The sequence below is a fragment of the Ideonella flava genome, from assembly GCF_051857595.1.
GTDB lineage: Bacteria > Pseudomonadota > Gammaproteobacteria > Burkholderiales > Burkholderiaceae_C > Ideonella.
The window spans coordinates 1-53,659 of the sequence record NZ_JBPZHD010000002.1; the positions used below are offsets into that span (position 1 = coordinate 1).

A 53,659-nucleotide genomic window follows, 5' to 3' on the forward strand; every position below is an offset into this window, starting at 1 on the left:
GCAGCAACGCCGGCAACTGCGCAAGGAGCCCCTGGTGAGCCAGCTCAGCCAGTTGCGTTCCATCGGCATGAGCAGCGCCTGGGTGCTGGGCAAGGAGCTGTTCGGCTGGCGGCAGTTCGACAATCGGCGCCAGGTGGCTGCGGCCATCGGGCTGGCGCCCACGCCGTACGACAGCGGCCAGAGCGCGCGCGAGCAAGGCATCGGCAAAGCCGGCAACAAGCGTGTGCGCTGGCTGCTGGTGGAGCTGTCGTGGCGCTGGCTCAGGCTGCAGCCCGACAGTGACCTCACGCACTGGTTCGAGCGACGTTTTGCTGCCGGCGGCAAGCGCATGCGCCGCATCGGCATCGTGGCGCTGGCGCGGCGCCTGGCGGTGGCGTTGTGGCGCTACGCGCAGTTCGGCGAGATCCCCGCGGGGGCCACGCTCAAGGGGATGCCCGCCTGAGCAAGAGCCCGGCCATATGCCTGAACGCCGAGTCATCGCGATGAACCCAGGTCGACGCGCCCGTGGAAGCCCCTGGGCCGCTTCGCCGCGGCCGTCCCCGAGATGGGGCGCGTCGGTAACCGCAGAGTCAGCCAAGCGCCTCGCGCGTACGCTGCATCGGGTGGCGGCAGTGCCCGCCACGGATAGAAGGTGGTTCGAGCCTTGGCTCGAACGCTGCAGCACTCTGCGACCCGGGACTTCTTCCTCGACCTGCCCCCCGGCAGCCAGACAGACGAGCTCCACCCATCCCCTCCGCCCCTTCCCGCCAGCGGGAAGGGGAACCCCAACGACGTCCCCTACAGCGCACCCGCCGTGACGGAGAAGCTTGACAAACGCTTCCCCATAGAAGGGGGCTCGCGCAGCGGACCGGCGGAGCCGGATCCGCGCACGCCCTGGTGAGGGGCCGGCGCAGAGCGCGGCCCGGTGGTGGCAGGGCAAGGGCCAGCGCAAAGCGCGGCTCGGCAACTCAATGAAAAACGGCCCGCCGGTTGGCGGGCCGTTGGCATTGCGGAGACGGTCGCGTCAGGCGGTGACGGTCTTGGCGGTTTCGGCGTACTCGGCGATCTGGTCGAAGTTCATGTAGCGGTAGATGCCGGCTGCGTCCTTGTTCACGACGCCCATCTCGGCGTGGTACTCCTCGACCGTCGGGATGCGGCCCAGCTTGGAGGCGATGGCCGCCAGCTCGGCGGAGGCCAGGAACACGTTGGTGTTCTTGCCCAGGCGGTTGGGGAAGTTGCGGGTCGAGGTCGAGACCACCGTCGCGCCTTCACGCACCTGCGCCTGGTTGCCCATGCACAGCGAGCAGCCCGGCATCTCGGTGCGGGCGCCGGCGGTGCCGAACGCGGCGTAGTGGCCTTCCTTGATCAGCTCGCTCTGGTCCATCTTGGTCGGCGGCGCGACCCAAAGCTTGACCGGGATGTCGCGCTGGCCGCCCAGCAGGCGCGCGGCCGCCCGGAAGTGGCCGATGTTGGTCATGCACGAGCCGATGAAGGCTTCGTCGATCTTGGTGCCGGCGACTTCGGACAGCAGCTTGGCGTCGTCCGGGTCGTTCGGACAGCAGAGCACCGGCTCCTTCAGCTCGTTCAGGTCGATCTCGATCACCGCGGCGTACTCGGCGTCGGCGTCGGCCTGCATCAGCTTCGGGTTGGCCAGCCAGGCCTCCACGGCCTTGATGCGGCGCTCCAGCGTGCGCTTGTCCTCGTAGCCGTCGGCGATCATGTTCTTCATCAGCACGATGTTGCTGCTGAGGTACTCCTTGATCGGCTCGGGGTTGAGCTTGACGGTGCAGCCGGCGGCCGAGCGCTCGGCGGAGGCGTCGGACAACTCGAAGGCCTGTTCGATCTTCAGGTCCGGCAGGCCTTCGATCTCGAGGATGCGGCCCGAGAAGATGTTCTTCTTGCCTTGCTTGGCGACGGTCAGCAGGCCCTGCTTGATCGCGTACAGGGGGATCGCATGGACCAGGTCGCGCAGGGTGACGCCGGGCTGCATCTGGCCCTTGAAGCGCACCAGCACCGATTCGGGCATGTCCAGCGGCATCACGCCGGTGGCCGCGCCGAAAGCGACGAGGCCGGAGCCGGCGGGAAAGGAGATGCCGATCGGGAAGCGGGTGTGCGAGTCGCCACCGGTGCCCACCGTGTCGGGCAGCAGCAGGCGGTTCAGCCAGGAGTGGATGATGCCGTCGCCCGGGCGCAGCGAGACGCCGCCACGGTTGCTCATGAAGGTCGGCAGCTCGCGGTGGGTCTTCACGTCCACCGGCTTCGGATAGGCCGCGGTGTGGCAGAACGACTGCATCACCAGGTCGGCCGAGAAGCCCAGGCAGGCCAGGTCCTTCAGCTCGTCGCGGGTCATCGGGCCGGTGGTGTCCTGGCTGCCGACGGTGGTCATCTTGGGTTCGCAGTAGGTGCCGGGGCGGATGCCTTTCTGCGTGCCGTTCACCTCAGGCAGCCCGCAGGCGCGGCCGACCATCTTCTGTGCCAGGGTGTAGCCCTTGCCGCTGTCCACCGGCGCCTTGGGCAGGCGGAAGATGGTGGAGGCGGGCAGGCCCAGGAACTCGCGTGCCTTGGTGGTCAGCGAGCGGCCGATGATCAGGTTGATGCGGCCGCCGGCGCGGACTTCGTCGAGCAGCACCTCGCTCTTGAGCTGGAAGCTGGCGGCGACCTCGCCGTTCTTCACGACCTTGCCTTCATACGGCATCACGTCGACCACGTCGCCCATCTCGAGCTTGGACACGTCGACCTCGATCGGCAGCGAGCCCGAATCCTCTTGCGTGTTGAAGAAGATGGGCGCGATCTTGCCGCCCAGGGTGACGCCGCCGAAGCGCTTGTTCGGCACGAAGGGGATGTCCTGCCCGGTGGCCCAGATGACCGAGTTGGTCGCGCTCTTGCGCGACGAGCCGGTGCCGACCACGTCGCCGACGTAGGCCACGACGTGGCCCTTCTTCTTCAGGTCCTCGATGAAGGCGATCGGGCCGCGCTTGCCGTCTTCCTCCGGCTTGAAGGCCGCGCCTTCGCGCGTGTTCTTCAGCATGGCGAGGTAGTGCAGCGGGATGTCCGGGCGGCTCCAGGCGTCGGGCGCGGGGGAGAGGTCGTCGGTGTTGGTCTCGCCGGGCACCTTGAAGACGGTGACGGTGATCTTCTGCGGCACTTCGGGCCGCGAGGTGAACCACTCGGCGTCGGCCCAGCTCTGCATGACTTCCTTCGCGCGGGCGTTGCCGGCGCGGGCCTTCTCGGCCACGTCGTTGAAGAAGTCGAACATCAGCAGCGTCTTCTTCAGGGCCTCGGCCGCCACGCCGCTCACTTCGGCATCGTCCAGCAGCTCGATCAGCGGATGGACGTTGTAGCCGCCCACCATCGTGCCCAGCAGCTCGGTGGCCTTGGCGCGGCTGATCAGGTCGACCTTCACGTCGCCATGCGCGACCGCCGCCAGGAAGCTGGCCTTGACCTTGGCCGCGTCGTCGACGCCCGGCGGAACGCGGTGCGTGATGAGATCCAGCAGGAAGGCTTCCTCACCCGCCGGCGGGCTCTTGATCAGCTCGATCACCTCGGCGATCTGCTTGGCGTCGAGCGGCAGCGGCGGGATGCCGAGCGCGGCGCGCTCTGCGACGTGTTGGCGATAGATTTGCAGCATGGCGGGGCTCCTGAAGACGAGGGGCAAGGGTTTCTACGATATTTTATATCTTATATAAGACTTGCCAAGCCTGGCCTGGCAGCGCCGGCGCTGGACCGCCTGACGAAACGGCGATTTTCCTGCAGACGAGAAGCCTCGCAAGGCCCGTACCGTCTTGGGGGCGGGCGGCCTGGCCGGCCACCGGCCACGAAAAAAGCCCGGCAGGGCCGGGCTTTCGTGTCGGATCGGGGAAGGCGGGGCTCAGCGCGATGTCGAGGCGGCAGCGCCGTCGCTCATCAGGCCGGCGCTGGGCTGGCCCTCGGCGGCCTTCTTGGCCAGGCGCTGCTTCTCGCTCACGCACTCGTCGACCAGCCGGCGGCCGGCCTTCACGTCCATCAGCATGGACTTGTAGGCGATCTGCAGCATGAGGGTCTGGCCCTTGACGTCTTCCAGGCGCAACGCGCCGGTGGACGAGAGCACCGGCTTCATCGTGTATTTCTGCTTGCCGAAGGTCACGTCGACATAGCCGTCGTACTTCGGGTTCATGGCCACTTCGACGCCCTGGTTGAACTCGCAGTCGTAGTGGCCGATGTGCGTCATCTGGGCCGCGGAGGCCTGTTCGCTGCTGGCGGCGGGCAGGGTCTCTTCGACCACGGGCTTCGGGGCGGGCTTGGCGGGGGCGGCCTTCTTGGCGGCCGGCTTGGCGGCTGGGGCGGCCGGCTTGGCCGGGGCGGCCGTCTGGGCCGAGGCGGCACCGATCAGGCACACGCTGGCAGCCAGGGACAGAAGACGGATGGAAAGTCGGGTCATGAAATGGAACTCCGGATGCAGAGGACAACCGCCGCGATTGTGTCGACCCCCCTCTGCTCAGGAGTGACTGATGGTTTCAACGACGCGGGCCGTTCGCCCAAGTGCGAAGAATGTCACGCCGGTTGTGGCGCGTCGCTCGAAAAGTACGCCAGCCTGATCTCTGCCGGCAATTGCGGCCCGCCCGCGAACGAGGTGCGATGGGCTCGCTGCAGCACCTGCCAGAAGTAGCGGTAGCTCGCCCGGTCGTGCAACTGCTCGCGCCCGCGCGTGCCGTGGCGGATGGGCGCCCAGTCCGCCGCCTGCGCGGCCGTGATGATCTCGATGGCCTGGTCGATCTCGGCTGCGCTGGGCGCGAAGGCGTCGATGATCGGGCGGATCTGGTCGGGGTGGATGCTCCACATGCGGGTGAAGCCGAACTGGCGCGACGCGCGCTCTGCCGCGGCCTGGAGCGCGGAGGCATCCTTGAACTCCGTCACCACGCAATGCGAAGGCACCTTGGCGTGACCGTGGCAGGCGGCCGCGATCTCCAGTTTGGCCCGCACGACCAGCGGGTGCTCGAACTGGCCTTGGGCGCCCATGGCGGATTGCGGGATCGCCCCATGGTGCGCCGAGACGAAATCCATCAGCCCGAAGGACAGCGACTCGATGCGAGGATGCGCCGCAATCGCCTGTACCTCGCGCAGCGCGCCGTGCGTCTCCACCAGGGCGTGCAGCGGGATGCGGCGCGAGAGACCGGCGGCCGCGCTGATGCGATCGACTGCCGCAACAGCGGTGTCGATATCGGCCGCACGGTCCGGCTTCGGGATCATGAGATACGCCAGGCGGGCGCCCGCGCGCGGCAGCAACGCCTCGAGCATCGGCTCGAAAGCGGGGTGGCCGACCGGCACGACCCGGGCGCCGACACGGCCGAAGGCATTGGCAGTCGAATCAACGAGCTCGGCCATGAGTTGCGCGTGCTCGACCTCTCCGCCGACCGGTGCGCCGTCCTCGCCATCGAGCGTGACGTCGAAGGCCGGGCCGAGTTCGGACTGCAACGCCAGGCTCTTGCGCATGCGGGCCTCGACGCCGCAGTAGTGGTCACAGACGGGCAGGTCGGGCAGGGCGGCCTCGCCCGCATCGACGAGGGCTTGGCTGGGATGGATGGCTTGGCTCATGGTCGGCAATGAAAAAGGCCGGGTCGCATCGCGCGATCCCGGCCCGTCAGCTTACTGCGCCCAAGCGGATCAGAGCAGGTGCTTGACCCCGTCCTGCTCGCCTTGCAGCTCGCCCAGGGTCTTGTTGATGCACTCCTGCGAGAACGCGTCGATCGGCAGGCCTTCGACGATCTTGTACTCGCCGTTCTCGGTCGTGACCGGGAAGCCGAACATCACGTCCTTGGGGATGCCGTATTCGCCGTTGCTGGGCACGCCCATCGTGACCCACTCGCCGCGGGTGCCGAGGGCCCAGTCGCGCATGTGGTCGATGGCGGCGTTGGCGGCGGAGGCGGCGGACGACAGGCCGCGAGCCTCGATGATGGCCGCGCCGCGCTTGCCGACGGTGGGCAGGAACACGTCCTTGTTCCACACCTGGTCGTTGATCATGTCCTTGACCGGGGCGCCGTCGATGGTGGCAAAGCGGTAGTCGGCGTACATCGTCGGCGAGTGGTTGCCCCAGACGGCCATCTGCTTGATCGACGCGACCGGCTTGCCCGTCTTGGCGGCGACCTGCGAGAGCGCGCGGTTGTGGTCCAGGCGCAGCATGGCGGTGAAGTTCTTGCGCGGCAGGTCCGGCGCGGACTTCATGGCGATGTAGGCGTTGGTGTTGGCCGGGTTGCCGACAACCAGGACCTTCACGTTGCGCGAGGCCACGGCGTTGAGCGCCTTGCCCTGGGCCGTGAAGATCTGCGCGTTGGCGGCCAGCAGGTCGGCACGCTCCATGCCGGGGCCGCGGGGGCGGGCGCCGACGAGCAGGGCGTAGTCGGTGTCCTTGAAGGCGGTCATCGCGTCCGAGTGGGCTTCCATGCCGGCCAGCAGCGGGAAGGCGCAGTCCTCGAGTTCCATCATCACGCCCTTGAGTGCCTTCTGGGCCTTCTCGTCGGGGATCTCCAGCAGCTGCAGGATGACGGGCTGGTCCTTGCCCAGCATTTCGCCCGAGGCGATGCGGAACAGCAGGGCATAACCGATCTGGCCGGCGGCGCCGGTGACGGCGACGCGAACGGGCTTCTTGCTCATGGTGAAGTCTCCGAAGGGGAAGAGAGAAAGGGCGAATTCCTGGGGCGGGGCGCCGCCGATGACGGCAGCAGGCGCGGCCGAGTCCGCAAGTGTAGCCCGGGGTTGACCCTCGGTTTCTGATATTCTTATGTCTTATATAAGACACAAAGCCATGCCTGCCGATCTGCCGCCTTCAGAGTCCAGCGCCTCGCCGGCCACAGGCCCGGCGTTCAGTCCGCTGTACCAGCAGATCAAGGCCTTGCTGGTCAAGAGCCTGCAGAGTGGCGAGTGGAAGCCGGGCGAAGCGATCCCCAGCGAGCTCGAGCTGGCGGCGCGCTTTCGCGTCAGCCAGGGCACGGTGCGCAAGGCCATCGACGAGCTGGCGACCGAGAACCTGCTTGTTCGTCGCCAGGGCAAGGGCACCTACGTGGCCACCCACGCCGAAGAGCAGATCCAGTACCGCTTCCTCCGGCTGATGCCCGACGAAGGCCCGGTCACGGGCATGGCCCGCCACTTCCTCGATTGCCGCCGCATGCGCGCGCCCGCCTCGGTCTCGCGGGCCCTCGGCCTGGTGGGCGGCGAGCCCGCGCTGCTCGTGCGCCGCACCCTCTGGCGCAACGCCGAGCCGGTGGTGCTGGACGAGATCTGGCTGCCGGCGCTGATGTTCAAGGGGCTGACCGCCGAGCGCCTGTCCGATTACGAAGGCCCGATGTACGGTCTGTTCGAGACCGAGTTCGGCGTGCGCATGATCCGCGCCGAAGAGAAGATCCGCGCCGTGGCGGCCGACGAGGCGACGGCCGAGCTCCTGCACGTCACGCGGGGCGCGCCCCTGCTGAGCGTGGAGCGCCTTTCGCACACCTACGGCGACAAGCCGGTCGAGCTGCGGCGCGGCCTGTACAACACGAGGGCGCACTACTACCGCAACGAACTGAGCTGATCCATCGGGGCAAGCCCGGCGCAAGCTTGTTGCGCTGCAATAGAATCGATTGGTTTCACTGCCCTCGCGCCCGACAGGGTGGGCTTGCGCCCAAAGTGCCCACCAAGGACCGACACCAGGACTGAGATCTCATGGCCAACACGCTGCCCGACACGCCTGCCAGGCGCCCGGAGTTCCGCAACATCCACGCGTTGTCGGATCTTCCCCACTACCGCTTGCCGGCTGCCGGCATCGTCTCCATCCTGCACCGCATCTCGGGCTTCATCCTGTTCCTGCTGATGCCCTTCGTGATCTGGCTGTTCGACACCAGCGTCACCTCCGAGATCTCCTACGACACCTTCCGCAGCGCCTACCTGGCGGGCATCGGCTTCCTGCCGGCGTGGTTCGTCAAGCTCGTCACCCTGGCGCTGATCTGGGGCTACCTGCACCACTTCGTCGCCGGTGTGCGCCACCTGTGGATGGACATGACCCACAGCGTCTCGAAGGAGCAGGGCAAGACCTCGGCCGTGGCCACGCTGGTGATCAGCCTCGTGCTCACGGTGCTGCTCGGCGCCAAGCTGTTCGGCCTGTTCTGACGGCCGCGAAGGATTCTCGACATGGCAATCAACCACGGTTCCAAGCGCCTCGTCGTGGGCGCGCACTACGGCTTTCGCGACTGGCTCGCGCAACGCGTCACCGCCGTCCTGATGGCGCTGTTCACCATCGTGCTGCTGCTGCAGGTGCTGGTGGGCGGCCCCATGGGCTACGACAAGTGGGCCGGCATCTTCGCCGCCCAGTGGATGAAGGTCTTCACCTTCGTCGTCATCGTCTCGCTGCTGTACCACGCCTGGGTCGGCATGCGCGACATCTGGATGGACTACATCAAGCCGGTGGGCCTGAAGCTCGCCTTGCAGGTGTTCACCATCGTGTGGCTGGTCGGCTGTGCCGGCTGGGCGATCCAAGTGCTGTGGAGACTCTGAACGTGGCCGCCTCGATTTCCAAACGCAAGTTCGACGTGGTCATCGTCGGGGCCGGCGGCTCCGGCATGCGGGCCTCCTTGCAGCTGTCGCTCGCCGGCCTGTCGGTGGCGGTGCTGTCCAAGGTCTTCCCGACGCGCTCGCACACCGTGGCCGCGCAAGGCGGCATCGGCGCCTCGCTCGGCAACATGAGCGAGGACAACTGGCACTACCACTTCTTCGACACCGTCAAGGGCTCGGACTGGCTGGGCGACCAGGACGCGATCGAGTTCATGTGCCGCGAAGCGCCCAAGGTCGTCTACGAGCTCGAGCACTTCGGCATGCCGTTCGACCGCAACGCCGACGGCACGATCTACCAGCGCCCCTTCGGCGGCCACACGGCCAACTACGGCGAGAAGCCGGTGCAGCGCGCCTGCGCCGCGGCCGACCGCACCGGCCACGCGCTGCTGCACACGCTGTACCAGCAGAACGTCAAGGCCCGCACCAACTTCTTCGTCGAGTGGATGGCGCTGGACCTCATCCGCGACGCGGAAGGCGACTGCGTCGGCGTCACCGCCCTCGAGATGGAGACCGGCGAGCTCTACATCCTCGAAGCCAAGACGGTGCTGATGGCGACCGGCGGCGCGGGCCGCATCTACGCCGCGTCGACCAACGCCTTCATCAACACCGGTGACGGCCTCGGCATGGCGGCGCGCGCCGGCATCCCGCTGGAGGACATGGAGTTCTGGCAGTTCCACCCCACCGGCGTGGCCGGCGCTGGCGTGCTGCTCACCGAAGGCTGCCGCGGCGAAGGCGCGATCCTGCGCAACGCCAACGGCGAGCGCTTCATGGAGCGCTACGCCCCGACGCTGAAGGACCTGGCGCCGCGCGATTTCGTCTCGCGCTCGATGGACCAGGAGATCAAGGAAGGTCGCGGCTGCGGTCCGAACAAGGACTACGTGCTGCTCGACATGACCCACCTGGGCGCCGAGACGATCATGAAGCGCCTGCCCTCGGTGCTCGAGATCGGCCACAACTTCGCCAACGTCGACATCACGAAGGAGCCGATCCCCGTGGTGCCGACCATCCACTACCAAATGGGCGGCATCCCGACCAACATCCACGGCCAGGTGGTGGTGCCGAAGAACGGCGATCCGAACGCGGTGGTCAACGGCCTGTACGCGGTGGGTGAATGCTCCTGCGTCTCGGTGCACGGCGCCAACCGCCTGGGCACCAACTCGCTGCTGGACCTGGTGGTCTTCGGCCGCGCGGCCGGCAACCACATCGTCGAGACGGCGCTCAAGACGAAAAGCCACAAACCGCTGCCGGCCGATGCCGCCGACCGCACGCTGGCCCGCCTGGCCCGGCTGGATGGCAACCCGAATGGTGAGTACTCGCAGGACGTGGCCAACGACATCCGCGCCACCATGCAGAAGCACGCCGGCGTGTTCCGCACCCAGGCCAGCATGGACGAGGGCGTGGCGAAGATCAAGCAGGTCGCCGAGCGCGCCAAGAGCATCGGCCTGAAGGACAACTCCAAGGTCTTCAACACGGCGCGTGTCGAGGCGCTGGAGGTCGAGAACCTGATCGAGGCCGCGCAGGCCACGATGATCTCGGCGGCGGCCCGCCCCGAGAGCCGCGGCGCCCATGCCCACAACGACTATCCGAACCGCGACGACGCGAACTGGATGAAGCACACGCTGTGGTACTCGGAGGGCAACCGGCTGGATTACAAGCCGGTCAAGCTCACGCCGCTGACCGTCGAATCCGTGCCGCCCAAAGTGCGTACGTTCTAGTCCGTACCTTCTCAAGACCGCAAAGAATCCGAATCATGGCAAAGCGAAGCTTCGAAATCTATCGGTACGACCCGGACAAGGACGCCAAGCCCTACATGCAGACCATCGAGGTCGAGCTCGATGGCCACGAGCGCATGCTGCTGGACGCGCTGGTCAAGCTCAAGGCGGTCGACCCCACGCTGTCCTTCCGCCGGTCCTGCCGCGAAGGCGTCTGTGGCTCGGACGCCATGAACATCAACGGCAAGAACGGCCTGGCCTGCCTGACGAACATGCTGACGCTGCCCGACAGGATCGTGCTGCGCCCGCTGCCCGGCCTGCCGGTGGTGCGCGACCTGATCGTCGACATGACGCAGTTCTTCCAGCAGTACCACTCCATCAAGCCCTACCTCGTCAACGACACGCCGCCGCCCGAGAAGGAGCGCCTGCAGTCGCCCGAGGAGCGTGAAGAGCTCGACGGCCTGTACGAATGCATTCTCTGCGCCAGCTGCTCGACGAGTTGCCCGAGCTTCTGGTGGAACCCCGACAAGTTCGTCGGCCCGGCCGGCCTGCTGCAGGCCTATCGCTTCATCGCCGACAGCCGTGACGAGGCCACCAGTGCGCGGCTGGACAACCTCGAAGACCCGTACCGTCTGTTCCGCTGCCACACCATCATGAACTGCGTCGACGTCTGTCCCAAGGGCCTGAACCCGACGAAGGCGATCGGCAAGATCAAGGAATTGATGGTGCGCCGGGCGGTCTGACCGCGGCGCGTTCAGGACCCAGCAACACGAGGCATGGAAACTGCTGCCCAGCTGTCCTCAGGCGATCTCGGTCGCCTGAAGTGGCGCTGCCGCAGGGGGCTGCTCGAGAACGACCTGTTCGTCGAGCGCTTCTTCCGGCGCCACGAGGCCGGGCTGACGGTGCGCCAGGTGCAGGGGCTGCAAGGCCTGATGGACCTGTCGGACAACGACCTGCTGGACCTGCTGCTCGCCCGCAAGGAACCGGAGGGCGAGCTCGATCGCCCCGAAGTGAAGGAAGTGCTGGCGCTGATGCGTGAGCCGGGCTGAAGCCCGACGGATCGATCACCCGGCCAAGAGATTTGTTCGAAAGGAACCGACGATGACCCCGTCCGATGTGAAAGCCACCCTGTCGTTCTCGGATGGCAGCCCGACCATGGACCTGCCGATCTACAAGGGCACCATCGGCCCGGACGTGATCGACATCCGCAAGCTCTACGGCCAGACCGGCAAGTTCACCTACGACCCGGGATTCCTCTCCACCGCCTCGTGCAACTCGACCATCACCTACATCGATGGCGACAAGGGCGAGCTGCTGTACCGCGGCTACCCGATCGAGCAGCTCGCGGTGAACTGCGACTTCCTCGAGACCTGCTACCTGCTGCTGTACGGAGAGCTGCCGAACGCCGACCAGAAGGCCGACTTCACCGCTCGCGTGACCAACCACACGATGGTCAACGAGCAGATGCAGTTCTTCCTGCGCGGCTTCCGCCGCGACGCGCACCCGATGGCGGTCATGACCGGCCTGGTGGGCGCGCTGTCGGCCTTCTATCACGACAGTACCGACATCAATAACCCCGAGCACCGCGAGATCGCCGCGATCCGCCTGATCGCGAAGATGCCGACGCTCGTGGCCATGGCCTACAAGTACACGATCGGCCAGCCGTACATCTACCCGAAGAACGACCTGACCTACGCCGGCAACTTCATGCGCATGATGTTCGCCACGCCGTGCGAGGAGTACAAGCCGAACGACGTGCTGGTGCGGGCGATGGACCGCATCTTCACGCTGCACGCCGACCACGAGCAGAACGCCTCGACCTCGACCGTGCGCCTGTGCGGCTCTTCGGGCACCAACCCGTTCGCGGCCATCGCGGCCGGCGTGGCCTGCCTGTGGGGGCCGGCTCACGGCGGCGCCAACGAGGCAGCCTTGAACATGCTCGGCGACCTCCAGCGCCAGGGCGGCGTGGCACGCATCGGCGAGTTCGTCGCCAAGGTCAAGGACAAGAACTCCGGCGTCAAGCTGATGGGCTTCGGCCACCGGGTCTACAAGAACTACGACCCGCGCGCCAAGCTGATGCGCGAGACCTGCCACGAGGTGCTCGAAGCGCTGGGCCTGCAGAACGACCCGTTGTTCAAGCTGGCGATGGAGCTCGAGAAGATCGCGCTGGAAGACGAGTACTTCGTCGCCCGCAAGCTCTACCCGAACGTCGACTTCTACTCGGGCATCGTGCAGCGCGCGATCGGCATCCCGGTGCCGCTGTTCACCGCGATCTTCGCGCTGGCCCGCACGGTGGGCTGGATCGCCCAGCTCAACGAGATGATCGGCGACCCCGAGTACAAGATCGGCCGCCCGCGCCAGCTCTACGCCGGTGCCGCCCAGCGCGACGTGGTTCCCCTGGCGCAACGGTAGTCGCAGGCTTCTCCGCATCAAGCCACCCTCCGGGGTGGCTTTTTTTGTTCTTGGCACGCCGATCAGCGCACGCCCGGCGCCTCCGAGCGCAGGGCCGTCCAGGTCAGGGTGATGGCGACCGAAGGGTCCACCATCCGGCCGACCAGTGGGCTGTCCTCGTTGGCTGCCCATCGAACGCTTTCCACACCCGCGTGCAGGCCCAGGCGCAGGTCATCGCGCAGCCGGCCGGAAAGCGACACGCCCAGCCGCGTCGCGACCAGGCCTGCCCTGGCCGAATAGGCGGGTCGCGTGGGCGTGGCGTAGGCCGGGTCGACGCCGTAGTACATGTCGTTCAATCCGCGGCTGCCGACCAGCGCGCCGAGGTAGACCGAAGGTGTCCAGCCGCTCCAGTCCGGCAGCCTCCAGGTCAGCCGCGGCTCGAACGACACGCCGGCATAGCGCAGGCTTCGGTCGACGTCGAAGACCAGGCGCACCGGCAGGTCCAGCCGCCACGGCGGGCGTTGGCCGTCTTCGGGCAACTCCCCGAGATGGATCCGCAGGCTCGGCCCGATCTCCGCCAGCGTGCCGACGGCGGGCATGCCCTCGCGCGCGCCGCTGTCCTGCCCGCCCGAGCCGAAGGAGGCCGCGGCGCTGAAATCCAGCTCGGTGCGCGGCGTGCGCAAGGCCCTCAATCCGGCGGTGCCGCTTTCCAGCCGGAGCAAGGGACCCCGGTAGGTGACGAACGGCAGCAAGGCGGCGCTGGTGGTGCGGCGGGCGGCGCCGGGATAGACGGCGTGATGCCCGGCGACGGCAAACAGGCCGGCGGTCCACAAGGGCGGCGCCTCGGCATCGGCCTCGCCCTCGTCGGTCAACGGGTCCCTGTCCCGGTCCGACTGCGCGGCGGCATGGGTGGCGGCGAGGGCCAGGGCGATCGGGACCAGGGCGATATGAGTGAGGCGCATCTTCAGGTGGGGCATCAAGCCAGTCCGATCTGGGCAGGATTCGGACCCGGAACGCGATGCCAGGCCGGCAGGCGGGCCTTCGGCAGCAGCTCCTGCACCGCGCGCGTGGCCTGGTCGATGGCGCTGTGGGCATAGGCATACGCGCCGGCATCGCTGTTGGCGATGGCCACGCGGCCCCAACCACGGCGGGCGCTTTCGCACGGAAGCGGCCCTCGCGGCCAGTAGCGGTCCCAGGGCCGCATGTACTCGTAGGCGTAGCCGTGCGCCCAGCGGTTGACGGTGACGGCCTCGATGTCGCGGGCGGCGTCGAAACCGAATTCGCCCAACGCGGACTGCAGCAGCGTGCGCACCTGCCGCTCGAGATAGGCGAAATCCCAGCCAAGCAGCATTGCGCGACCCTGCGCTGCCTGGGCCCGGGCCGAAGCCCCGTTGCCGGGGACGACCACCTTTCCCAGGTGCAGCAGGATGGGCTCGTCCGGCGACTGGGCGAAGCGCTGGCGGCCCATGCTGACGGGGAAGTCCAGTGCCACGTCGCTCCAGAATCCGTCGATCACGTTCAACCCATGCAAGCCGGATCGTTGCCAGGCACGCCAGTTGGACAGCAGCACGGTCGTGTAGAGCAAAGGCACTTTGACCTGGTCGTTAAGCGCCTCGACCTGCGCGCGGGGCAGCTCATCGGTCAAGCGGGCGATCACACGGTGCCAGCAGGCCAACAGCACTTGTCGGGCGCGCACCAGGCGTACACGGCCCGCTGCATCGACGTATCGCAGCTCGACGAGCTCGGCGCGCGCCGGCGGTCCGAGGTGACGCAGGCCGATCGCGGTGGCACCGAGTCGGATGCGCACCGGCTCATCCGGCCGGTCCAGGTGACCCCGGTCGAGCGTGCCGTCGACCAGCCCTTCCATGCCCTGGCCGGGCAGCGCCGAAGGGATGAGCGCACGAACCAGCGCCCGGGCCACGCCCGCGTTGCCGTCGGGGAAGTGGTAGACGTACTCGTCCTGGCTGGCCATCAGCTGGCGGCCGCTGGGCGACATGCGGCGGTCGATGTGCTCGCCCAGCGCGAGGCCGCCGAAGCCCGGCAGGCCGGCAGCCCAGGCGTCGAGCGCTGTCGTGGCATCGATGCCGACGCCGAAATAGCCCTGGGTGTCGGTCTGGAGGAAGCGCGATGCGGCCGGATCGATGCGCCAGTGCCGTTGAAGGAAATCGCGGTAGCTCATGCCGGCCAGGGCGGTGCGCCGGGCGGCCACGGTCTTCAGCGCGGGCAGCACGTCCCGGCGCTCGGTCAGCAGGGCTGCGAGACGGTCCCGGGCATCAGCGCCGAAGGGCGTTCGTTGCAGCCATTGGGCGGGCGGCTCGTCCTTCGTGCGACGCACGAGCCGGTCCTCGCCCCAGCCCTCGCGTCCGAAGAACAACCCGGTCTGCGTCAGCCCCTGGCGCTCGGACCAGCCCTTGTCGAAAAACTCGTTCTCGAAGCGCTGCAGCTCGATGCCCAGATCCTGCAAAAGGCCCCGCGCCGCCGGCGAGAACAGGCTAGGCGAATCGAGCGACTGCGAGCCGCCATAGCCGATCAGCTTCACGCCCGAGCGAGAGACGAACTCGTTGCGCCGCGCATGGCCGCCGATGTCGTCGAGCGCGTCGATGAGCAGCATGCGCACTGGGCGACCCGCGTGGCGCCGGTACTGCCAGGCTCCCGCCAGGCCGCTCAATCCGGCACCGACGACGACCAGGTCCTCGATCTCCGCGTCGACTTCGGCCGCCGCTTCGCGCAGGCGCTGCGGCGCGTCGCGCCAGGCATGGGCCGTGGCGTTGACGGCATCGGACTGGCCCTGCATGCCGGTGCGCTGCGCGATCGGGTCGCCATCGCCCGCGGTGGCCATGGCGACGCCGGGCACCGTGGCCATTGCCACGCCGTTGAGAAAGTCCCGGCGGGTGATCTCGGGCAAGGTCGGCATGAGGGTCGTCGGCGGCGTCGTGGGCTGCGGCGAGCACGGATGCGGGAGGATCCGGGACCTCACGATCATGGCACGGGCGATCCGCCCGGCAGGAGTTTGTCCTTGTCGTCCCCTCGTCTTCACGGAGTCGCGCGATGGTGGCCGTTGTGGGCCGCCTTGGCCGGGCTGGCCGGCTGCGCCTGGTCGCCTGCCGATGGCACCAGCTCGGCCCGGGCCGCATGGCCGAAGGAAGCTGCCCCCCAGGCCGTCGACTGCCCGACCGGCCTGCCCGCAGGCACGCGCTGCCTCGGCGGGCGCGACAGCGCCGGTGCCTACTACCGCATCGCCATCCCGCCCGGGTGGCAGGGCGATCTCGTCGTGCATGCCCACGGCGGCCCGACCCTGGGCGCGCCCAAGGCCGAGCGGGTCGACGAGGACCTGCAGCGCTGGTCTGTGATGCTGCGCGCCGGCTATGCCTGGGCGGGTTCGAGCTTTCGCCAAGGCGGGGTCGCGGTGCTCTCTGCGGCCGAGGACACCGAGCGCCTGCGTCGCCTGTTCGTCGACCATGTCGGCACGCCGCGCTACACGGTGCTTCACGGGCAGTCGTGGGGCGCGAGCGTCGCTGCGCGGGCGGCCGAGCGCTACGGCCACGCGTCCGCAGGGCAGCGCGCCCCTTACGACGCCGTGCTGCTGTCCAGCGGCGTGCTCGGCGGCGGCACTCGCTCGTATGACTTCCGGCTCGACTTGCGCGTCGTCTACCAGGCGCTGTGCCACAACCATCCTCGGGCCGACGAGCCCGCCTATCCGCTGTGGCAAGGCCTGCCGGCCGCGGCTTCGCTGACGCGCGCCCAGCTCACCCAGCGTGTCAACGAATGCCTGGCGCTCGACCGGCCGGCGGCCCAGCGCACTGCCGAGCAACGGCGCAAGGTCGAGACCCTCACGCACGTGATCCGCATTCCCGAGAGCGCCCTCGTGCCGCACCTGGCCTGGGCCACCTGGCACTTCCAGGACATTGCGCAGCACCGCGTGGGCGGCGGCGGCTCGCCCTTCGGCAACATCGGCGCCCGATACAGCGGCTCGGCCGACGACGAGGCGCTCAATGCGCAGGTGCTGCGCTACCAGGCGGACCCGTTGGCAGTTTCACGCCTGTCCGCCGACACCGATCCGACCGGCCGCATCGACCTGCCGGTGCTCAGCGTGCATGGCATCGACGACCCCACGGCCTTCGTCGAACTCGACGACGAGTTCGCGCGCACCGTGGCGCGCGCCGGCCGGGCCGAGCGGCTGGTGCAGACCTTCACCCGCGACCACGAGCACAGCTACCTCAGCGACGCGGCCTACGCGACCCTGCTGCAGGCGCTCAGGCGGTGGGTCGAGCAGGGCGAGAAACCCACGCCGGCCGGGATCGCGGCGGCTTGCCCGGGGCTCGAGGCGCAGTTCCCCGGCTGCCGCTTCGAGCCGGGCTATCGGCCGGGGCCGCTGGACTCGCGTGTCACCGTCCGGCCGCGACCGCAGCCGACCGCCGGGACAGCAGAAGGCGCACCCCGCCGCGCGGACGCAGGGTGACATTGAGCACCGGCTGGGCCGGCAACGCGCCGGCCGGCAGCCTCCACGTGTAGCGCTGCAGCAGCATGGCCGCGACGAGCGTCATCTCGAGCGTCGCGAAGTGCTGCCCAATGCACACGCGCGGCCCGGTTCCGAAAGGCATCCAGGCGCCGCGGGGCAGGGGTGGGGCGCCGGGCATGAAGCGCTCGGGGCGGAACTCGCCCGGTGCTTCCCACACCCTCGGGTCGCGCTGCAGCACCCACGGCGTGATGCGCAGCAGCGCGCCGCGAGGAATGCGATGCCCGCCGAGCGTGATCTCCCGCGTGGTGCGGCGGGTCATGATCGCGGCCACCGGCGGGTACAGGCGCATGGCCTCCTTCAGTGTCGCGCCCAGCCAGGGCAGGGTGGGCAGGTCCTCGGGCCTGGGCTCGCGGCCGGCCAGGACGGTGTCCACCTCCGCCAGTGCGCGTTGCAGTGCCGCCGCATCCTCGGCCATCAGCCGGCTCCACCACAGCAGCGCGGTGGCCGAGGTCTCGTGCCCGGCCTGGAAGCTCACCATGCACTGGTCGAACACCTCGGCCTCGGAAAGCGATGCGCCGGTGGCCTCGTCCCGCAGCGCCAGCAGGTGCGCCAGCAGGTCTTCCCGGGGGGTATCGCCTTCGCGACGCCGCGCCTCGATGTGGTGGCCCACCAGGCCCTTCAGCAAGCGCAGTGCCTGCCGCTTGGCCGCCTTGCCAGGCAGGGGCAGCCAGTCGGGCAAGGTGACGGGCCAGAACATTTCGCGCATGGCGGTTTCGGACAGCACCTGCACCGCCGCTGCCGCGTCACGCGCATCCGCTTCGACCCGGCTGGAGAAGAGCGTGCGCAGGATCACGTCCATCGCGACGCGGGTCCACAACGCATCCATGTCGACCAGCGCTTCGCGTTCGCCGGGCGGCACCGCGGCGTCGAGCGCACCGTGGGCGGCCTCGCGCATGAGCGCGGCGTAGCCGGCCACCCGGCGCGGCGTGAAGGCCGCGTGCAGCATGCGGCGCTGCCGCTGCCAGGTCTCGCCCTCGGTCACCAGCACGCTCTGGCCGAAGACCTGCTCGAAGACCTCGATGCCCCGCTGCCAGCGGACGAGCGCGTCGGCATGGTCGACGAGCGCCTCGCGCACCAGGTCTGCCGTGAAGAGGTCGTAGGCCTGCTCCTTCACGAGCCGCATACGGGTCAGGTCGCCATGCGCCTGCTGCAGGCCGGCGGTGAACCCGAGGTAGTCGGCCCGCATGGCGCGCAGCAGGGGCAGGCCCCACCATCGGTGCGGCGGGCCGGGTGGAAAGGCATCGGTCGCCTTCGGCGGGACGTGGGTGAGTTCCATGCCCCGCAGTGTGAGCGCGCCGGCCCGCCGCTGTCTTGAATGAATTCGACATGACGGGTCTTGGGCCGTCGTTGGCGAACGCCTGCCTACACTGGGCTGCATGTCCGAGGTCGTCGCCCCCCTTTCCTCAGCCGTCAACCGCCTCTGGTTGCCTCGCCTGTCCTTGAGCGCGTGCGTGCGGGGCGTCATGACCCGGGACACGCGTAGCCTCGAGCTGAGCGACGAGCAGCGCCTGAACCGGTTCCCCGCCTCGCCACTGTGCAGCCTCAGCTGGTGGTTTCACGGCGAGAGCCGCATGGTGGGCTTCGACGAGCCGCCGGCCGCGAGCCGGCCGATGCCGGGGCGCTTCGTCTTTGGCGGGCCGCATCGGGTGCCCACGCAGTCGTGGTGCCCGGGCCCGGCGCACGCAATGATGCTGGTGCTGCTGCCGGATGCCTTGCACCACCTCATCGGGCTGGATGCCGAACGCTGGGTCAACCGCATCGTCGACGCGGCCGAGGTGTTGCCGCCGGAGTGGCTGGCCCTGTGCGAGGCCGTGCAATGCGCGCCGGACGATGAGGCCCGCGTCCGACTGATCGAGGACTTTCTCGACCCGCGCTGGCAGGCCGCGCGGCCGGCGCAGGTGATGACGGCACACCGCTATTCAGACTGGGCCCAGGGCCTCGCCTTGCGAGCCGCCACCTCGTCGGCCGGGCGCAGCCTGCGCCAGGTGGAGCGGCGCATCAAGCAGTGGGCCGGCCAGCCGATGCGTGAGCTGCGCGGAATGGCCCGCGCGGAGAAGGCCTTCTTCGACGCCTTGGCTGCAGCCCCTGACCCCGACTGGGCGGGCATCGCGGTCGAAGGAGGCTACGCCGACCAGTCCCACCTGTGCCGCGAGACCCGGCGGCTGACCGGCTTCGCCCCGGTGGAGCTGCGCCGGCGCATCGCCGAGGACGAATCCTTCTGGGCTTACCGGCTCTGGGGCTGAGCCCCGGCAACGTCGCAGACGTCTACTTGGCCCAGCTGTCCTTCAGCCCGGTGATGCGGTTGAACACCGGCGCGCCGGCGCGGTGGTCGATGCGGTCGGTGATGAAGTAGCCGTGGCGCTCGAACTGCAGGCGCGTCTCGGCGGGCGCGCCGGCCAGCGAAGGTTCGACATAGCCTTGCACGACCTTCTTGCTGTTCGGGTTGAGGACGGTGAGGTAGTCACGCCCGCCGGCGTCCGGTTGCGGCTCGGTGAAGAGCCGGTCGAACAGCCGCAGCTCGGCCGCGACGGCATCGTGCGCGCCGACCCAGGTGATGACGCCCTTGACCTTGATCGCATCGGCGCCCGGCGTGCCACTCTTGGTGTCGGGAACCACGGTCGCGGTGACGGCAGTGACCTGGCCCTCGGCATCCTTCTCGCAGCCGGTGCACTCGACCACCACGCCGTACTTCAGCCGCACCTTGTTGCCCGGGAACAGGCGGAAGAAGCCCTTGGGCGGCGTCTCGGCGAAGTCGTCGCGCTCGACCCAGACGACCGGGCCCAGGCTGAACGAACGCTGGCCGCGCTCGGGGTGGTGGGGATGCACGGGCGCGTGGCAAGGCTCGCGGTGCAAGTCGTTGCCGAAGACCTCGGCCCAGTTGGTGAGCTTGAGCGGCAGCGGGTCGATGACCGCCATCGCGCGGGCCACCTGCGGATCCAGGTCGTCGCGCTGGGCGATGTCGAGCACCGAGTAGTCGAGCCAGATGTTGGTCTTGCTCGCGCCGGAGTCATCGGCCATCTTGCGGATCGCGGCCGGCGTGTAGCCGCGGCGGCGCATGCCGGCCAGCGTGGGCATGCGCGGGTCGTCCCAGCCCGCCACGTGCTTCTCGTCGACCAGTTGCTTGAGCTTGCGCTTGCTGGTGATGACGTAGCTCAGGTTCAGGCGGCCGAACTCGTACTGCTTCGGCAGCGGGTGGGCCAGCAGGCCGCCTTCGGCCAGGCGCTCGAGCAGCCAGTCGTAGAAGGGCCGCTGGTCCTCGAATTCCAGCGTGCAGATCGAGTGGGTGATGCGCTCCAGCGCGTCCTCGATCGGGTGGGCGTAGGTGTACATCGGATAGATGCACCACTTGTCGCCGGTGTTGTGGTGGGTGGCGCGGCGGATGCGGTAGATGGCCGGGTCGCGCAGGTTGATGTTGGGCGAGGCCATGTCGATCTTCGCGCGCAGCACCATCGAGCCGTCGGCGTGCCGGCCGTCGCGCATCTCGCGGAAGCGGGCGAGGTTCTCCTCGACCGTGCGGCTGCGGAACGGGCTGTCGACACCGGGGGTGGTGAAGTCGCCGCGGTTGGCGCGCATCTCCTCGGCGCTCTGTTCGTCGACGTAGGCCAGGCCGCGCTCGATCAGGTGCTCCGCAGCGCGGTACATGAAGTCGAAGTAGTCGCTCGCGAAGTACAGGTGCGAGGTGCCGTGGGCGTTCCAGTCCCAGCCGAGCCACTTCACCATCTCCTCGATGGCGTCGACGTACTCCTGCTCCTCCTTCTCGGGATTGGTGTCGTCGAAGCGCAGGTGGCACACACCGCCGTAGTCGCGCGCCAGGCCGAAGTTCAGGCAGATGCTCTTGGCGTGGCCCACGTGCAGGTAGCCGTTGGGCTCGGGCGGGAAGCGAAGCCGCACGCGTGCCGGATCCACCGGGCCCGCGGCATGGTGCGCCGCGTCGCCGGGGCTGCCACCGAAGGGCCGCTGGTCGTAGGTGCCCGCCGCCAGGTCGCGCTCGACGATGGCGCGCAGGAAGTTGCTCGGCTTGGAGGCCTCGCTGGCCGGGGCGGACTTGGGGTCGCTCATGAAGCCTGTGGTGCTGAGAAAAGTAGCGGTCGATTGTAGGGGGCGGCCCCCTACGGCGAGGGGGCGGTCGGGCCGAACGGGCGATCGGTTGGCGATCGGTTGGTGGCCCGTTGGCCGGGGCTCTTAGTCTGCCGCCACGGCCTCGATGGCGAGGCCCGTCAACCAAGGGACATCACCATGCGCACTTTGCTCGCCCGACTCAGCTCCCTGGCGATGGCCGCTGCCGCCAGCCTGGCCTGGCCGACGTTTGTTGCAGCCACCCCGCCTGTCGACCAGCTGGGCAGCTTCGCCTACACCTGCGGCGGCCTCGCATCGGGCAGCGGGCTGCCCGTGCAGAACATCGACCTGTCGGGCCTGTTTGCGCCAGGCGAGTCGGTCTGCAAGGAGAACTTCGAGGCGGCGATGTCCAAGGTCACGGCCAAGGTCACCCACACTGGTCCCCGGGGCACGGGCGGGGGATTCGCCCAGGCTCTGCCCGGTGGCAGGCTGCGGGTGCGTGCCAGCAACAACGCGGTGGGCGACGGCGGGGAGGTCGGCGGTGCATTGGCCGGCTTCACCGATGTGCTGAGGGTCGACGCACCCGGCCTCGTCGGAGAACCCGGGGTGCTGTATTACCAGGTGCGGGTGAAGGGCACCTTGGAATCGCACGGCCCGTCGGGCGGCGTCGTGTTTCGGGTGCTGCCGCTCGCGCCCAGGACGACGGTCTGGAAGGACTGGAGCGTGGCCACCGACATCGTGACGCCCGATGCCTTCCTGGCCGTCGACGAGACCGCGGTCGTGGCCGCCAGCATCGTCTTCGGCGAACAGTTCACGCTGACGACCGTGGGTTGGGCGCATGCCGGCATTCGCGCCCAAGGCGGAACGGGCCATGGCAGCGTGTCGTTCGACGGCAAGAAGGCGTTTCGCCTGAAGGGGGTGGACCACGTGACCAGGCTCGACGGCTCGCCCGTCACCGACTACACGGTCACCTCGCAGGCCGGCCTGCCTTGGTGAACTGCTTCAGCAGCCGGTGGCCGAGGCTTCGCGGAACAGCGCCAGCGTCTCGGCCGCCGGTGTCGTCCCCAGCACCGTGGCCAGCAGTTCACGGCAACGGCGGAACGTGCGCAGTGCCTCGGCCCGCTCCCCGCGGGCCAGGTAGCCCCGCATCAGCGCGCGATAGATCGGCTCGGCCAGCACTTCGCGCGTCAGGGCTCGCTCGTACAGCGTGATGGCGGCGGCCCAGTCGCCTCCGGCTTCGAGCCTGGCGCCCCAGGCGATGACGGCGCGGTAGTAGCTCGAGGCCAGGCGCTCGCGCGCCGCGCTCATGCGGCCGGTCACGGTCTCGCTGCCGAGCAGCCGGTCGCGGTACAGCGCGAACAGACGTTCCGCGCGGGCAGCGAGCTCGGCATGCGACGCATCCGCATCGTGCCGATGAAGCGCCCGCTGCAGCTCTTCCGCCGAGGTTTCGAAGGCGCACGCATCGCACCACACCAGCGCCGGATCCAGCGCGACCGTGCCGTCGGACACGAGCACGGCCTCCGGCAGCTCGAGCAGCTTGCGCAGCCGTGACACGGCCATCTCCAGCGAGGCCTTCGGCGCGTCGGCCTCGAGCGAGGGCCACAGGGTGTCGATGACGGCCTGGGAATCCAGCGGACCGCCCCCATGAGCCGCGAGAAGGGCCAACAGTTCCAGCGGCTTGCGTTGCGCCTTGCCGGCCCAGCGCAAGGGCAGCTCGTCGCGCCAGAGGGCCAGCGGGCCCAGCACCTGGACGCGAAGGCGCCAGGGCCAGTCCGGCCGCGTCGGATCGGGCGGCGGCAGCAGGCGGTCCCGGATGGTGGCGCGCACGAACTCCGGCTCCAGGCCCGCATCCAGAGCCGCCTGGCACAGCCGGCCGGCGAGCGCCGGCAGCGTGAAATAGAAGCGGTTGAACTGAAGCCGCACGGCACCGGCCATTGCCCGGGCGAGCCATTCGAGCGCGTCCTCGGGCTGGCTGTCCAGACGCGCGGCGGCCTCGGCGAAGCCGATGACCACCTCCAGCGTCTCGCCCTGGGCGCCGAGCTGGAACGGCCGCTGGCCCTTCAGCTCGGCCAGGGCTTCGTCGAAGCGGCCGAGCGCGGTGAGCACGTTGGCACGCAGCACGTGATAGGCGCCCTGGTCCCGCTCAGGCACCTCGATGTCCGAGCAGACGGCCAGCAGGCGGTCGACGCGAGCCAATGCGGCGGCCAGTTCGCCGCGCTGTGAAAGGTACTGGGCCTGCGCGCGCAGGCACCACGGCAGCGCGCTCGCGGGCAGGTCGGGCATCAGCGCCTCCAGCTCGCGATGGATGCGCTCGGCGCGGGTCAGCTGGCCGGCCTTCAGCACGACGGACATGTCCAGCGTGAGCAGAACATGGCGCACGCCGGCCAGCCTGTGCGCATCCAGCAGCGCCTGCAGCCGGCTTCGAGCCTGCAGGGCGGCCTGTGGGTCGCCGTAGTACTCGTGGTGATGCATCACCGTGAGCCACCAGTTCGCCTGCAGGCCGGGGCTGGCGGCGCCGTCGCGAAGCCGGTCCTGCTGCATGGCGATGACGCGCGCGGCCGCCAGCGTGTCCATCTGCTGGCCATGGTGGTCCAGCAGGCATTTGGCGATGAGGTAGCGGGTGATGGGGTCCAGGCGGGACGCTTTCCTGAGGCCTTCGGTCAAGGCTTCGGCGGCCTGGGCCACCCTGGCGCTGCCGTCGTCCCGCTCCAGGGCGGCGTGATCCTGCATGGCGTGGGCGAGGATGCCGGCACATCCGTGCAACGCGGCCGGCTCGCCGCCGCGGGCCCGCTGCGCCAGGCCATCTTCACCCACGGACTCCAGCCCGGCCACGAAACGCGCGCGCCAGCGCGCAGCACCGCGGAAGTCGAAGTAGTGGAAGTTGATCACCACCAGCGCCGCGGCGGCCACTTCCCAGGCTGCTGCTGCATTGCCCTGCCGCTCGGCCTCATCCCACAAGGCCTCCAGCGCCGCCCGGGCGCGCGGCTCGTCGTCGGGAACCAGGGCAAGGGCGTCGGACAGGTCCATGGCGGCTGGCGGCATCCTAGGACACTGGGGCCCCGGGTTACAACTTGCCACAGCCGCGGGTCAACTCGGGCTGGCGGCCAGCCGTTGGTCGGTGAACGGGCGGCCGAGCGCGGCCCCCGGCCCTCAAAGGAGTCCATGATGATTGCGCGCCTGCTTCGCCTCACTCCCTTCGCCGCCGTGCTGGCCGCTTCCGCAGCCTGCCTGCCGGCCCACGCTGGCGGCGTGAACTGGTCGGTGGGCATTAGCGCCCCGATCGCCCCGGGCGTCGCCATCGGCATCGGCGCGGGTCACCCGGGCTACCGTTACGGCTATGGCTATGTCCGGCCCGCCCCGGTGGTTTATGCACCTCCGCCGGTCTACTTGCCGCCGCCCGTCGTGTATGCCCCGCCCCCGCCGGTTTATGCCCCGGTGGTGTACGCACCCCGGCCGGTCTACTACGCGCCCCGCCCGGTCGTCTATGGCCCGCCGGTGGTGGTGCGCCCGGGCTACCACCACCATCATCGCCGTGCGCCGGTCTATGGACCGGTGGCGCAGGTCCGCGGTGATGTCGTGATGCGCTGACTTGCTTTGAATCTCCGGGGCGGCCGGTGCCTTGCGCACCGGCCGTTTTGCTTTCAGGCGCCGGTCACATGCCCTTGAAGCGCGGGGCGTACAGGCGGCTCACCGCCAGCCGCTCGGGGCGGCGCCTGAGCACCAGCTGCACACGGCCGAACTCGTCCCTCAGGGCTTGGGCGATTTCGCGGGCCTGCACGACGGTGCCGCGGTGGACCTGCCAGAAGCGCTGGGGATCCAGCTGCGGCAGCAGTTCGCGCAGCGAGATGCGGATGAGGTGCTCCTGCTCGGCGGTCAGCACGCGCACGTACTTGTCGGCTGCCTCGAAGTAGACGACGTCCTCGATCGGCACCATGTGCACCACCGGGCCGGTCGAGGCCTGGATGACGCTCAGCGGCGCTGCGCCGCCTGACTCGGGCGCGCCCAGCAACTGCCTCAGCTGGCCGAGCAGCCGTTCGCCGGTATCGACGTCCCTCGGTCCTGCTTTCGAGCCGGATCCCGCGAGCAGTCCACGAAGGCGCCGGCAGGCCGCGGCCAGGCGCGCGGGCTGCACCGGCTTGAGCAGGTAGTCCACCGCCGACGCCTCGAAGGCCTGCAGCGCGTACTGGTCGTAGGCGGTGATGAAGACGATGAGCGGCAGCGGCCGCCCGGCCGGCCAGTCCTCCACCACCGCCTGGGCCGCCTCCAGGCCGCTGCGGCCCGGCATGCGGATGTCGAGGAAGAGCAGGTCGGGCAGCTGCGCCAGCGCGAGCTCCACGGCGCTGTCCCCGTCGGGCGCCATCCCGGCGAGCACCAGCCCCGGCCAGGCCCGCTGGAGCTCCGCCTGCAGCGCCTGTGCGAGCAGTGGCTCGTCCTCTGCGATGACGGCGGTGGCGGCGAGCCGGGGGTCGTCGGCGGAATCGGAAGGGTTCATGTCGATAGGGTGGGTGTCGGATGGGGCCAGCGCAGCGTGACGATGGTGCCGCCCGCGTCCATGGGGCCGGGTTCGAGCGTGAGTGAGGCCGCCGCGCCGTAGACCGTGGCCAGTCGCTCGCGAACCTGGTGCAAGCCGAATCGGCTGCCTTCGGCCGCAGGAGACGCCGCAGGCCCGACGCCGGTATCGATGACCCTCAGCACCAGTTCGTCGCCTTCCTGGGCCGCCTGCACGCGCACCACGCCGCCGCCGCGCTTGGGTTCCAGGCCGTGCTTGATCGCGTTCTCCACCAGCGGCTGCAGCAGCAGCGGCGGCACCGGCGTGCCGGCCAGGGATGACGGCAGTTCAAGCTCGACGCGCAGCCGCTCGCCCATGCGCACCTGCATCAGCGCAAGGTAGTCCGACAGACGATCGAACTCGGCCGACAGCGGATGCAGCGGTGCACGGCTGGCACCCAGCGTGGCCCGCAGGAAGTCGATCAGGCGATCGAGCATGGCCTGGGCGCGTTCGGGATCGACCACGATGAGCGCGCGCAGGTTCGCCAGGGTGTTGAACAGCATGTGCGGCTCGAGCTGCGATTCGAGCAGCTTCAGCCGGTTCTCGGCGGCCTGGCGCTCGGCCGCTTCGGCTTGCGCCTGGGCCGCCTGCAGCTGACCCTGGGAACGAAAGTACCAAGTGGCCGCGCCGCCGGGGATGAGCGATATCAGCAGCAGCGTGGCCGCGGTCGCATGCCCGCCGGAAAAGAGGCTGGCGCCACGCAATCCCGTCAGCGCGTTGGCCAGTTCCGCACCCGCGGTGAATCCGATCACCGTCCCGAGGACCAGGCAGACCGACATCCAGCCCCAACCGGGCCACGCGGCCAGGGCGGCGGCGCTTGCACTGCCGTCATGACGGTGGACCCACGCCGCGGCGGCTCGCCGCAATCCGTCGATGGCAAAGGTGCAGCCCAGGGCGATGCACCAGGAGTAGACCAGCGTGGTTCCCAGCCGCTGCTGCGTCATCAGCGCGAGCAGGCTGCCGAACGCCGTGCCGAGGCCCAGGGCGACGAGGACCTGGCGCAGCAGGCGGCGGCGCCAAGGCTGGGGCGCGGGCAAAGCGATGGAGGGGCCGGGCATGGCGGCGATTGTGGATGGCCTCCCGGCCGGTCGTGCCCCTGTGCGACGAGTGGCGCCTCGCGGGCGCGGATGGGCGCCGGCGTTCGCGCGATGCGCGGAGCGTGCATCCGCTCGCGCGCTGGCGGCGTATGGGAGGAGGCCACTGCCAGGAGACCCACGCCATGACCCGCCATGCCGAAGTTCACCACGAAGAGTGGATCGCCGCCGACATCCGGACCGTCCAGTCGCAGTTCGCCGACCTGGACCACCACATCTCGGCCAACGTGCACCCGAAGCTGAGCTTTCGCGTGCTGCAGCAGTCGGCACGACGGGCTCGCTACGTGCAGCAGGTCCGCCTGCTGGGCATCCGGCAAGTGGATGTGTTCGAGCGCGAGTTCGGCCCGGACGGGAGCATGACCGACACCTCGGTCGAAGGCTTCAACAAGGGCGGATCGATCCACTTCGAGTTCCGGCCCGAGGCGCGCGGCGGCCGCGACGGGACTTCGGTGGCGGTGACCATCCGCCTGCCGCTGCCACCGGTGGTGGGCGGCTTGCTGCGCCCGCTGCTGCAGGCCCAGATCCGCAAGGAGCTGCTGGCCGCGGTCGCCGAGGACAAGTACGACCTCGAAGTGAGAGGCTACGCCGCGGCGCCGGCCGCTCCTCGTCTCGCCGCGGCGGCCTGAGCCGCCTTCAGCGGCGGCGGCTGCCGCCGCCCAGGATGGAGCCGAGCACGCCGCGCACGATCTCGCGCCCGACGGCAGAGCCGACCGATCTCATCGCGCTGCGGGCGGCCGATTCGGCCAGCCCCTCATGACGCCCGCCGCGCGGGCCGGTGCTGCCGAAGAGGATGTCGCCCAGGCCGCCCAGGATGCCGCCGCCGGAAGGCGCCGGGGCCGGAGCGCTGCCCGCCGGGCCTTTTCGCGTGGCTGCCTCGGCCTCTTCGGCCATGGTGCGCGCGGTGTCGGCGCTGGCCGCAGCGCGCCCCTTGAGCTTCTCGTAGGCGGATTCGCGATCGACCGTCTTCTCGTACACGCCGGCCACCAGCGAGGACTGGATGAGCGCCTGGCGCTGGGCCGGCGTGATGGGGCCGATCTGGCTGCCCGGCGGCAGCACGTAGACGCGTTGGGTGATCTCGGGCCGGCCCTTGGCATCCAGGAAGCTGACGAGGGCCTCGCCCACCGCCAGCTCGGTGATCGCCGCGGCGATGTCCAGCCCCGGGTTGGGCCGCATGGTTTCGGCCGCCGTCTTGACGGCCTTCTGGTCGCGCGGCGTGAAGGCTCGCAGGGCGTGTTGCACGCGATTGCCGAGCTGGCCCAGCACGGTGTCGGGCACGTCCAGCGGGTTCTGCGTCACGAAGTACACGCCGACGCCCTTGCTGCGCACCAGCCGCACGACGAGTTCGATGCGCTCGATGAGCGCCGGTGCCGCGTCCTTGAAAAGCAGGTGCGCCTCGTCGAAGAAGAACACCAGCTTGGGCTTGTCCACGTCGCCCACCTCGGGCAGGGTCTCGAACAGCTCCGACAGCATCCACAGCAGGAAGGTGGCGTACAGCCGCGGGGCGTTCATCAGCTTGTCGGCCGCGAGGATGTTGATGACGCCCTGGCCGTCGACGGTCTGCATGAAGTCGCCGATGTCGAGCATCGGCTCGCCGAAGAACTTGTCGCCGCCCTGCTCCTCGATCTGCAGCAGGCCTCGCTGGATGGCGCCGACGGACGCCGCGCTGACATTGCCGTACTCGGTGGTGAACTGGCTCGCGTTCTCGCCGACGTGCTGCAGCATGGCGCGCAGGTCCTTGAGATCGAGCAGCGCGAGGCCGTGGTCGTCGGCGATCTTGAAGACCAGGTTCAGCACGCCCGCCTGCGTCTCGTTGAGCGCGAGCATGCGACCGAGCAGCAGCGGACCCATGTCGCTGACCGTGGCACGCACAGGGTGGCCGAGCTCGCCGAAGACGTCCCACAGGGTGGCCGGGCAGGCCAGGGATTCAGGGGCTTCGAGCCCGCGCTCCTTCAGCACTGCGGCGAGCTTCTCGCCGATGCGCCCGGGCTGGGTGATGCCGGTCAGGTCGCCCTTGACGTCGGCCATGAAGACCGGCACGCCGATCTTCGAGAAGTTCTCGGCCAGCGTCTGCAGCGTGATCGTCTTGCCGGTGCCGGTGGCGCCGGTGATCAGGCCATGGCGGTTGGCCAGGCTGGGCAGGAGAAGGGATTCGATGTCGCCATGCTTGGCGACGAGAAGCGGGTCGGCCATGGAAGCGCGTCCTTGGGGGAGCTTTGAAGGCCGCGCCAGTCTAGCGCTGCCCACATGGCCCGCTCCGGGAAGGAGCGTCAGCGGCTCTCGATGCGGGTGGGGCGTTCCATCGTCTGCACGCTGCCGGAGCTGGAGCCGCGGCCCTTGGTGCACGACGCGGGCAGGCGTGTGCCCGTCTGCGGCTCGCAGTCGCGCGGGGTGACAGCGACCTTCTCGCCTTCCGGGGTCGGTTGGGGGGTGGCGCAGGCGCCAAGCAGCAAGGCCGTCACGCCGGCCAGCAGCATCGGACCAGGGCGTCTCGAATGCATGGGTTTCACCTTTTAAAACGAATAAATGAACAAGGGCCGCAGCGCCTGGACGCTGCGGCCCTCGTGAAACCTATCGTAACGCGCCACTCCCTGCGGCGCGCCCTGGGCACCTAGGGAGTTCAATCAACAAGACTCAATTGCTGCCCTGCATGGGGATGTGTCGCTGCATCTCGCGCACGGCCGCGGTGTTGTTGGTGGACTTCACCAGGTTCGAGCAGGTCGTCGCGATGCGGCTGCCGGTCGTGGTGGCGCATTTCTGCATCGACGGTTCCGGGATCTGGCCCTGGGCTACCGGCTCGGGGTCAGGCGGGGCGACGGCGCAACCGGCCAGCAAGGCCGCACAGGCCGCCAGGGCGGCAAGAGACAGGCGCACGGTTTGCATGTTCAGTCCTCCGATATCGGAAGCCATCGATGGTAGGCGCGCACGGCTGACCAGCCCATCCCCTGAGTCCCGGGGGTCGTGGCGTCACGAATGACGTGCTCGCGTTTCAGGGCGTGCAGTTGGCGTTGGTGAGCGACATCAGCCCCAGCGCCGGCATGCCGCCGTCGGCGGAGCGCGTGAGCTCGGCCTCGATGTAGTACGGGCCGTCGGCGAAGTCCCAGTCGACGGCCGTGCAGCGGGTGCGCGTCTGGTAGCCCACGGCCGACGCATAGCTGTTGCTGTCGAAGGTGTCGATGGTGCTGGTCGTGCCGTTCGGGTGGTACTGGCGCAGGAACAATCGCATCCGGCTGCCGGCGCCGTTGTCGCGAAAGCGCGCGAGCCAGGCCACCTGGTTCAGGCCGGTGAAGCCTTCGAGGGCGACGATGTTGTAGCGCAGGTTGAGCACCGAGCCGGTGGCGGCATCGGCCCGCAGGCGGGCTTCGCCGCTGGCGAAATCGATCAGGCCGGTGTCGGCCTCGTCGACGACACCGGCCGAGCCGATGGTGGTCCAGGGGGCGGCACTGGCGGCGGTGGCCGCGGTGACGATGGCGAGGGTGGCGGCCAGGCGGATGGCGAAGGTGGACTTGGTCATGAGGATCTCCGAAGGTGCTGAGGTGGGTGGCGCGGCGACCTGCCGGCCTGCCGCCACTTTCAGCGCCGCGGTCCTACGCATGCCCTTCCGATCCGCCTCGGACGAGGTCCGCGCCAGCCCCTAGTTCGTGGTGAGCATGACCATGTGGGCCTCCACCGGCAGGTCAAGCCCGTCGAGGCCGAGCGTCACGTAGTAGGCGTAGCGCTTGAAGTTGAGCGACACCGGCAGCGGCACGGCGAGCACCTTCACGATGGTCGAAGGCACGCTGGTCACGCTGGCCACCAGCGACACGCTGCCGTTGCTGCGGTTCTTCGCGTAAAGGTGTGCGGTGACCCCGCCGCCGCTGGAGTTGGGGTCGAGGTACTGCAGCTTCAGGTACTTCCAGCTCGGCGCGGTGGCGAAGTCGTCCGGCATCCACACCGGGCAGAAGTAGGCCAGCGGCGGGTTGCGGCCGGCCGAGCGCACGTGGCCTCCCGTCTGGCTCGTCAGGCCGAACTGCAGGGTCTGCAGCGAGTCGGGCACGCAGGTGGGCGCGACGGTGAGCCAGTCAGCGGTGGCATGGGCGGCGCCGTGCAGGGCGGACAGGCCGGCGAAGACGGCGGCGGCGAATTGGCGGCGGGCGGTGGTCGGGATCATGGTGGTCTCCTCGTGAAGGGATGGGAAGGATCGGGCCGCACTCAGCTTCCGGCCGGCCGTCTTACCGATGCCCTACCGCGGCCCCACCGACCCCACTGAAAACAAGGGGAGTCAGCCTCGCCAGGCGGGCAGGCCGAGCTCGGCGGCCAGGCGTTTCGTTTCCTCGGACGGCCCCAGCCCCGCCACCGAGAGCATCGTGCAGCAGGCCCGCCAGGTACGCAGCGCCTCCGCATGGTCGCCGAGCTGTGACTGCAGGCGCATCAGCCGGCGGCTGAGCGATTCGGCCAGAGGCTCCGCATCGAGCGCGCGCTCATACAGGCGGATGGAGGCGGTCGCGTCCAGCGGCTCGATGTGCGCGGCGAGCTGCGCGACCGTGATGACGAAGCGCTGGCGGTAGCGCTGGCGGGCCGAGAGCACCCAGTCGGCGTCATCCTCGGTGGCCAGGAAGGCGCCACGCATCAGCGCCAGCAGCTCCTGGCCCCAGGCGCGCAGCTCGGCCAGCGACGCTTCGTGGGCCGAGCCGATGCGCTGCATCAGCGCATGCAGGGCGCCGACGTCGCTCCATACCCACTGCGGGTCGAGCGAGAGCCTGGCGCCTTCGAGCCGCACCAGGCGGGGATCGTCCAGCAGGCGGCGCAGGCGCAGCAGGGCGACGTCGAAGGCCTTGCGCTGGGCGGCCGGCTCGGCGTCCGGCCAGAGCCAGTCGAGCACCGTGGCCACCGGCAAGGGGCTGTCGCCGTGGGCGAGCAGGGCACGCAGCAGGTCCAGCGGACGCTGGGCGGTCTTGACGGCCCCGCGGGCCAGGGGCTGGTCGTTGAGGATGGCCTCGAATTCGCCGAAGCCGCGCAGCACCAGCGGCCACGGCCAGGCCTGCAGCGCAGGGTCGGACCCGGGCAGGCGGTGCTGGCGCACGAAGCGGCGCAGCCAGGCCGGCTCGATGTCGTTCGACAGGGCCAGGCGCGCCAGCTCGGCCATTCGATCGGGCAGCCACCAGACCGCGGTCGTGCGAAAGCCGCGCCGGGCGCCGTCGGCCAGAGCGGGGCGCAGTTCCGCCAGCGCTTCAGGCTGCCGGCCCAGTGCCAGCAGGGCGCTGGCGCGCATCAGCCGGGCGGTGAAAAGCAGCAGGCCGGCGTCTATGGGCTGGGCTGCTTCCAGGGCGCGGTCGAACTGCGCCAGGGCAGTCGCCGGTTCGCCCGCCTCGAGCAGCGACTGGCCCAGGCTCAGGGCGTGGGTGGCGGTGCGGTACGGGCCGCCGATCTCGGCCGAGTTGTCCAACGCCGCTCGCGCCAGCTCGACGGCCTGCGCAGCCTCGCCTCGCAGCAGGGCCAGGCCGGCGTGGAAGTGCCAGTAGTGCGTCTGGTCGGCCTGCGGGCCGCGGTCCAGCACCGGCCGCATGGCGTCCAGATGGGCCTGGGCCGCCGGAGCATCGTGGGCGGCGAGCGCCAGCGCCGCGCCGTGGGCATGCAGGGCGTACTTGTGTTCGCGCAGGCCATGCTTGCGCACCAGCTGCAGTGCCGCCTCGATGGCCTGCTGCCCGCGCTCGGGCTGGGCGGCGTAGCGGGCATGCGTGGCCAGCGTCTCCAGCCAGACCAGGGCTTCGCCCGGCAGCAGGCCGGTCATGTCGAGCCCGGGCAGGGCCTCGACGATGAGGCTGGCGCGGCCGAACTCGCCGCGCCACAGGTGGTACTGGGCCAGGAAAGTCGCCAGCTTCAGCCGGGTGGCGCCAGGTTTGAGCTGGCGCACCAGCGTCGCGCCACGCTCCGCCCATCGCGCCAACAGCGGGTGAGAGGGGTTGCGCAGCAGGATGCCGACGCCGCAGGCCAGCACCCGGGCTTCCAGCTCCTCCGAGGCCCAGGCGGGCCGGCCATCGCCCTCGGGCAGGCAGCGCCCCAGCCGCTCTATCCAGCCGTCCAGCGGATCGAGCGGCCCCTCGTCGACGTAGAAGCTCTCGATGATGGCCGCCAGGCACAGCAGCTCGCCCAGGCGATCCGCCTGGGCCGAGAATCGGGCGAAGGCGGCCTCCAGCAGGCCACGCGACTCGGCCACGTCCAGCGTCGCATCGACCCGCGTGGCCCAGTAGCAGGCCCAGGGCGCCTCGCCGGCGCTGGCCGGCGTGACCGGAGGCAGGTGCAGCTGCGGCCACAGCACGGGCTGGGCCAGCAGGCCGGGCGTGGCGGCCGACAGTTCCTGCTCGGTCGGTGCGGTGGCCATGGCGCGGGGAGGGCTGCCGCGCAGTGTGTGGGCGGGTCGGGGCGGTGTCAACGCGCCAGGCAGCTAAAATGCCAGGTTCCCCACCGACAAGAAACCCGCGGCCATCGGCATGCCAGAAAGCCGGCCGCGCGGCACAGGAGTTCGCATGGCCGGTCATTCCAAATGGGCCAACATCCAGCACCGCAAGGGCCGCCAGGACGAGAAGCGCGGCAAGGCGTGGACGCGGGTGATCCGTGAAATCATGGTCGCCGCCCGGCTGGGCGGCGGCGATGTCTCCGCCAATCCGCGCCTGCGGCTGGCGGTCGAGAAGGCCAAGGCCGTCAACCTGCCGGTCGATACCGTCAAGCGCAACATCGACAAGGCCACCGGCAACCTCGAAGGCGTCAACTACGAGGAAATCCGCTACGAGGGCTACGGCATCGGCGGTGCGGCCATCATCGTCGACTGCATGACGGACAACCGCGTGCGCACCGTGGCGGAGGTCCGCCACGCGTTCAGCAAGTACGGCGGCAACCTGGGCACCGAAGGCTCGGTGGCCTTCCAGTTCAAGCATTGCGGCCAGTTCGTCTTCGCCCCCGGCACGTCCGAGGACAAGGTGATGGAGGTGGCCCTGGAGGCGGGCGCCGAGGATGTCATCACCGGCGACGATGGCTCGATCGAGGTGCTGACCGCCGCGGGCGACTTCGAAGCGGTGAAGAACGCGCTGGAGGCGGCCGGCCTGAAGCCGGAGATCGCCGAGGTGACGATGCGCGCGGAGAACACCATCGCGCTGGCCGGCGAGGACGCCGCGCGCATGCAGAAGCTGCTGGACGTGATCGAGGACCTCGACGACGTGCAGGACGTCTATCACAACGCCGAGATCGAAGAATGAACGTACTGGTGATCGGCGGCGGCGGCCGCGAGCATGCGCTGGCCTGGAAGCTGGCGGCCAGCGAGAAGGTCCAGCACGTCTACGTGGCGCCCGGCAACGGCGGCACCGCGCTGGACAAGCGACTGACCAACGTCCCGATCACCGACCTGGAGCAGCTGGCCGACTTCGCCGTGGCGCAGAAGGTCGGGCTGACGGTGGTCGGGCCCGAGGGGCCGCTGGCGGCCGGCGTGGTGGATGTCTTCCGTGCCCGCGGGCTGCGCGTCTTCGGCCCGTCCCAGGCGGCGGCCCAGCTCGAGAGTTCCAAGGCGTTCGCCAAGGATTTCATGAAGCGCCACGGCATCCCGACCGCGGCCTACGAGACCTTCACCGATGCGGCGGCGGCGCACGCCTATGTGGATCGTCTCGGCGCGCCCATCGTCATCAAGGCCGATGGCCTGGCGGCGGGCAAGGGCGTGGTCGTGGCCATGACGCTGCAGGAGGCGCACGAGGCCGTGCAGTTCATGCTCGAGGACAACGCCCTCGGCGTGCAGCACAACGCCGGCGGCGCGCGCGTCGTGATCGAGGAGTTCCTGCAGGGCGAGGAGGCGAGCTTCATCGTCCTGTGCGATGGCAAGAACGTGCTGCCGCTGGCCACCAGCCAGGACCACAAGCGCGTGGGCGACGGCGACACCGGCCCGAACACCGGCGGCATGGGCGCGTACTCGCCGGCGCCCGTGGTCACGCCGAACGTGCACGCCCGCGCCATGCACGAGATCATCCTGCCCACCGTGGCGGGCATGGCCAAGGACGGCATCCCCTTCACCGGCTTCCTCTACGCCGGCCTGATGATCGACGCCAACGGCCAGCCCAAGACGCTGGAGTTCAACACCCGCATGGGCGACCCTGAGACCCAGCCCATCATGATGCGGCTCAAGAGCGACCTGGTCGACGTGCTGGGTCACGCCTGCGACGGCACGCTCGACAAGGTCGAGCTGCAATGGGACAGGCGCTTCGCCCTGGGGGTCGTCATGGCCGCCGCCGGCTACCCGGCCGCGCCGCGCAAGGGCGATGCGATCACCGGCCTGCCGGCCGATGCGGCGGGCACCGAGGATGCGGTGGTCTTCCATGCCGGCACCACACCCGAGGGCGGCAAGCTGGTCACCAGCGGCGGGCGCGTGTTGTGCGTGACGGCACTGGGCGACTCGGCCCGCGCGGCGCAGCACCGCGCCTACGAGGTGCTGCAGGACATCCGCTTCGACGGTGCGATCTTCCGATCCGACATCGGCCACCGTGCCATCAAGCGGTAGCTCGGGCAGCCGGTTCGCGCACCTGCTGCTGCGCCTGGCCGGCTGGCGGCTGCAGTTCGATGGACTCCCTTCCCGCCGGGGCGTGCTGATCGCCTACCCGCACACCTCCAACTGGGATTTCGTGGTGGGCGTGCTGGCCAAATGGGCGATGGGATTGCAGGTGGCCTTCTGGGGCAAGGACAGCCTGTTTCGCGTGCCGCTGTTCGGCACCTGGCTGCGCTGGCTGGGCGGCATCCCGGTCGACCGCCTCAACGCCAACGGCGTGGTGGGCGACATGGCCCGTCGCTTCGAGCAGGCTCGCCGGCATGACGGCTACCTCTGGCTTGCCCTCGCGCCCGAAGGCACGCGCGCCTGGCAGCCTCATTGGCGCAGCGGCTTCTACCAGGTGGCCCTGCAGGCCGGCGTACCGTTGGGCCTGGCCTTCTTCGACTACAGCCGCAAGCGCGTCGGCGTGCTGGGCTTCCTGCAATTGACTGGCGACCGTGCCGCCGACCTGCGCGCCATAGGCGCGGCTTATGCCGGGGTCGCCGGCAAGCATCCTGGCCTGGCCGCGCCCGTGGCCTTCAAGGAGTGAATGCATGAGCTTCGACACGGTCGCCGCGCGCGCCTACTTCACCGGCCTGCAATCGCGCATCGTCGAGGCGCTGGCCGTGCTGGATGGCAAGCCCTTCCTGAGCGATGGCTGGACCCGGGCGCCGGGTGAACGCCTGCAGGGCGACGGCATCTCCCGCCTCGTCGAGGAGGGAAAGCTCTTCGAGCGCGGCGGCTGCAACTTCAGCCACGTGCGCGGCCCCGCGATGCCCGCCTCGGCCACCGCGCACCGGCCGGCGCTGGCCGGGGCGCCGTTCGAGGCCATGGGCGTGTCGCTGGTGCTTCATCCGCGCAATCCGCACGTGCCCACGGTGCACATGAACGTGCGCCTGTTCGCCGCCATGCCGAAGGATGCCGAGCCGGTGGTGTGGTTCGGCGGAGGGATGGACCTGACGCCCTACTACGGCGTGGAGGAGGATGCGGTGCACTTCCATCGCACCTGTCGCGATGCGCTGGCGCCCTTCGGCGACGGGCTTCACAAGCGCTTCAAGCACTGGTGCGACGAATACTTCTTCCTCAAGCATCGCAACGAGCCCCGCGGCATCGGTGGCGTGTTCTTCGACGACTTCAACGAGCTGGGCTTCGATCGCAGCTTCGCGATGACACAGAGCGTGGGCGATGCCTTCCTGGCCGCGTACACGCCGATCGTCGAGCGTCGCCGCGACACGCCCTACGGCGAACGGGAGCGCGACTTCCAGGCCTACAGGCGCGGCCGCTATGTCGAGTTCAACCTCGTGTTCGACCGCGGCACGCTGTTCGGCCTGCAATCGGGCGGCCGCACCGAAGCGATCCTCATGTCCATGCCGCCCGTCGTGCGCTGGCGCTACGACTGGCATCCCGAGCCGGGCACGCCCGAGGCGCGGCTGTACAGGGACTTTTTGCGGCCCCGCGAGTGGGCGGACGAACCGTCTTGAACGCGACGACGCGCCGCATCGGCGTCTACGGCGGCAGCTTCGACCCGCCGCACCTGGCACACCTCGCGATGGCGTGCCTGGCACGCGACGCCCTGGCGCTGGACGAGCTTCGCCTCATGCCGGCCGGCCAACCGTGGCAGAAGCCGGGCCTGCACGCCGATGCCGCCCATCGCGAGGCCATGCTGCGCCTGCTCGTGGGCCGCGAGGCGGGGCTGGTCGTCGACGGCCGGGAGCTGCACCGCAGCGGCGCCAGCTACACCGTCGACACGCTGCGCGAGCTGGCCGCCGAAGCGCCCGGCGCCCAGCTGTTTCTCGTGATGGGCGCCGACCAGTTCGCCCGCTTGCACACCTGGCACGAAGCGGCCGAGTTGCCGCGCCTGGCCACCTTGGCCGTGGCCGCCCGCGAAGGCCAGGCCGTGCAGCCGCCCGCCGCCTGGGCCGGCCCGCCGCCCGCCTGGCTCGAGCTGCCCCTGCCGCGCATCGACATTTCGGCCACCGAGGTGCGCCGCCAAGCCGCCGCCGGCGAGCGCCTGGCCCCGCTGGTGGGCGAGGCGGTCGCAGGCTATATTGACCAATACCAGCTTTACCGGGCGTCCCCCGGCTCCTGAATGGACATCCGCAAACTGCAACGAGCCATCGTCGATGGCCTCGAGGACGTGAAGGCCCAGCACATCGTGGTCTTCAACACCGAGCACCTCTCGCCGCTTTTCGAGCGCGTCATCGTGGCCTCGGGCACCAGCAACCGCCAGACCAAGGCGCTGGCCGCCAGCGTGCGAGACGCGGTGAAATCCACCGGCATGCCGGTGCTGCGCACCGAGGGCGAGGACAACGGCGAGTGGATCATCGTCGACTGCGGTGCGGCGGTCGCGCACATCATGCAGCCGGCCATCCGCGACTACTACCGCCTGGAGGAGATCTGGGGCGGCAAGCCGGTGAAGCTCAAGCTCGGCAGCGAGAAGACCTCGCTGCCCAAGGCGTCCGAAGGCCAGGACGAAGAAAGCGAAGACGAAGCCCCGGTGAAGAAGAAGCCGGCCGCGAAGAAGGCGACGGCGCATTCGGCCGCGACCGAGAAGTCCGCCGCCGGCCGCGCGGCACTGGGGGACTCGAAGACCAAGCGCCGCAGTGCTGGTGATGGCGCCGCCGCCACACCGAAGAAGCCCGCGCCGGCCCGCAAGGTGACGAGCGGTCGCGCCACCGGCGCTGCCGTGGCCCCTGCCAAGAAGGTGGCCGCCAAGAAGGCTCCGGCCAAGGCGCCCGCGAAGGCCCCTGCCCGAAAGGCCGCGCCGGCGAAGAAGGCCGCACCGGCGAAGAAGGCCGCGCCGGCCCGCAAGGCGCCCGCTGCGAAGAAGGCCGCACCGGCCCGCAAGAGCAGCGGTCGCTGACCGGCTCCAGCAGCGTTCGATGAGGTTGCTGATCGCGGCGGTCGGCCAGCGCCAGCCGGGCTGGGCCGACGCCGCCTACGACGATTTCGCCAAGCGTTTCCCGCCCGAGATGCGGCTGGAGCTCAAGGCCGTGAAGGCCGAGCCGCGCAGCGGCGGCAAGACCGCATCGCAGCTGATGGCGGCCGAGGCGCAGCGGCTCGAGGTCGCCTGCCCCAAGGGCGCGCGCCGCGTGCTGCTCGATGAGCGCGGCACGCGGCTCACCACGGTCCAACTGGCCGAGAGGATGCAGGCGTGGCGCGGCGAAGGCCGCGACGTGGTCTTCCTGGTCGGCGGGCCCGACGGGCTGGACCCTTCGCTGAAGTCCAGCGCCGAAGAATCGATGCGCCTGTCCGATCTGACGCTGCCCCACGCCTTCGTTCGCGTGCTGCTGGCCGAGGCGTTGTACCGCGCCTGGTCGCTGGCCATCGGTCACCCCTACCACCGAGAGTGATGGCCATCACGTCCGCGACCAAGCCTCTGCACCGGTTTGTCTACCTCGCCTCGCAAAGCCCGCGCCGGCGGCAACTGCTCGACCAGCTCGGCGTGCGGCACGAGCTGCTGCTGGCCGATGCAGACGAAGACGCGGAAAGCCTGGAAGCCACTCGCCATGGCGAACTGCCGCTGGACTACGTGGAGCGGGTGACGCGGGCCAAGCTCGCGGCCGCGCGCGTGCGCCTGAAGCGCCGCGGCCTGCCGCCCGCGCCCATCCTCTGCGCCGACACCACCGTGGCGCTCGGCCGCCGCATCCTGGGCAAGCCGGCGGACGCTGCCGATGCCGCGGCGACGCTGGCGGCGCTGTCCGGCCGCAGCCATCGCGTGCTGACGGCGGTGGCGGTGTGGGACGGCCGCCGGACCGCCTTCGCCATCAGCGATTCGCACGTGCGTTTCGCCTCATTGCCGCGGGAAGTCATCGAAGCCTACGTCGCCAGCGGAGAGCCCTTCGGCAAGGCCGGCTCATACGCCATCCAGAGCTCGCTGGCAGGCTGGATCGAGCGAATCGCCGGAAGTTACTCCGGTATCATGGGTTTGCCCCTCTACGAGACCACCCAGCTGTTGCGCCACGCCCGCGTGCAGTGCTGACAAGCCGGGGCGAGGCCCCATGCACGACATCCTGATCAACTGGGCCCCGCAGGAGACGCGGGTGGCCCTCATCGAGAACGGCGCCATCCAGGAGCTGCACATCGAGCGCACGCTGGAGCGTGGCCTGGTCGGCAACATCTACCTCGGCAAGGTCGCGCGCGTGCTGCCCGGCATGCAGAGCGCGTTCATCGACATCGGCCTGGAGCGCGCCGCCTTCCTGCACGTCGCCGATCTGCACACGGCGGGCTTCAACCCGCGCGCCGGCAACGAAGGTTCGCCGCCCCAGCCGATAGAAAAACAGGTCTTCGAAGGCCAGACGCTCACGGTGCAGGTCGTCAAGGATCCCATCGGCACCAAGGGCGCGCGGCTGTCCACGCAGATCAGCATCGCCGGCCGCATGCTGGTCTTCCTGCCGCAGGACAACCACATCGGCATCTCGCAGAAGATCGGCTCGCCCGAGACGCGCGAGCAGCTGCGCGCGCGCATGCAGACCCTGGTCGGCAGGCCGGAGGAGGGCGGTGGCGGCGGCTTCATCCTGCGCACCAACGCCGAGGAGGCGACGGACACCGAGCTCGCCGACGACATCAATTACCTGCGCAAGACCTGGGCGCAGATCCGCCAGCGCTCGCTGGCCCAGCCGGCGGGAACGCTCCTGCACCAGGACCTGAGCCTCACCGAGCGCGTGCTGCGTGACCTTGCCACCGAATCCACCCAGTCCATCCGCATCGATTCGAAGATGCAGTACGAGCGGCTCAAGGCCTTCGGCGCGGTCTACACGCCCACGGCCGTGGCCAAGCTGGAGCACTACCGTGGCGAGCGGCCGATCTACGACCTGTACGGCATCGAGGAGGAGATCTCGCGAGCCCTCGCGCGGCGGGTGGATCTCAAGTCCGGCGGCTACCTGATCGTCGACCAGACCGAGGCGCTCACCACCATAGACGTCAACACGGGCGGCTTCGTCGGCGCGCGCAACTTCGACGACACCATCTTCAAGACCAACCTCGAGGCGGCGCAGGCCATCGCGCGGCAGCTGCGCCTGCGCAACCTGGGCGGCATCATCATCGTCGACTTCATCGACATGGTGCGAGAGGACCACCAGCAGGCGGTGCTGGCCGAGTTCCGCAAGCAGCTGAGCCGCGACCGGACCAAGACCACGGTCAGCGGCTTCACCCAGCTGGGCCTGGTGGAGATGACCCGCAAGCGCACGCGCGAGTCGCTGGCCCACATGCTTTGCGAGCCCTGTCCCACCTGCCAGAGCCGCGGCCAGGTCAAGACCGCGCGCAGCGTCTGCTACGACGTGCTGCGCGAGATCCTCCGCGAAGCTCGCCAGTTCAATCCCAAGGAGTTCCGGGTGGTGGCCAGTGCCGCGGTGGTCGAGATGCTGCTCGACGAAGAGAGCTCGCACCTGGCGGATCTTTCCGCCTTCATCGGCAAGCCCATCTCGCTGTCGGCCGAGCCCACCATGAACCCCGAGCAATACGACATCGTGTTGCTGTAGGGGCGCGCCTCACCCGGCGGCGAGGCGGCTCAGCACGGCGCCGACGATGCGGTCGCAATGGGCGCCTCCGAACGAGAAGACGTCGCGCTCGGCCAGGTCGAAATCCTGCGCCAGCGACGCGCGCAGCAGGCTCCTCGCACGGAAGTGGCGGCTGCGCACCGTGGCTTCCGGGATGCCGAGGCACTGAGCCGTCTCCTCCACGCTGAGCTCTTCCACGCTGCGCAGCACGAAGACGACGCGAAAGTCCTCCGGCAGCTGGTCCAGCCGGCGTTCGATCAGGGCGCGCGCCTCGGCGCGTCCCAGGGCCTCGTCCGGCGCGTGTTTCTGGGCTTCCATGGCATCCAGGCCCTCTGTCTCCACGGTGTCTCCGTATCGGATCGGCACGATGTTGTCGCGTCTCCTGGCTCGCCGCAGCCGCCCGAGGCATTCGTTGAGCACCAGGTGCGATAGCCAGGTGGACAGTGCTGCATCACCGCGGTATCGGCCGATCGAGTGGTACGCCGCCAGATAGGCCTCCTGAAGTGCGTCCTCGGCTTCCGCATCGTCACGCAAGGTCGCGCGGGCCAGCCGATAGAGGCGGCGGTTGTTCTGGCGCATCAGCCCCTCGAAGGCCTGCCGGTCGCCTGAAGCCACTCGGGACGCCAGCTCGCGGTCTTCGCCTTCGCGGTGGGCACAGACGGCCGTGCGGCTCTCGGTCATGCCGCTACTCCACCACCAGCACGGCCTTCATCGTGGGATGAAGCGTGCAGACGTACTCGTAGCGCCCCGGCCCGGGAGCTTTCGTCCGCCACGACTTGCCGGGCGGAAGCGCCGCCGAGTCGAACACCTTAGGAGCCGTGGCCGTGTGCGGCACCAGGTCCTTGTTGACCCAGACCACTTCGTCGCCTGGCTTGAGCACCAGCATCGCGGGCGAGAACTGCATGCTCTCGATGGTGATCGTCCGGGTGGCGCCTGCTGCCGAAAGGGTGATCGCCGCGCAGGCGGCGCCTGCGAGGCTCGGGGCGAGGCCGCGGCGCGCCTTCACGGCGGCATCAGCCACCGGTCTTGCCCAGCTGGGCTTGCAGTTGCTTTGCATGCTCCAGGTGCGCCACGAAAGCCGGGCGCACCTTGACCAGGAGGGCCTTGAGCTCCTCGTTCTTTGCATTCGGCACCAGCGTCTTGTCCACCGCATCGAGCACCGCCTGGTGGTACGTGATCTCATGGTCGACATAGGCCTTGTCGAACGGCGCCCCGCTCAGCTGGCGCAAGCGGGCGAGGTTGTCGTCGCCGCCCTTCTTCAGGCCTTGCGCCGTGGGGTTGTCCTGCGGTGTCACCTTCAGCTTGTGCACCAGGTCGGTCGCGGCCTTGTTCACGCCACTGTGGTCGGTGACCATCAGCTTGCCGAAGTCCTTGACCTCCTTCGAATGCCCCTTGCTCTGGGCGAGCTTGCCGGCGTCTATGTCCACCTGGTTGGCGGCGACGACGATCGCCGCGATCTGCGCATCGTTGGGGGCCGTGCCCTGGGCGAGCACGCCTGAAGCGAGGAGGGCCGCCAGCGCAGGCGCGGCGAGTTTGAATCGGGAAGTCATGGGCATCTTTCCGGCCTGGGCAAGGCCGTCGGCAACGCACCATGCGCTGCCATCCGTTCTCGCAGGCCATGGATGCCACCACCGGGCCGGCCGTTCCCGATCCGGGCACGGCGCCGGCGGCGGGGCGCGAAAGCTAGTGCTCTATGCCGACCATCCAGCCGAGGCCGAACTTGTCCGCGACCATGCCGAAGCAGGGCGACCAGAAGGTCTTGCCCAGCGGCAGCTGCACCTGTCCACCTTCGGCGAGGGCTTCGAAGATGCGCTTGGCATCGGCTTCGTCCTTGGCGGTGACCGACAGCGAGAAGCCGCGGAAGTCGGGCTCGCCTTCGCTCATGCCGTCGGAGGCCAGCAGCACGGTGTCTCCGATGCGAAAGCTCGAGTGCATGACCTTTTCCGGCGGCGCCTTCATGCCGGGCGGGGGCGGCTCGGGGCTGTCGGAGTTGCGCATCATCGCCTCGACCTTCGCGCCGAGCGTGCGCTGGTAGAACTCGAGCGCTTCTTCGCAGCGCCCGTTGAAGAAGAGGTAGGCCGTGACTGCTGACATGGGGATCCTCCGTTGAGGGGAGCCGCGGCGGATGCCGGGCGGGGCGGCCACGATACGCCTGCGCGACACCGCCCGCCAGGCCGGCGAGGGCCCCCGGCGCCGACGACGATGGGAGAGCGGTGGAAGGCGGTGCCGACCACCCGCAGATCAGCCCTTGGCCCGGGGCACGCGGCCCATCAGGTAGAACTCGTCGTTCGGCCGCAGGCCGATCAGGTTGGCCATGCGGTTGGACAGGCCGAAGAACGCGGAGATGGCGCCTATGTCCCACGCATCCTCGTCGGAGAAGCCGTGCAGGCGCAGGCCTTCGTAGTCGGATTCCTCGATCTCGTCGGCCCGCAGGCAGACCTTCATCGCGAAGTCCAGCATCGCCCGCTGGCGCGGCGTGATGTCGGCCTTGCGGTGGTTGACGGCGATCTGGTCGGCGAGCAGCGGCTTCTTCTCGTAGACCCGCAGGATGGCGCCGTGGGCGACCACGCAGTACAGGCAATGGTTGGCGCCAGAGGTGGCGACGATGATCATCTCGCGCTCGCCCTTGGTCAGGCCGCCGCCCTCCTTCAGCAGCAGGGCGTCGTGATAGGCGAGAAAGGCCCGCATCTCCGCCGGCCGGTGGGCGAGCGCGAGGAAGACGTTGGGCACGAAGCCCGCCTTGTCCTGGACCTCTAGGATGCGCTGGCGCAGGTCCTCCGGCAGGTCGGCCAGCGCCGGGACGGGGTATCGGCTGATGGGTGGGCTGCTGCTCATGGCGACACCGTGTCACAAGTGGGCCGCATGCGGCCGAGGGCTCGATGGTAGGGCCGCCTAGAATTTCGCCCGCTCACAAGCAAATGGGGCTCCGCCGATTTGCTTGAACCCCCGCGGGGGGCGGGCCGGGCCCAGCCCGGCCCTGGGGTGCTCAACAACCGAACGATGCCGACTGGGGAACCTTCGGCCTGCCGCATGACTCGATTTCCCGCTATGTGGTCCCGACGTGAATGGATTGGCGCGCTCGGCGCGCTGGGAACAGCCGCCGCGCTGCCCGCTGCCCATGCCGAGTTCCGGGTGGAGATCACCGGCGTGGGCGCGACCCAGTTGCCGGTCACGGCGCTGAAGTTCCGCGGCGAGGAGGCCGGCGGCACCAACCTGGTCTCCGCCATCATCCGCGCCGATCTGGAGCGCAGCGGCGTGTTCCGCTTCATCGAATCGAACCAGTCGATCGACGAGACGGGCGTGCCGGCCTTCCCGGACCTGCGCAGCCGCGGTTCGGACGCGGTGGTCGCGGGATCCGTCACCCGCCTGGCCGACGGCCGCTTCGATGTCCGCTACAAGCTGTGGGACGTGGTCAAGGGCGCGGACCAGGGAGGCCAGAGCATCGCGGTGCAGGCCGCCGACCTGCGCCTCGCGGCCCACCGCATCGCCGACGCGGTGTACGAGAAGCTGACGGGCGAGAAGGGCGTGTTCGCGACGCGCATCGCCTACATCACCAAGGGCGCCGGCCGCTACACCCTGCGCGTCGCCGATGCAGATGGCGAAGGCGGCCAGGTGCCGCTGACCAGCCCGGACCCGATCATCTCGCCAGCCTGGTCGCCCGATGGCCGCGAGCTGGCGTATGTGTCCTTTGAAGACCGCAAGCCGGTGGTCTGGGTGCAGGACCTGCAGACCGGCGCGCGGCGCCGCGTGGCGAACTTCAAGGGCTCGAACAGCGCGCCCGCCTGGTCGCCCGATGGCGCGCAGCTCGCAGTGACGCTGTCGCGAGACGGTGGTTCGCAACTGTTCCTCATCAATCGCGACGGCTCCAACCCGCGCCGCATCACGCAGAGTTCGGCAATCGACACGGAGCCGGCCTTCGCTCCCGACGGCAAGACGCTTTACTTCGTGAGCGACCGCGGCGGCTCGCCGCAGATCTACCGCCAACCCATTGGCGGTGGCGGGGCCGAACGCGTGACCTTCCAGGGCAGCTACAACGTCAGCCCGGCCATCAGCCCGGACGGGCGCACCATGACCTTCGTGCAGCGCAATGGCGGGGGTGCCTTTCGCGTGATGACGATGGACCTGTCCAGCGGCGCCATGCAGACCGTCAGCGACACCAGCGACGACGAGAGCCCGAGCTTCGCGCCCAATGGCCGGCTCATCATTTATGCCACCCGGTCCGGCGGCCGCGAGTTGTTGATGACCACCACCCTGGATGGCAAGATCAAGGCCCGACTGCCCGGCCCGGGCGGCGTCGACATCCGCGAGCCCGTCTGGGGCCCGTACGGCCGCTGACAGCGCTGCTCGGCGGCATTCGCTCAAACTCAAGACTTTTACCCACACAAGGAGAAACCCATGGTCAAGTGGAACGTTGGGCCCGGCGCGCTGTCGGCATTGCTGGTGCTGACGCTGGTGGGCTGCGGCTCGACCAAGCTGGACACCCCCGCGCCGGTCGAAACCCGTACCCCCGGCGACGCCGGCGCGGGCGCCAACGCAGGCAACGCCGGCAAGCCGGCGGCGGAGAGCAACGTGGCCTCGGTGGACCTGGGCGCCAACGCGAGTCCCCCCGCCGGCCTGGGCCGCACCGTGTACTTCGACTTCGACAGCTACGTCATCAAGGACGAGTACCGACCGGTCGTCGAAGGCTATGCCAAGTTCCTGGCGGCCAACAAGGCCAAGCGCATGATGATCGAGGGCCACACCGACGAGCGTGGCAGCCGCGAGTACAACCTGGCCCTGGGCCAGAAGCGCGCGGAGGCCGTGCAGAAGGCCATGGCGCTGGTGGGCGCCGGCGAAGGGCAGCTCGAGGCGGTGAGCTTCGGCGAGGAGCGCGCGGTGGACGCCGGCCACGACGAGGCGGCGTGGGCCAAGAACCGCCGTGCCGAACTGAAGGACCGTTGAGACCATGCGTGCTGTACCCACCCCGCTGAGGGCGATCTCCATCGGCGTGCTGCTGCTCGCCACGCTCCCGGCGCGGGCGGGGCTGTTCGACGATGACGAGGCCCGCAAGGCCATCCTCGACCTGCGGGCCAAGGTGGCCCAGGGAGAGCAGTCGCGCAGCGAGCTCGCGGCGACGATCAAGCAGCTGTCCGACCAGGTCCAGACCCTGCAGCGCAGCCTGCTCGATCTGAACAACCAGAACGAGCAGCTGCGCGGCGACCTGGCGCGCATGCGCGGCCAGGAAGAGCAGATGCTGCGCGACCTGGCGGAGGTGCAGCGCAAGCAGAAGGACATCGCGCAGGGCGTGGACGAGCGCATGCGCAAGCTCGAGCCGCAGGCGGTGACGCTGGACGGCAAGGAGTTCAACGTCGATCCGGACGAGAAGCGCAGCTACGACGAGGCCATGGCGACCCTGCGCGCCGCCGAATTCGATCGTGCGGCGCCGCAGCTGGTGAGCTTCCTCAAGCGCTATCCGTCCAGCGGCTATGCCGATTCGGCGCGCTACTGGCTGGGCAATGCGCAGTACGGGCTGCGCCAGTACAAGGACGCGATCGTCACCTTCCGCGCCTTCGTGACGGCCGCGCCCGATCATGTCCGCGCGCCGGAGGCCCTGCTGGCCCTGGCCAACTGCCAGGCGGAGCTGAAGGACATCAAGAGCGCCAGGAAGACGCTCGAGGAGCTGATCCGCCAGTACCCGAAATCCGAAGCCGCGCAGGCCGGGCGCGAGCGCCTCGTCGCGCTGAAGTAGCGGTGCCGGCGCTCGCCGCGCCACAGCCGGTGCACCACCCCGTCGACACGCCGGACCTGGAGCGCCGCTTCGGCGGGCTGCGCCGGCTCTACGGGGATGCCGGCTACGCGCGCCTGAGGGGCCTGCGCGTGGCTGTCGTGGGTCTGGGCGGCGTGGGTTCGTGGACCGTGGAGGCCCTGGCGCGCTGCGGCGTGGGCGAGCTCACGCTGATCGACATGGACCATGTGGCCGAGTCCAACATCAACCGCCAGATCCAGGCGATGGGTGCGACGCTCGGCATGGCCAAGGGCCTCGCACTGGCCACTCGAGTGGCTGACATCCATCCCGGCTGCCGGCTGCATATCGTCGACGAGTTCGTCGATGTCGCCAACTGGCCCGGGCTGCTCACCGGCCCGGTCGATGCGCTCGTCGACGCGTGCGACCAGGTCCGCGCCAAGGCGGCGATGGCGGCTTGGGCGCTGCGCGAGAAGGTGCCGCTGGTGTGTTGCGGCGCGGCCGGTGGCAAGCGCCACGCGGAGAGGCTGGACATCGCGGACCTCGCCGACGTCACGCACGACCCGCTGCTTGCATCCTTGCGCAACCGCCTGCGGCGCGAGCACGGCGCGACCAAGGCAGGCCACGGCGCCATCGGCGTGCGATGCGTGTTCTCGCGCGAGAGCGTTGCGCCGCCTGCGGACGAGACATGCGACATCGACGGCGGCGACGGAAGCCTCAACTGCCACGGCTACGGCTCGTCGGTCACCGTGACCGCGAGCTTCGGCCTGGCGGCTGCCGGCGAGGCCATCGCCTTGTGCCTTGCAGCGGCAAAGCGACAGCAGGACTTCCAAAGCCACAAAAAGGCATGATATGATCTAGGGCTCTGCCGGGGTAAGGGTTGTTAGCTCAGTCGGTAGAGCAGCGGACTTTTAATCCGTTGGTCGCAGGTTCGAATCCTGCACAACCCACCACGTGACCGGTCTTGCTCAAAGGTAAGATTGGCACCGTCGACAGACACGGGCTCTTAGCTCAGTTGGTAGAGCAGCGGACTCTTAATCCGTTGGTCGAAGGTTCGAATCCTTCAGGGCCCACCAACACATCCCCTTCAGGGGTCGAGGCACTTGATGCGAAAGCGTCAGGTGCCTTTTGCTATGGGGGCGGTGCGCTTCGTCGTTGTCCGCTCATGTTCCGGCTCGGGCGATGGGGCCAGCCCATCGAGCAGTGCATCGCTGCAGGCCCGTCATGGGGCAATGAGCGACCACGTGTCGTCGAGTGCAGAAGCATCCATGGCGGTCCCGCCGAACATGAAGAGTTTGCGAGCGGCTCGGTGATAGGCACCCATCGCACCCCAGCGGCTGGCCGGCCTCGTGGCCGGGGTCAGCTTCCTCCAGCTGTCGCCTCTCAAGGCGTAGGTCGCGTTCGAGGTGTAGTCACGGTCGGTCATGCCGCCGAACACGACGATCGACCGCGTGGCCGGCGAATAGCCGCTGGCGGAGGCGCAAGTGGGCCGCTTGTCCTTGGTGGGGAAGACCGGCTCGAAGACGCTGCCGTCCCAGGTCCAGGTGCTGTTTTCCATGGAGCCGTCGTAGCGGCAGCCGCTGCCAATGACGACCTTGCCGAGATGATCGTCGAGGGCCGCGATGGCCCGATACCGGTTGTTCGGGCGAATGGCCGGAGTCAGTTCGTGCCAGTCGCTCCCATCGAATTGCCAGAGATCGTTGAAATCCCCGACGCCCCAGGCCATGCCGCCGAAGAGGGTGGCGAAGCCGGTGATCGGGTCCGTGAACATCATGGCGTGCTCCCGGGCGGGCGGCACCGTGGTCGGATGCATTCGCTTCCAACGCCCAGTGTGGCCGTTGAAGATCCACGTGTCGCTCAGCTCCTTTTGCGAGAGGTTGCGACCGCCGAACAGCACGATGCGGCGATTGGCTTCGTCAAAGGCCATGGCCGGCGCAATACGGGCCGAAGGTCCCAGGACGTCGAGTTGAGCCCAGCCTGCCTCGTCCAGCACCCAGGTGTCGTCCAGGTAGGTCTCCACCGAATAGCCGCCGAACAGGATGATCTTCTTCGAAACGCCGTCGTAGGCCATGCCGCCTTCGATTCTTGCGGGCGGGTTGACCGGCGCGTTCAGTTCAACCCATTCGACGTCCGGCACTGCGGCGGCTTGGGTGCAGAGGCCCAGACCGAGTACGAAGGCGCCAACGATCCATGGGCGCGTGACCAGTTGGACGAATCGCATGCAGTCTCCTCTCGATGGCATTGGGCTGACGGTCGGAAGCCGGTGGCTTGTCGCCGACGGCGCGAAGGTTCGAATCCCCTACCGCAGCGCGCGGCCTTCTTCGATTTCCCGCTGAAGCTTCTTGGTCAGGCGAGCGAGCACCAACTGATACGACCGCGTGACGAGCGCCTTCAGGTCCGCCAACGGCAAGGCGGTCGGATCTCGAAGCTGGATCCATTTCGCTCGCGCGAGGTAGGGCGCCGGGCTGAAGCCCTCCAACCCCGAAAGTTCGAGGAAGCGGTGATCGTCCGCCTTGAAGGAGCACGCCGTCCAGTCGTGTTCGCCGGGCCCGGCGGCGAAGAACATCTTGCCGCCTACGCTGGCGACCCAGTCGGAGCCCCACTTGATGTCCTGAGTGGCGCCGCGCATCGATGAGACGTGCGCTTTCAGGCCTTCGAAGTTGCGGTGCATCGATCCTCTCCTGTATGGCGCTGGCTGGCGGCCCCGACCAGGCAGGAGGGATGTTGAGAGTCGCGAACAGCGACGTCAACGGCGTCAAGGACGCCCGGAGCGCCTGATCGCCAGCCTGCTGTCACAAAACGGCATCGTCGGCCCGACCACCGACCCAAGGCCTTTGTCGCTGGAGCGTCCAAGCTCTCCGCTAGACTGCAGCGATCCCTGGCGCTGCAGTCGTCGGCGCTTTCCTGCTTCAACCTCCACGCTCTCCATGCCTGTCTCCGAGACCGCGCTGCTCGACGCCTTGCGCACCGTCGTCGACCCCCAGACCCAACAGGACTTCGTCAGCGGCAAGCAGTTGCGCAACCTGCGAATCGACGGCGACCAGGTCTCGTTCGATGTCGAGCTGGGCTACCCCGCCAAGAGCCAGATTCCGGCCCTGCGCAGCGCCCTCGTCGGCGCGGCGCGCAGCGTCCCCGGGGTGGCCAACGTCAGCGTGAACGTCGGCTTCAAGGTCGTCGCGCATGCCGTGCAGCGCGGCGTGCCGCTGCTGCCGCAGGTGCGCAACGTGATTGCCGTGGCCTCGGGCAAGGGCGGCGTGGGCAAGAGCACCACCACGGCCAACCTGGCGCTGGCACTGGCGGCCGAGGGCGCCCGGGTGGGCATCCTCGATGCGGACATCTACGGCCCCAGCCAGCCCACCATGATGGGCATCGCCGGCCGGCCCGAGAGCGCCGATGGCCAGACCATGCAGCCGCTCGAGAACCACGGCGTGCAGGTGATGTCGATCGGCTTCATCGTCGAGCCGGACCAGGCCATGATCTGGCGCGGCCCCATGGCCACGCAGGCGCTGGAGCAGCTGCTGCGGCAGACGAACTGGCAGGACCTCGACTACCTGCTCGTCGACATGCCCCCCGGCACCGGCGACATCCAGCTCACGCTCAGCCAGCGCGTGCCCATCACCGGCGCGGTGATCGTCACGACCCCGCAGGACATCGCCCTGATCGATGCGCGGCGCGGCCTGGCGATGTTCGAGAAGGTGGGCGTGCCCATCCTCGGCATCGTCGAGAACATGGCCGTCTACTGCTGCCCCAATTGCGGCCACACCGAGCACATCTTCGGCGCCGAGGGCGGCCGCAAGATGGCCGAGAAGCACGGCGTGCCTTACCTGGGCGCGCTGCCGTTGACGATGAAGATCCGCGAGCAGGCCGACAACGGACATCCGACCGTGGTGGCCGAGCCTGACGGCGAGATCGCCGGCATCTACAAGGCCGTGGCCCGGCAGGTGGCGGTGACGGTGGCCCGCAAGGCCAAGGACTTCTCGTCCAAGTTCCCCACCATCAACGTCTCGAAATCCACCTGATCCGCAAGGGACTGGGAGCCAGTCGGGGCTCGGGGGAGCTGATGTGCAGCCGCCGGCCCTATGCCGGAAAAGCCAGGTCCCGAACGTGGGTCGGGCCGGCGCGGCGCTCGATCTCGTCGTGTAGCGGCCGCAGCAGGCCGAACGAGAACAGCGCCTCGGCGGTGACGAAGGCCGGGCCGACCAGCAGGCCGATCAGGTCGTCGGTGAAGGCGGGCCTGCGGCCCTCGTAGTAGTGGCCCAGGAACTGGATCACCCAGCCCAGCACGAAAAGGCCCAGGCCGGCCGCGAGCCAGGAGACGAACCCGGCATCGGCCAGGGGCGCGCCGAGCATGATCAAGGCGCCGTTCAGCAGGCTCACCGAGAGCCCGAGCAGGAACTCGCCACGGGTGAGGTACCACAGGGTCGTCGCAAACCACAGCAGCACCGCCGGCGTGAGTGCCAGCACGCCGGCTGGCGTGGGCAGCGTGTCGAGGGTGGGGCGGGCCAGGAGCACGCCGATGGCGAACACGATCATCGGGATGCCGACCAGATGCGTCGCGATGTTTCGCCGGTCGCGGTGGTGGCGGGCGTACTGGATCAACAGCTCCCGCGCGGGACGGAACGGTGCAGGCATGGTGGCCTCCCGGAGCAAATTCATGGCCCGATGCTAGCGCTGCCGGCCCGACCTGAACAAGGGTCGATCCCCAGGCTGGCGTGACGCTGTCAACGCCAGCCCAGCCTGGCCTTCAACTCGGCCGGCGCCAGCGGGCCAGGCTGCTGCGGCCAGGCTTCGATCAGCGCCTGGATGCGCTCGTTCAGCGGTGCCTGCAGGCCGTGCGATCGAGCGAGGCGCACGACTTCGCCGCACAGCGCGTCCACTTCCGTCCTCCGCCCCAGCGCCAGGTCGTCGGCCATGCTCGAGCGGGCCTGCGGGTCGATGCGCAGCATCCGCTTCGCCACGCGGTGGAAGAGCCAGTCGGGCAGGGACAGCAGGATGGGCATGCGCCGCGGCGCCACGGCGGCCACCTGGGCCGGCTCGATGCCGGCAGCCGCCAGCGCGGCCAGGGCCTCGCGCTGAAGCGCGGCGAAGACCTGGCGGTAGCCGCGCTCCATGAGTTCGGCGCGCAGCGGCCGCCCCGATAGAGCGTTGATGGCGTTGTTGAGGTTCAGCAGGAGCTTGCCCCATTGCACCGGCCGCAGATCGGCATGGAGCTTCAGGCGCAGCCGCGCCGCCTCGAACGCCGGCAGCCACGCGCGCACCGCCGGATCGTCCTCGGCGGCCAGTTGCCCGCCGGTGCCGCGGTGCAGGTGCCCAGGGCCGACCTCGGCGATGTTGTAGGGGACCATGCCGGCCAGCCAACGCAGGCCGGGCGCGGCCTCGGCGCCGGCCTCGGCATTGCCCAGCCCGTTCTGCAGCGAAAGCACCGGCGTGCCCGCCGGCAGGGCGGCGCCGAGGGCGGCCGCAGCCTCGCGCGTGGCGCCGCACTTGACCGTCAGCACGACGAGCGAAGGAGCCAGTCCGTCCGGCACCGACGCCGACAGCTTCAGCGCCCCCGGCGGCACGGTCTGGTCGCGCCCGTCCTGGTCGGTGACTCGCAGCCCGTGGGCCTGCCACGCTTCGAGCGTGCGCGGCCGCCCGACGAAGTGCACCTCGGCACCGGCCGCCTGCAGGCAGCCGCCCACGTAGCCGCCGACGCTGCCGGCCCCCATCACGAGCAGGGGGCCGGGCGTGGCCAGGGGCGATGCGCTCAACGCGTCGTCGCCGCCGGCCGCTTCAGGTCGCGCAGGTGCGTCGGCCCGGCCTGGCGCTCGATCTCCTCGCGCAGGCCGCGGCCCCAGCCCAGGGCGAACAAGGCCTCCGCCATCACGAACATCGGGCCGACCAGCAGGCCGACCAGGTCGTCGACGAACGCCGGCTTGCGGCCCTCGAAGTAGTGCCCGATGAACTGCAGCACCCAGCCGACCACGAAGGCGCCCAGCCCGAACGACAGCCACTCCTCGATGCTGCCGCCGGCGAATTCGTGCGCGAAGGCCACCAGCCCCACCGTCACCGCGCTCGTGGCCAGGCCCAGGTCGATGCGCCCGCGCGTCAGGTACCAGGCCGTGGCCAGCGCGGCGGCGGCCCAGGCGGCCGTCAGCGTGAGGTCGCCGATGACGAAGGTGGCGCGCGCCAGCAGCACACCGACGGCGAACACGATCAGCGGGATGCCGGCGAAGTGCGTGGCGATGTTGCGGCGGTCACGGTGGTAGTGGGCATACTGGACCAGCAGTTCGGTGGCCTGGCGCATGGGGTCTCCTCGCGATCGATGCATTGGTGGGCGCATGCTAGGGTGCGCCGCCCTTGACGACTGTCAAAGCGCCGACATTCGGCGCGCGTGGCCCCTCATGGACGATCAGGACATTCCCGAATCCTTCACGCCGGCCTGGCGCGAGCTCCTGGGCTCGGATGCCTGGTTCGCCGCCGCATCTGCCGAGCTGCGTGCTGCGCTCATGCGCCTGGGCCGCCTGCGGCGCCTGGGCGCCGACGAGGCCTTGTTCGCCCGGGGCCAGGCGGCCGAGGGCCTGTGCTGCGTGCTCGATGGCGCCTTGCGAATCCGCGCCCTGCAGGCCGACGGCAGCGAAGCCGTGCTGGCCTTCGTCGAGCCGGGCCAGTGGTTCGGCGAGATCTCGCTCATCGACGGCCGGCCCCGCACCCACGACGCCGTGGCCGACGGCCCGACCACCGTCTGGCAGGTGCCGCAGCCCGCGTTGCTCGAATGGCTGGAGGCCCATCCGGTCCATTGGCGCCCCATCGCCCAGCTGGCCTGCGCCAAGCTGCGGATGGCCTTCGGCATGCTGGAGGACATCGCCCAGCTGCCGCTCCAAGGCCGCCTGGCCAAGCGCCTGTGGCTGCTCGCCCACGGCTACGGCGCTCGCAGTGGCCCGCCCCGTTCGACCTTGCGCCTGCCGCAGGAACAGCTGGCCCTGATGCTGGGCGTGAGCCGCCAGAGCGCCAACAAGGCTCTGCGTGCGCTGGAAGCGCGAGGGGTGATCGCCGTGCGCT

The 53,659-nt window shown here is 69.4% G+C and carries 55 protein-coding genes and 2 tRNA genes (1 of these 57 cut by a window edge); 30 read left to right on the plus strand and 27 right to left on the minus strand.

The genetic code is table 11. The annotated features are described in order from the left end of the window. Window positions 1–442, plus strand: a 442-nt coding sequence (locus tag ACS5PM_RS03805) for a transposase (RefSeq protein WP_439385629.1), incomplete at its 5' end; no start/stop codon positions are given. A 561-nt stretch (window positions 443–1,003) separates the two neighbouring features. Here ACS5PM_RS03805 and acnB read toward each other — a convergent pair. The 4 genes from acnB to ACS5PM_RS03825 form a co-directional block, all read right to left on the minus strand. Next, complete coding sequence (gene acnB, locus ACS5PM_RS03810; protein WP_439385631.1) at window positions 1,004–3,607, minus strand: bifunctional aconitate hydratase 2/2-methylisocitrate dehydratase; 2,604 nt, start codon at window positions 3,605–3,607, stop codon at window positions 1,004–1,006. A 240-nt stretch (window positions 3,608–3,847) separates the two neighbouring features. Beyond that, window positions 3,848–4,396 (minus strand): hypothetical protein, encoded by a 549-nt coding sequence (locus tag ACS5PM_RS03815; RefSeq protein ID WP_439385633.1) that lies wholly within the window; start codon window positions 4,394–4,396, stop codon window positions 3,848–3,850. Window positions 4,397–4,509: 113 nt separating this feature from the next. Continuing rightward, entirely contained in the window at window positions 4,510–5,550 is a 1,041-nt protein-coding gene (locus tag ACS5PM_RS03820) for an HpcH/HpaI aldolase/citrate lyase family protein (protein WP_439385635.1), read from the minus strand. Between the two features lie 69 nt (window positions 5,551–5,619). Beyond that, window positions 5,620–6,606 carry a malate dehydrogenase gene (locus tag ACS5PM_RS03825; RefSeq protein ID WP_439385637.1) on the minus strand — a complete coding sequence of 329 codons (987 nt, stop codon included), beginning with the start codon at window positions 6,604–6,606 and terminating at the stop codon, window positions 5,620–5,622. A 151-nt stretch (window positions 6,607–6,757) separates the two neighbouring features. Between ACS5PM_RS03825 and ACS5PM_RS03830 the strand changes: the two genes are divergently transcribed. The 7 genes from ACS5PM_RS03830 to gltA all read left to right on the plus strand — a co-directional run bounded on the left by ACS5PM_RS03830 (window position 6,758) and on the right by gltA (window position 12,662). Then, window positions 6,758–7,522, plus strand: a complete 765-nt coding sequence (locus tag ACS5PM_RS03830; protein WP_439385639.1) for a GntR family transcriptional regulator — start codon at window positions 6,758–6,760, stop codon at window positions 7,520–7,522. Between the two features lie 131 nt (window positions 7,523–7,653). Continuing rightward, window positions 7,654–8,097 (plus strand): succinate dehydrogenase, cytochrome b556 subunit, encoded by a 444-nt coding sequence (gene sdhC, locus ACS5PM_RS03835; RefSeq protein WP_439385641.1) that lies wholly within the window; start codon window positions 7,654–7,656, stop codon window positions 8,095–8,097. A 21-nt stretch (window positions 8,098–8,118) separates the two neighbouring features. Continuing rightward, on the plus strand, window positions 8,119–8,481 hold the full coding sequence (gene sdhD, locus ACS5PM_RS03840) for a succinate dehydrogenase, hydrophobic membrane anchor protein (RefSeq protein ID WP_439385643.1): 363 nt from the start codon (window positions 8,119–8,121) through the stop codon (window positions 8,479–8,481). Between the two features lie 65 nt (window positions 8,482–8,546). Then, window positions 8,547–10,253, plus strand: coding sequence for a succinate dehydrogenase flavoprotein subunit (gene sdhA, locus ACS5PM_RS03845; RefSeq protein ID WP_439386839.1), 1,707 nt, complete (start codon window positions 8,547–8,549; stop codon window positions 10,251–10,253). A gap of 35 nt (window positions 10,254–10,288) precedes the next feature. Beyond that, complete coding sequence (locus tag ACS5PM_RS03850; protein WP_439385645.1) at window positions 10,289–10,993, plus strand: succinate dehydrogenase iron-sulfur subunit; 705 nt, start codon at window positions 10,289–10,291, stop codon at window positions 10,991–10,993. 33 nt (window positions 10,994–11,026) lie between these two features. Continuing rightward, window positions 11,027–11,299, plus strand: coding sequence for an FAD assembly factor SdhE (locus ACS5PM_RS03855; RefSeq protein ID WP_439385647.1), 273 nt, complete (start codon window positions 11,027–11,029; stop codon window positions 11,297–11,299). A 52-nt stretch (window positions 11,300–11,351) separates the two neighbouring features. Next, the gene (gene gltA, locus ACS5PM_RS03860) at window positions 11,352–12,662 is read left to right on the plus strand and encodes a citrate synthase (protein WP_439385649.1); all 1,311 of its coding nucleotides are present in this window, start codon (window positions 11,352–11,354) and stop codon (window positions 12,660–12,662) included. Between the two features lie 62 nt (window positions 12,663–12,724). Here the strand turns inward: gltA and ACS5PM_RS03865 are convergent, their stop codons facing one another. Continuing rightward, entirely contained in the window at window positions 12,725–13,618 is an 894-nt protein-coding gene (locus ACS5PM_RS03865) for a MipA/OmpV family protein (protein WP_439385651.1), read from the minus strand. After that, window positions 13,618–15,555, minus strand: a complete 1,938-nt coding sequence (locus ACS5PM_RS03870; protein WP_439385653.1) for an NAD(P)-binding protein — start codon at window positions 15,553–15,555, stop codon at window positions 13,618–13,620. Before ACS5PM_RS03870 ends, ACS5PM_RS03865 begins: the two co-directional genes overlap by 1 nt. Window positions 15,556–15,657: 102 nt before the next feature. Between ACS5PM_RS03870 and ACS5PM_RS03875 the strand changes: the two genes are divergently transcribed. Beyond that, window positions 15,658–17,100 (plus strand): hypothetical protein, encoded by a 1,443-nt coding sequence (locus ACS5PM_RS03875; RefSeq protein ID WP_439385655.1) that lies wholly within the window; start codon window positions 15,658–15,660, stop codon window positions 17,098–17,100. On the opposite strand, the gene ACS5PM_RS03880 is transcribed toward ACS5PM_RS03875, so the two are convergent. After that, the gene (locus ACS5PM_RS03880) at window positions 17,027–18,436 is read right to left on the minus strand and encodes a cytochrome P450 (protein ID WP_439385658.1); all 1,410 of its coding nucleotides are present in this window, start codon (window positions 18,434–18,436) and stop codon (window positions 17,027–17,029) included. The two genes, ACS5PM_RS03875 and ACS5PM_RS03880, sit on opposite strands and share 74 nt — an antisense overlap. 187 nt (window positions 18,437–18,623) lie before the next feature. Between ACS5PM_RS03880 and ACS5PM_RS03885 the strand changes: the two genes are divergently transcribed. Beyond that, window positions 18,624–19,403 (plus strand): AraC family transcriptional regulator, encoded by a 780-nt coding sequence (locus tag ACS5PM_RS03885; RefSeq protein ID WP_439385659.1) that lies wholly within the window; start codon window positions 18,624–18,626, stop codon window positions 19,401–19,403. Window positions 19,404–19,425: 22 nt separating this feature from the next. Here ACS5PM_RS03885 and ACS5PM_RS03890 read toward each other — a convergent pair whose 3' ends face one another. Continuing rightward, a complete protein-coding gene (locus ACS5PM_RS03890) occupies window positions 19,426–21,219 on the minus strand; it encodes a glutamine--tRNA ligase/YqeY domain fusion protein (RefSeq protein WP_439385661.1) in 1,794 nt (597 codons plus the stop codon). 177 nt (window positions 21,220–21,396) lie between these two features. Between ACS5PM_RS03890 and ACS5PM_RS03895 the strand changes: the two genes are divergently transcribed. Further along, window positions 21,397–22,212 (plus strand): hypothetical protein, encoded by an 816-nt coding sequence (locus ACS5PM_RS03895; RefSeq protein ID WP_439385663.1) that lies wholly within the window; start codon window positions 21,397–21,399, stop codon window positions 22,210–22,212. A 6-nt stretch (window positions 22,213–22,218) separates the two neighbouring features. Here the strand turns inward: ACS5PM_RS03895 and ACS5PM_RS03900 are convergent, their stop codons facing one another. Beyond that, window positions 22,219–24,243 (minus strand): AfsR/SARP family transcriptional regulator, encoded by a 2,025-nt coding sequence (locus tag ACS5PM_RS03900; protein ID WP_439385665.1) that lies wholly within the window; start codon window positions 24,241–24,243, stop codon window positions 22,219–22,221. Window positions 24,244–24,378: 135 nt separating this feature from the next. Between ACS5PM_RS03900 and ACS5PM_RS03905 the strand changes: the two genes are divergently transcribed. Continuing rightward, window positions 24,379–24,804 carry a hypothetical protein gene (locus tag ACS5PM_RS03905; RefSeq protein WP_439385667.1) on the plus strand — a complete coding sequence of 142 codons (426 nt, stop codon included), beginning with the start codon at window positions 24,379–24,381 and terminating at the stop codon, window positions 24,802–24,804. 64 nt (window positions 24,805–24,868) lie between these two features. On the opposite strand, the gene ACS5PM_RS03910 is transcribed toward ACS5PM_RS03905, so the two are convergent. Together ACS5PM_RS03910 and ACS5PM_RS03915 are read right to left on the minus strand one after the other, a co-directional pair. Further along, window positions 24,869–25,708 carry a LytR/AlgR family response regulator transcription factor gene (locus ACS5PM_RS03910; protein ID WP_439385670.1) on the minus strand — a complete coding sequence of 280 codons (840 nt, stop codon included), beginning with the start codon at window positions 25,706–25,708 and terminating at the stop codon, window positions 24,869–24,871. Beyond that, window positions 25,705–26,823: a sensor histidine kinase gene (locus tag ACS5PM_RS03915; protein WP_439385672.1), complete on the minus strand. Its 1,119-nt coding sequence runs from the start codon at window positions 26,821–26,823 to the stop codon at window positions 25,705–25,707. The genes ACS5PM_RS03910 and ACS5PM_RS03915 overlap by 4 nt, the downstream gene beginning before the upstream one ends. A 161-nt stretch (window positions 26,824–26,984) precedes the next feature. On the opposite strand from ACS5PM_RS03915, the gene ACS5PM_RS03920 reads away from it, so the two are divergent. Next, entirely contained in the window at window positions 26,985–27,485 is a 501-nt protein-coding gene (locus ACS5PM_RS03920; RefSeq protein ID WP_439385674.1) for an SRPBCC family protein, read from the plus strand. A 7-nt stretch (window positions 27,486–27,492) separates the two neighbouring features. Here the strand turns inward: ACS5PM_RS03920 and ACS5PM_RS03925 are convergent, their stop codons facing one another. The 6 genes from ACS5PM_RS03925 to ACS5PM_RS03950 form a co-directional block, all read right to left on the minus strand. After that, window positions 27,493–29,049, minus strand: a complete 1,557-nt coding sequence (locus tag ACS5PM_RS03925; protein WP_439385676.1) for a helicase HerA-like C-terminal domain-containing protein — start codon at window positions 29,047–29,049, stop codon at window positions 27,493–27,495. A gap of 77 nt (window positions 29,050–29,126) precedes the next feature. After that, the gene (locus ACS5PM_RS03930; protein ID WP_439385678.1) at window positions 29,127–29,357 is read right to left on the minus strand and encodes a hypothetical protein; all 231 of its coding nucleotides are present in this window, start codon (window positions 29,355–29,357) and stop codon (window positions 29,127–29,129) included. A 133-nt stretch (window positions 29,358–29,490) separates the two neighbouring features. Continuing rightward, the gene (locus tag ACS5PM_RS03935; protein WP_439385680.1) at window positions 29,491–29,739 is read right to left on the minus strand and encodes a hypothetical protein; all 249 of its coding nucleotides are present in this window, start codon (window positions 29,737–29,739) and stop codon (window positions 29,491–29,493) included. Between the two features lie 106 nt (window positions 29,740–29,845). Then, window positions 29,846–30,370, minus strand: coding sequence for a hypothetical protein (locus ACS5PM_RS03940; protein WP_439385682.1), 525 nt, complete (start codon window positions 30,368–30,370; stop codon window positions 29,846–29,848). 120 nt (window positions 30,371–30,490) lie between these two features. After that, window positions 30,491–31,006, minus strand: a complete 516-nt coding sequence (locus ACS5PM_RS03945; protein WP_439385684.1) for a hypothetical protein — start codon at window positions 31,004–31,006, stop codon at window positions 30,491–30,493. Window positions 31,007–31,117: 111 nt separating this feature from the next. Continuing rightward, window positions 31,118–33,217 (minus strand): ATP-binding protein, encoded by a 2,100-nt coding sequence (locus ACS5PM_RS03950; protein ID WP_439385686.1) that lies wholly within the window; start codon window positions 33,215–33,217, stop codon window positions 31,118–31,120. A gap of 145 nt (window positions 33,218–33,362) precedes the next feature. On the opposite strand from ACS5PM_RS03950, the gene ACS5PM_RS03955 reads away from it, so the two are divergent. The 9 genes from ACS5PM_RS03955 to rng are packed head-to-tail and all read left to right on the plus strand — an operon-like array spanning window position 33,363 to window position 40,878. Continuing rightward, the gene (locus ACS5PM_RS03955; RefSeq protein WP_439385688.1) at window positions 33,363–34,088 is read left to right on the plus strand and encodes a YebC/PmpR family DNA-binding transcriptional regulator; all 726 of its coding nucleotides are present in this window, start codon (window positions 33,363–33,365) and stop codon (window positions 34,086–34,088) included. Further along, complete coding sequence (gene purD, locus ACS5PM_RS03960; RefSeq protein WP_439385690.1) at window positions 34,085–35,374, plus strand: phosphoribosylamine--glycine ligase; 1,290 nt, start codon at window positions 34,085–34,087, stop codon at window positions 35,372–35,374. The genes ACS5PM_RS03955 and purD overlap by 4 nt, the downstream gene beginning before the upstream one ends. After that, a complete protein-coding gene (locus ACS5PM_RS03965; RefSeq protein ID WP_439385692.1) occupies window positions 35,358–35,948 on the plus strand; it encodes a 1-acyl-sn-glycerol-3-phosphate acyltransferase in 591 nt (196 codons plus the stop codon). The genes purD and ACS5PM_RS03965 overlap by 17 nt, the downstream gene beginning before the upstream one ends. Window positions 35,949–35,952: 4 nt before the next feature. Then, window positions 35,953–36,879: an oxygen-dependent coproporphyrinogen oxidase gene (hemF, locus tag ACS5PM_RS03970; RefSeq protein WP_439385694.1), complete on the plus strand. Its 927-nt coding sequence runs from the start codon at window positions 35,953–35,955 to the stop codon at window positions 36,877–36,879. Beyond that, a complete protein-coding gene (gene nadD / locus ACS5PM_RS03975; RefSeq protein ID WP_439385696.1) occupies window positions 36,876–37,487 on the plus strand; it encodes a nicotinate (nicotinamide) nucleotide adenylyltransferase in 612 nt (203 codons plus the stop codon). The genes hemF and nadD overlap by 4 nt, the downstream gene beginning before the upstream one ends. After that, the gene (gene rsfS, locus ACS5PM_RS03980) at window positions 37,488–38,261 is read left to right on the plus strand and encodes a ribosome silencing factor (protein ID WP_439385698.1); all 774 of its coding nucleotides are present in this window, start codon (window positions 37,488–37,490) and stop codon (window positions 38,259–38,261) included. A 19-nt stretch (window positions 38,262–38,280) separates the two neighbouring features. Next, window positions 38,281–38,751 (plus strand): 23S rRNA (pseudouridine(1915)-N(3))-methyltransferase RlmH, encoded by a 471-nt coding sequence (gene rlmH / locus ACS5PM_RS03985; protein WP_439385700.1) that lies wholly within the window; start codon window positions 38,281–38,283, stop codon window positions 38,749–38,751. Further along, window positions 38,751–39,380, plus strand: coding sequence for a Maf family protein (locus ACS5PM_RS03990; protein ID WP_439385702.1), 630 nt, complete (start codon window positions 38,751–38,753; stop codon window positions 39,378–39,380). Before rlmH ends, ACS5PM_RS03990 begins: the two co-directional genes overlap by 1 nt. 19 nt (window positions 39,381–39,399) lie before the next feature. Next, window positions 39,400–40,878 carry a ribonuclease G gene (gene rng, locus ACS5PM_RS03995; protein WP_439385704.1) on the plus strand — a complete coding sequence of 493 codons (1,479 nt, stop codon included), beginning with the start codon at window positions 39,400–39,402 and terminating at the stop codon, window positions 40,876–40,878. Between the two features lie 9 nt (window positions 40,879–40,887). Here the strand turns inward: rng and ACS5PM_RS04000 are convergent, their stop codons facing one another. The 5 genes from ACS5PM_RS04000 to ACS5PM_RS04020 all read right to left on the minus strand — a co-directional run bounded on the left by ACS5PM_RS04000 (window position 40,888) and on the right by ACS5PM_RS04020 (window position 43,731). Continuing rightward, entirely contained in the window at window positions 40,888–41,577 is a 690-nt protein-coding gene (locus ACS5PM_RS04000; protein WP_439385706.1) for an RNA polymerase sigma factor, read from the minus strand. Between the two features lie 4 nt (window positions 41,578–41,581). Continuing rightward, a complete protein-coding gene (locus tag ACS5PM_RS04005; protein WP_439385708.1) occupies window positions 41,582–41,902 on the minus strand; it encodes a cupredoxin domain-containing protein in 321 nt (106 codons plus the stop codon). A 7-nt stretch (window positions 41,903–41,909) separates the two neighbouring features. Beyond that, window positions 41,910–42,446, minus strand: coding sequence for a DUF4142 domain-containing protein (locus tag ACS5PM_RS04010; RefSeq protein ID WP_439385710.1), 537 nt, complete (start codon window positions 42,444–42,446; stop codon window positions 41,910–41,912). Window positions 42,447–42,579: 133 nt separating this feature from the next. Beyond that, window positions 42,580–42,990, minus strand: coding sequence for a VOC family protein (locus ACS5PM_RS04015; RefSeq protein ID WP_439385712.1), 411 nt, complete (start codon window positions 42,988–42,990; stop codon window positions 42,580–42,582). Between the two features lie 147 nt (window positions 42,991–43,137). After that, window positions 43,138–43,731, minus strand: a complete 594-nt coding sequence (locus ACS5PM_RS04020; protein ID WP_439385714.1) for a peroxidase-related enzyme — start codon at window positions 43,729–43,731, stop codon at window positions 43,138–43,140. Between the two features lie 213 nt (window positions 43,732–43,944). On the opposite strand from ACS5PM_RS04020, the gene tolB reads away from it, so the two are divergent. The 6 genes from tolB (at window position 43,945) to ACS5PM_RS04050 (ending at window position 47,694) form a co-directional block, all read left to right on the plus strand. Further along, on the plus strand, window positions 43,945–45,231 hold the full coding sequence (gene tolB / locus ACS5PM_RS04025) for a Tol-Pal system beta propeller repeat protein TolB (RefSeq protein WP_439385716.1): 1,287 nt from the start codon (window positions 43,945–43,947) through the stop codon (window positions 45,229–45,231). Between the two features lie 60 nt (window positions 45,232–45,291). Next, entirely contained in the window at window positions 45,292–45,837 is a 546-nt protein-coding gene (pal, locus tag ACS5PM_RS04030) for a peptidoglycan-associated lipoprotein Pal (RefSeq protein ID WP_439385718.1), read from the plus strand. Between the two features lie 4 nt (window positions 45,838–45,841). After that, a complete protein-coding gene (gene ybgF, locus ACS5PM_RS04035; RefSeq protein WP_439385720.1) occupies window positions 45,842–46,624 on the plus strand; it encodes a tol-pal system protein YbgF in 783 nt (260 codons plus the stop codon). A gap of 2 nt (window positions 46,625–46,626) precedes the next feature. Further along, window positions 46,627–47,469: a tRNA threonylcarbamoyladenosine dehydratase gene (locus ACS5PM_RS04040; protein ID WP_439385722.1), complete on the plus strand. Its 843-nt coding sequence runs from the start codon at window positions 46,627–46,629 to the stop codon at window positions 47,467–47,469. Window positions 47,470–47,495: 26 nt separating this feature from the next. Beyond that, window positions 47,496–47,571, plus strand: a tRNA-Lys gene (locus tag ACS5PM_RS04045). A gap of 47 nt (window positions 47,572–47,618) precedes the next feature. Then, a tRNA-Lys gene (locus ACS5PM_RS04050) sits at window positions 47,619–47,694 on the plus strand. Window positions 47,695–47,840: 146 nt separating this feature from the next. Here the strand turns inward: ACS5PM_RS04050 and ACS5PM_RS04055 are convergent. Both ACS5PM_RS04055 and ACS5PM_RS04060 read right to left on the minus strand, forming a co-directional pair. Next, on the minus strand, window positions 47,841–48,839 hold the full coding sequence (locus tag ACS5PM_RS04055) for a Kelch repeat-containing protein (RefSeq protein WP_439385725.1): 999 nt from the start codon (window positions 48,837–48,839) through the stop codon (window positions 47,841–47,843). Window positions 48,840–48,917: 78 nt separating this feature from the next. Then, window positions 48,918–49,289: an MmcQ/YjbR family DNA-binding protein gene (locus ACS5PM_RS04060; RefSeq protein ID WP_439385727.1), complete on the minus strand. Its 372-nt coding sequence runs from the start codon at window positions 49,287–49,289 to the stop codon at window positions 48,918–48,920. Window positions 49,290–49,545: 256 nt separating this feature from the next. On the opposite strand from ACS5PM_RS04060, the gene apbC reads away from it, so the two are divergent. After that, the gene (apbC, locus tag ACS5PM_RS04065) at window positions 49,546–50,637 is read left to right on the plus strand and encodes an iron-sulfur cluster carrier protein ApbC (protein WP_439385729.1); all 1,092 of its coding nucleotides are present in this window, start codon (window positions 49,546–49,548) and stop codon (window positions 50,635–50,637) included. Window positions 50,638–50,695: 58 nt separating this feature from the next. Here apbC and ACS5PM_RS04070 read toward each other — a convergent pair whose 3' ends face one another. From ACS5PM_RS04070 to ACS5PM_RS04080, 3 genes are all read right to left on the minus strand, one after another. Further along, a complete protein-coding gene (locus tag ACS5PM_RS04070) occupies window positions 50,696–51,250 on the minus strand; it encodes an Mpo1 family 2-hydroxy fatty acid dioxygenase (RefSeq protein WP_439385731.1) in 555 nt (184 codons plus the stop codon). 89 nt (window positions 51,251–51,339) lie between these two features. Further along, complete coding sequence (locus ACS5PM_RS04075) at window positions 51,340–52,326, minus strand: 2-dehydropantoate 2-reductase (protein WP_439386840.1); 987 nt, start codon at window positions 52,324–52,326, stop codon at window positions 51,340–51,342. A 38-nt stretch (window positions 52,327–52,364) separates the two neighbouring features. After that, the gene (locus ACS5PM_RS04080) at window positions 52,365–52,904 is read right to left on the minus strand and encodes an Mpo1 family 2-hydroxy fatty acid dioxygenase (RefSeq protein ID WP_439385733.1); all 540 of its coding nucleotides are present in this window, start codon (window positions 52,902–52,904) and stop codon (window positions 52,365–52,367) included. Window positions 52,905–53,001: 97 nt separating this feature from the next. On the opposite strand from ACS5PM_RS04080, the gene ACS5PM_RS04085 reads away from it, so the two are divergent. Beyond that, window positions 53,002–53,659, plus strand: partial view of a Crp/Fnr family transcriptional regulator gene (locus ACS5PM_RS04085; protein WP_439385735.1) — the 5' portion only. Its footprint extends 65 nt past the window's final position; the window shows 658 of its 723 coding nt (coding positions 1–658); its start codon is at window positions 53,002–53,004; the stop codon falls past the right edge of the window.

What these genes read in the sequence shown, in the direction of transcription:
- ACS5PM_RS04075 (WP_439386840.1), bottom strand. Translation starts at nt 52,326, where the DNA reads ATGGGGGCCGGCAGCGTCGGCGGCTACGTGGGCGGCTGCCTGCAGGCG.
- ACS5PM_RS03990 (WP_439385702.1), top strand. Translation starts at nt 38,751, where the DNA reads ATGGCCATCACGTCCGCGACCAAGCCTCTGCACCGGTTTGTCTACCTC.
- ACS5PM_RS03825 (WP_439385637.1), bottom strand. Translation starts at nt 6,606, where the DNA reads ATGAGCAAGAAGCCCGTTCGCGTCGCCGTCACCGGCGCCGCCGGCCAG.
- sdhC (WP_439385641.1), top strand. Translation starts at nt 7,654, where the DNA reads ATGGCCAACACGCTGCCCGACACGCCTGCCAGGCGCCCGGAGTTCCGC.
- ACS5PM_RS03940 (WP_439385682.1), bottom strand. Translation starts at nt 30,370, where the DNA reads ATGACCAAGTCCACCTTCGCCATCCGCCTGGCCGCCACCCTCGCCATC.
- sdhD (WP_439385643.1), top strand. Translation starts at nt 8,119, where the DNA reads ATGGCAATCAACCACGGTTCCAAGCGCCTCGTCGTGGGCGCGCACTAC.
- ACS5PM_RS03955 (WP_439385688.1), top strand. Translation starts at nt 33,363, where the DNA reads ATGGCCGGTCATTCCAAATGGGCCAACATCCAGCACCGCAAGGGCCGC.
- ACS5PM_RS03930 (WP_439385678.1), bottom strand. Translation starts at nt 29,357, where the DNA reads ATGCATTCGAGACGCCCTGGTCCGATGCTGCTGGCCGGCGTGACGGCC.
- ACS5PM_RS03870 (WP_439385653.1), bottom strand. Translation starts at nt 15,555, where the DNA reads ATGCCGACCTTGCCCGAGATCACCCGCCGGGACTTTCTCAACGGCGTG.
- ACS5PM_RS03850 (WP_439385645.1), top strand. Translation starts at nt 10,289, where the DNA reads ATGGCAAAGCGAAGCTTCGAAATCTATCGGTACGACCCGGACAAGGAC.
- ACS5PM_RS03900 (WP_439385665.1), bottom strand. Translation starts at nt 24,243, where the DNA reads ATGGACCTGTCCGACGCCCTTGCCCTGGTTCCCGACGACGAGCCGCGC.
- apbC (WP_439385729.1), top strand. Translation starts at nt 49,546, where the DNA reads ATGCCTGTCTCCGAGACCGCGCTGCTCGACGCCTTGCGCACCGTCGTC.
- ACS5PM_RS03935 (WP_439385680.1), bottom strand. Translation starts at nt 29,739, where the DNA reads ATGCAAACCGTGCGCCTGTCTCTTGCCGCCCTGGCGGCCTGTGCGGCC.
- ACS5PM_RS03905 (WP_439385667.1), top strand. Translation starts at nt 24,379, where the DNA reads ATGATGATTGCGCGCCTGCTTCGCCTCACTCCCTTCGCCGCCGTGCTG.
- ACS5PM_RS03950 (WP_439385686.1), bottom strand. Translation starts at nt 33,217, where the DNA reads ATGGCCACCGCACCGACCGAGCAGGAACTGTCGGCCGCCACGCCCGGC.
- ACS5PM_RS03915 (WP_439385672.1), bottom strand. Translation starts at nt 26,823, where the DNA reads ATGCCCGGCCCCTCCATCGCTTTGCCCGCGCCCCAGCCTTGGCGCCGC.
- ybgF (WP_439385720.1), top strand. Translation starts at nt 45,842, where the DNA reads ATGCGTGCTGTACCCACCCCGCTGAGGGCGATCTCCATCGGCGTGCTG.
- purD (WP_439385690.1), top strand. Translation starts at nt 34,085, where the DNA reads ATGAACGTACTGGTGATCGGCGGCGGCGGCCGCGAGCATGCGCTGGCC.
- ACS5PM_RS03880 (WP_439385658.1), bottom strand. Translation starts at nt 18,436, where the DNA reads ATGGAACTCACCCACGTCCCGCCGAAGGCGACCGATGCCTTTCCACCC.
- ACS5PM_RS04015 (WP_439385712.1), bottom strand. Translation starts at nt 42,990, where the DNA reads ATGTCAGCAGTCACGGCCTACCTCTTCTTCAACGGGCGCTGCGAAGAA.
- ACS5PM_RS03830 (WP_439385639.1), top strand. Translation starts at nt 6,758, where the DNA reads ATGCCTGCCGATCTGCCGCCTTCAGAGTCCAGCGCCTCGCCGGCCACA.
- ACS5PM_RS03945 (WP_439385684.1), bottom strand. Translation starts at nt 31,006, where the DNA reads ATGATCCCGACCACCGCCCGCCGCCAATTCGCCGCCGCCGTCTTCGCC.
- gltA (WP_439385649.1), top strand. Translation starts at nt 11,352, where the DNA reads ATGACCCCGTCCGATGTGAAAGCCACCCTGTCGTTCTCGGATGGCAGC.
- pal (WP_439385718.1), top strand. Translation starts at nt 45,292, where the DNA reads ATGGTCAAGTGGAACGTTGGGCCCGGCGCGCTGTCGGCATTGCTGGTG.
- ACS5PM_RS03920 (WP_439385674.1), top strand. Translation starts at nt 26,985, where the DNA reads ATGACCCGCCATGCCGAAGTTCACCACGAAGAGTGGATCGCCGCCGAC.
- ACS5PM_RS04080 (WP_439385733.1), bottom strand. Translation starts at nt 52,904, where the DNA reads ATGCGCCAGGCCACCGAACTGCTGGTCCAGTATGCCCACTACCACCGT.
- ACS5PM_RS04070 (WP_439385731.1), bottom strand. Translation starts at nt 51,250, where the DNA reads ATGCCTGCACCGTTCCGTCCCGCGCGGGAGCTGTTGATCCAGTACGCC.
- ACS5PM_RS04000 (WP_439385706.1), bottom strand. Translation starts at nt 41,577, where the DNA reads ATGACCGAGAGCCGCACGGCCGTCTGTGCCCACCGCGAAGGCGAAGAC.
- rsfS (WP_439385698.1), top strand. Translation starts at nt 37,488, where the DNA reads ATGGACATCCGCAAACTGCAACGAGCCATCGTCGATGGCCTCGAGGAC.
- tolB (WP_439385716.1), top strand. Translation starts at nt 43,945, where the DNA reads ATGTGGTCCCGACGTGAATGGATTGGCGCGCTCGGCGCGCTGGGAACA.
- ACS5PM_RS03890 (WP_439385661.1), bottom strand. Translation starts at nt 21,219, where the DNA reads ATGAGCGACCCCAAGTCCGCCCCGGCCAGCGAGGCCTCCAAGCCGAGC.
- ACS5PM_RS04055 (WP_439385725.1), bottom strand. Translation starts at nt 48,839, where the DNA reads ATGCGATTCGTCCAACTGGTCACGCGCCCATGGATCGTTGGCGCCTTC.
- ACS5PM_RS03855 (WP_439385647.1), top strand. Translation starts at nt 11,027, where the DNA reads ATGGAAACTGCTGCCCAGCTGTCCTCAGGCGATCTCGGTCGCCTGAAG.
- ACS5PM_RS04020 (WP_439385714.1), bottom strand. Translation starts at nt 43,731, where the DNA reads ATGAGCAGCAGCCCACCCATCAGCCGATACCCCGTCCCGGCGCTGGCC.
- rlmH (WP_439385700.1), top strand. Translation starts at nt 38,281, where the DNA reads ATGAGGTTGCTGATCGCGGCGGTCGGCCAGCGCCAGCCGGGCTGGGCC.
- ACS5PM_RS03895 (WP_439385663.1), top strand. Translation starts at nt 21,397, where the DNA reads ATGCGCACTTTGCTCGCCCGACTCAGCTCCCTGGCGATGGCCGCTGCC.
- hemF (WP_439385694.1), top strand. Translation starts at nt 35,953, where the DNA reads ATGAGCTTCGACACGGTCGCCGCGCGCGCCTACTTCACCGGCCTGCAA.
- ACS5PM_RS03885 (WP_439385659.1), top strand. Translation starts at nt 18,624, where the DNA reads ATGACCCGGGACACGCGTAGCCTCGAGCTGAGCGACGAGCAGCGCCTG.
- ACS5PM_RS03865 (WP_439385651.1), bottom strand. Translation starts at nt 13,618, where the DNA reads ATGCCCCACCTGAAGATGCGCCTCACTCATATCGCCCTGGTCCCGATC.
- ACS5PM_RS03910 (WP_439385670.1), bottom strand. Translation starts at nt 25,708, where the DNA reads ATGAACCCTTCCGATTCCGCCGACGACCCCCGGCTCGCCGCCACCGCC.
- ACS5PM_RS04060 (WP_439385727.1), bottom strand. Translation starts at nt 49,289, where the DNA reads ATGCACCGCAACTTCGAAGGCCTGAAAGCGCACGTCTCATCGATGCGC.
- rng (WP_439385704.1), top strand. Translation starts at nt 39,400, where the DNA reads ATGCACGACATCCTGATCAACTGGGCCCCGCAGGAGACGCGGGTGGCC.
- ACS5PM_RS03815 (WP_439385633.1), bottom strand. Translation starts at nt 4,396, where the DNA reads ATGACCCGACTTTCCATCCGTCTTCTGTCCCTGGCTGCCAGCGTGTGC.
- acnB (WP_439385631.1), bottom strand. Translation starts at nt 3,607, where the DNA reads ATGCTGCAAATCTATCGCCAACACGTCGCAGAGCGCGCCGCGCTCGGC.
- ACS5PM_RS03820 (WP_439385635.1), bottom strand. Translation starts at nt 5,550, where the DNA reads ATGAGCCAAGCCATCCATCCCAGCCAAGCCCTCGTCGATGCGGGCGAG.
- sdhA (WP_439386839.1), top strand. Translation starts at nt 8,547, where the DNA reads ATGCGGGCCTCCTTGCAGCTGTCGCTCGCCGGCCTGTCGGTGGCGGTG.
- ACS5PM_RS04010 (WP_439385710.1), bottom strand. Translation starts at nt 42,446, where the DNA reads ATGACTTCCCGATTCAAACTCGCCGCGCCTGCGCTGGCGGCCCTCCTC.
- ACS5PM_RS03925 (WP_439385676.1), bottom strand. Translation starts at nt 29,049, where the DNA reads ATGGCCGACCCGCTTCTCGTCGCCAAGCATGGCGACATCGAATCCCTT.